The following is a 55,829-nucleotide window of genomic DNA, read 5'->3' as shown; positions in this document are numbered from 1 at the left end:
CCCTCCCCCACCGGCGGCGAAAACAAAGAGGAAGACCATAGGAAAACGAAAAATCCCCGGAACCAGTGGTTCCGGGGATTTTCCTTGGGTGGCAGATGAGGGATTCGAACCCCCGTAGGCGTTGCCAGCTGATTTACAGTCAGCCCCCTTTGGCCGCTCGGGTAATCTGCCGAACTTCAAAAGAAGATCACTTCCGGAGACCGTTTCTTTTAGATCCGGTAACCGAAGGCAGAGATAACCTTACAGAAGTTTCTGCGAAGAATCTAATCGGGGCGGGATGCCCGGGATGTCGCGGTATTTCAGGCTTCCCCGAGGATCCTGCCGGCAAGTTTCGCTTCGAACTTTTCGGCCTGCTCGGCAGTGATCTGGTTGAGTTGCACAGCCCGCAGCAAATCTGCGTGCACACCGTCCATTCGCGAGGTGGCATCGGGAACAGGGCTGAGGACGATCGACGCTGCCACTGCCGCGGCCGCCACGGCACTCGCTGCGGCAACTGCTGCCGTGCCAATGGAGCCGGCTGCTGCAGACGCGGATTTGCTGATGGACTGGACGGCCTTGCTGCTCATGCTGATCCTCCGACGAAGCGTTCTTCCAACTGGTACAACTCTCAACCTGCTGCCTCAGTTCCAACCCTGCGTGTGCTGTGAGCGAACTGTGAAAGTCCTCCACAGTCCCAAGTGGCGCCTTCCGTACTAGGCTGGATGCCAGACCACCCCGCCCTCACAGGGCCCCCAACCTAAGGAGAGTCATGGCAGGCGAATCCACATTCGACGTCGTCAGCAAGGTAGACAAGCAAGAGGTCGCCAACGCGCTGAACCAGTCCCAGAAGGAAATCGCGCAGCGATACGACTTCAAGGGCGTCGGCGCAGAGATCGACTTCAGCGGCGAAAAGATCCTCATGAAGGCCAACTCCGAGGACCGCGTCCTGGCTGTCCTGGATGTCTTCCAGTCCAAGCTCATCAAGCGCGGCATCTCGCTGAAGTCCCTGGACCAGGGAGAGCCTTTCCCCTCCGGCAAGGAGTTCCGCCTGGAGTGCTCCATCAAGGAGGGCATCGCCCAGGACATCGCCAAGAAGATCAATAAGATCATCCGCGATGAAGCCCCAAAGTCCGTCAAGTCTCAGATCCAGGGCGACGAACTCCGCGTCACGTCCAAGTCCCGCGATGACCTGCAGGAGACCATGAACATCCTCAAGAAGTTCGAAGAGGCCGATCTCCAGTTCGTGAACTTCCGCAGCTAGTCCACGCTTAAACGTTGCTGGCCCGCTTTTCCGTGGTTGTTCAACCACGGAAAGCGGGCCAGGGACGTTTAAGCCACTTACAACAGCGGGCGCCCGGCCATCCGTTCCAATCGGCTGATTCGTTCTTTCATGGGCGGATGCGTGGAGAACATGCGCCGTATGCCGCCGCCGCGGAACGGGTTGGCGATCATCAGGTGCGAGGCATTGACCAGCCGCTGGTCCGGCGGGAGCGGGAGCTGGCTGACGCCGGATTCGATCTTGCGCAGGGCTGAGGCGAGCGCCAACGGATCGCCGGTCAGCTCCGCGCCGTCTTCATCGGCGTCGAATTCACGGGTGCGGGAGATGGCCATCTGAATCAGTGACGCCGCGAAGGGCGCGAGCAAGGCCATCGCGATGGTGGCCAGCGGGTTGGCGTTGCGCCGGTCGCCGCTGCCGAAGATCAGCAGCATCTGCCCCACGGAAGTGATGACACCGGCCACGGCAGCTGCAACGGACGACGTCAGGATGTCGCGGTTGTACACGTGCATCAGCTCATGCCCCAGGACGCCCCTGAGTTCGCGGGCGTCGAGCAGGTGGAGGATGCCCTCGGTGCAGCACACGGCAGCATTCTTGGGGTTGCGTCCGGTGGCGAAAGCGTTGGGTGTCATGGTGGGTGAGAGGTAGATCCGCGGCATGGGCTTGTTGGCACGCACGGACAGTTCTCGAACGATCTGGTACAGCTGCGGTGCCTGCGCCTCGGTGACCGGGTACGCGGCCATTGAACGGATGGCGATCTTGTCGCTGTTCCAGTAGCCATATGCCGTGGTGGCCACACCGATCAAGGCCATGATCCAGATGGGCGTGGTGCTGCGCGTTCCGGCGGCGATGATGGCGCCCAAACCCAACAACACCGCCCACAGCACACCGAAGAGCGCCGCGGTCTTGAGTCCATTGTTGTGTTTATGCACGGTTGTTCTTGTCGCTTTCCTCGGCTTTTGCAGGGGTTCTGTACGGATTAACGCCGACGCCGACCGTACTGTTCCGTTGTCAGCCTACGTTGGCGGTGGCCGGCAGAGTCATGGCACCGGGTGCTTGGCATCGTACGCGACGAATCCGGGCTGCAGGCGGGAGGCAAGCCACGCCATCACGATGCACAACAGGCCGCCCAGGAGCAGCACGCCGCCTTCGCTCAGGAACTGGGTGACGCCCCCGGCCAACATGTCCCCTACCCGGGGCCCTCCGGCCACCACCACAATGAACACGCCCTGAAGCCGCCCCCTCATGTGGTCAGGCGTAGCTGCCTGGAGAATGGTGGTGCGGAAGACGGCACTGACGGAGTCGGAGATACCGGCAAGGGCGCAGCACAGCGCGGCAGGGATCAGCCAGAGCGTCACACCGTCGCGGCCGGCATCCCCGGCCAGCAGCACTACCAGACCAAAGCCGGCAATCGATGCGCCCCAGCCGATCACCGACCACACCACGGCGCTGCCCTGCTTGCGAACCCGGCCCAAGGGCCCGGAAAAGAGGCCGGCCAGGAAAGCGCCCACGGCTGTGGACGCGAGCAGCACACCTACGGTGGTTTCGCCTCCGCCGATCATCACCGCCCCAATGGCCGGCATCAGTGCGCGGGGCTGGGCACAGATCATGGCAATGAGGTCGATGATGAAGGTCATGCGCACGTTGGGCCGGGTGCCGAGGAACCGGAAGCCCTCCACCACGGAGCGCAGCCCTGGCCGCACGGCGTCTTTGGACGGTGGGAGGGGTGGAAGTTTGAAGAGGCCCCACAGTGCGAATGTGAAGCTGATGACGTCAATGGTGTAGGTCCACCCGAAGCCGATGGTGGCTACGAGCACGCCGGCCAGGAGTGGCCCGGCCGTCATGGACAGGCCAAACGTCAGCATGCTCAGGGCGTTGGCCGCGGGAAGCAGATCCTTGCGGACCAGGAGCGGGATGATGGCACTGCGGGCGGGACCGTTGATGCCTTGGGCTCCACTTTGGATGGCCACCAATGCGTAGAGGAGCCAGATGTTGCCGATCTCCAGCCATGCCTGCAAAGCGAGCCCGGCCGTGGTCGCCCAGAGGACAAGCGAGGCGATGAGGGCAACCTTGCGGCGATCGTAGGCATCCGAAATGGAACCACCGTAGAGCCCGGCGAACACCAAAGGAACCAGCGCGAAGATTCCCAAGAGGCCCACATAGAAGCTCTCCTGCGTGAGCCGATAGACCTCCAGGCTGACAGCCACCAGCGTCAACTGCGTGCCGATGGCGGCTACTGATGCCCCCAACCAGAGTCGCCTGAATGCGGGACTCTCCTTCAAGGGGGTGATGTCAGCCAGTAGTTTCGCCACCGTCCTACCTTAACGAGCATTGCAGCAACCTCCCGCAACCTCCCTACGTGCGACTACGGCTTGGTAGGCTCACCCCGGGGAAGGAGTTGACATGGGCTTGGAGCGTCGCTTGCTGTACCGTTCGGGGTTTTGGGAAATCGCACGGCCACGTCATCCCCTCACGGCCGGGCACATCCTGATCAGGCTGTCCGACCCGTCCACGGAATTCGCACAAGCTTCGGCGTCCGACTGGCTTGTCTGCCACAACCTTGTGCGCGCCGCGCTCCACGACGTCCTGGGTTCAACCCGCAGCGCCGTGATGTTTGCCCACCGCTGGCACCCACTGGGCTCCGCCATTGGCGAACCAGTGGCCGAGTCCTCAACACCTACGTTCCACTTCTTCGGGCGCTGGGACGGAGAAACCACGACGCCGGGACTCCAGTTGGCGCTGCCTGCCCACCGCCGTATTGGGGAGCCGGACCACGATCTGGAAGCTACCGATGCAGCGATCCGTGAGGCGCTGCAACGGCGCCGGCCCGAGGCCGCCGTGAGTTCCCTACCCGGGGCGCGCACCGCCGTCGAGCCCTCTTCTGACGTTGGTCCGTTGGTGCGGGCAGTTGAAACGGGACCGCGTCATACGGTGATCGAACCTGTCCGGTCTGTGGCGTCCGTTCGTGACATCCTGCCGGCGGAGCTGCTGGCGATGGGGTCGGTTCTGGCAGGGCTCCCCATGACTGGCGGTCTCAGTGGATTCAGTTGCGTGGCCCTTGAATCGGAGACAACAGGCACCCCGCTGCGGGTCCATGCCCTGGGCCGTTCTGCCGCCGAGGACGTAAATCCCATGGAGGATCTGCTCCGTTCACCAGAAGTTAGCCTTGCCTTATTGTGAACTCCTCAAAATAAGTGTTTCAATGAATGCATGACAGATCACACCACCGAGCAAGCAGAATGGGCAGCTGCCCTGCATGCCCATGGCCGGCGTGTGACGAAACAGCGACTGGCAGTGCTCGCCGCAGTCCAGCACCATCCGCACTCTCCGGCAGAAGGCATTCTTGCCGCTGCCCGCAAAGAGCTTCCTGAACTGACGGCGCAGTCCGTTTATGTAGTGCTCAGCGACCTCACGGACCTGCAGATGTTGCGCCGATTCGAACCCCCGCACTCCCCGGCGCTGTACGAAACCCGGGTGGGTGACAACCACCATCACGCCGTCTGTATCAGCTGCGGCAAGGTGGAGGACGTGGATTGCGCCGTGGGACACGCACCGTGCCTCACGCCGCACTGGGATGAGAATTCCAAGCCCATGACCATCCAGATCGCGGACGTCCTTTACCACGGCATCTGCCAGGACTGCCAGTCCAAACAACAGCTTCCCGTAACTTCCGTAACTCAGAAATAAGAAAAAAGGAGAACAATGACTGCCATTTCAACAACTCAGTCAGGTGCCCCCGTTACCTCCGACGCGCACTCGAAGTCCGTCGGCGCTGACGGTGCCATCATCCTCACCGACCACTACCTGGTGGAAAAGCTTGCGCAGTTCAACCGCGAGCGGGTTCCGGAGCGTGTAGTGCACGCCAAGGGCGGCGGCGCATTCGGTACGTTCAAGACCACCTCGGACGTTTCGGCTTACACCAAGGCAGCCTTCCTGCAGCCGGGCGTTGAGACGGACATGCTGATCCGTTTCTCTTCCGTCGCAGGCGAGAACGGTTCTCCCGACACCTGGCGCGACCCCCGCGGTTTCGCCGTGAAGTTCTACACCTCCGAGGGCAACTACGACCTCGTTGGCAACAACACGCCCGTCTTCTTCATCCGTGACGGCATCAAGTTCCCGGACTTCATCCACTCCCAGAAGCGCCTCCCGGGCAGCCACCTGCGTGACGCTGACATGCAGTGGGACTTCTGGACCCTCTCCCCCGAATCCGCTCACCAAGTCACCTGGCTCATGGGCGATCGCGGCCTCCCGGCCTCCTGGCGTGAAATGCAGGGCTACGGCTCGCACACCTACCAGTGGATCAACGCCGCCGGTGAGCGCTTCTGGGTCAAGTACCACTTCAAGTCCAACCAGGGCGTCAAGACCATCACCGGTGACCAGGCTGAGCAGCTTGCCGGCTCGGACGCGGACTTCTACATCCGCGACCTCCAGGAGAACATTGCCGATGGCAACTTCCCCTCCTGGGAACTGCACGTCCAGGTCATGCCCTACGAGGACGCCAAGACGTACCGCTTCAACCCGTTCGACCTCACCAAGGTCTGGCCGCACGGGGACTACCCGCTGATCCACGTGGGCACCATGGAGCTGAACAAGAACCCGGAGAACTACTTCGCGCAGATCGAGCAGGCCACCTTCGCGCCGTCGAACTTCGTACCGGGCATCGCCGCTTCCCCGGACAAGATGCTGCAGGCCCGCATCTTCTCCTACGCAGATGCACACCGCTACCGCGTGGGCACCAACCACGCACAGATCCCGGTGAACCAGCCTAAGAACCAGGTCAACAACTACAGCCAGGACGGCCAGGGTCGTTACCTGTTCAACTCCCCCTCCACCCCGGTCTACGCACCGAACTCGGTAGGTGGCCCGGCTGCTGTTGAGCCCACCTCACCGGCCGGTGGCTGGGAAAACGACGGAGAGCTCACCCTCTCCGCCCACACCCTGCACGCTCAGGACGACGACTTCGGCCAGGCCGGTACCCTGTACCGCGAGGTTTACGATGACGCCGCCAAGGCCCGCCTCCTGGACACCATCACCGGTGCCGTTGGCGGCGTGAAGAACCCCGACATCAAGGAACGCGCCATCCAGTACTGGACCAACGTTGACTCCGAGCTCGGCGCCAAGCTCCGCGCCAACCTCGGTGCAGGCCAGACCGAGTCCGACGCCGAAGCAGCCAACAAGCTCTAAGCGTCATTGATTCACTGCATTTCCAGGAACACCCCGTTGCGGCTTCTCCGCGGCGGGGTGTTCCTTTTGTTTTCCACATAGCCCTCCTCGGCTATGGCTGAGCCTGTATCGCCGTCCCTAGGATCCTTCTATGAGCACATTCGAGGGCATTCCTACTGCCGCATTCCGTTTCTACGCAGAGCTTGAAGACAACAACAACCGGGAGTGGTGGCTGGAGCACAAAACAACGTACGACGCCGAGGTAAAGGAACCGCTTGCAGCTCTCCTTTCGGAGCTGGAACCGCAGTTCGGGCCGGCGAAGATCTTCCGGCCGAACAGGGACATCCGTTTCTCCCAGGACAAGTCACCCTACAAAACAGCGCAAGGCGCCTTCGCCGCCAGCCAGGAGGGTGTTGGCTACTACCTCCAAATCAGTGCCGACGGCCTTCTGATTGGTGGCGGATACCACTCCCACACCCCCGCCCAGCTGGCACGTTTCCGGGCCGCAGTGGATGCTCCTGACAGTGGATTGGAGTTGCAGAAGATTGTTGAAGCTGTCGCTGCCGAAGGGTTCGCTATTGAGGGCGAGAAGCTCAAGACCGTTCCGCGTGGTTTCGACCAAGACCATCCGCGCGCTGAGCTGCTCAAGCACAAATCCTTGTCCGCGGGCGTTGAGGTGGGCCAGCCTGACTGGTTGTCCACGCCTGCAGCCAAGGACCGGATCGCTGCCAGGTGGGAGGTGCTAAGGCCACTGGTTGGGTGGGTCAGTGACCATGCGGCGCCTTAGCCGGGCTCATGCCGGCGCAGGCGGTGGTGCTGGTGCTGGTGCTGGTGCTGGTGCTGGTGCTGGTGCGAACACGCAAAAGCGCCCGGAAACCGATGGTTCCCGGGCGCCGATACAGCAATATTGTGCAGCTGTCTGACAAGCTGCTCACATTGTCTACACCTTGGTGAACGTGTCTTCGTCCTCGTCGCCCCTGGGCTGCGTGCTCGTGGTGCCGCCATTGACGGAGGCCCTCGCAGCGGCGAACTTCTCGTTAAGCCGTGAGTGGCGCTGGCCGTAGGAGAAGTAGATGACCATGCCGATGACAAGCCAGATCGCGAAGAAGATCCAAGTTTCCACAGCCAGGTTGGTCATGAGGTAGAAGCAGAGGACTGCGGAGACCCACGGCAGGACCTTGCCGAACGGGACACGGAAAGCAGGCTTGAGGTCCGGGCGCTTCTTGCGGAGAACCAAGATGCCAAGGCTCACCATCACGAACGCGGACAGCGTTCCGATGTTGATCATTTCCTCGAGAAGATCCACCTTGGTCACGCCGGCAACTACGGCCACTGCCGCACCGCAGATGATCTGGAGCCGGGCCGGGGTGGAACGCTTCTCACTGGTCTTGGAGAGCGAACGTGGGAGCAGCCCATCACGGCTCATGGCCAGGACCACGCGGGACAGCCCCATGAGGAGCACCATGATCACGGTGGTCAAACCAACCAAAGAACCGAAGGCAATGACCTTCGCGGCGTCAGTGTTGCCCACGGCTTCAAAAGCTGTGGTCAGCGTGGGGTTCTTGACCTCGGCCAGCTGAGTGTAGGACACCATGCCGGTCAGCGCGAGGGAGACCAGGATGTAGAGCAAGGTAACCAAGGCCAGGCCACCGAAGATGCCGCGGGGCAGGGTCTTCTGCGGGTTCTTGACCTCTTCGGCGGACGTTGCCACCACATCGAAGCCAATGAAGGCGAAGAACACCAGGGCGGCACCAGCGAAGACACCCAAGGTGCCGTACTGGGCCGGGGCAGCCCCGGTCAGGAAGCCGAAGAAGGACTGCTTCATGACGTCGGCAGCACCGGAGTCGGTGGGCTCAGAGGCAGGAATGAAGGGGGTGTAGTTGGAGAACTTCACGTAGCTGAAGCCAACAACAATCACGAACAGAACCACGCCGATCTTGATCAGCGTGAAGACGTTACCGACGCGGGCAGACAACTTTGTCCCCAGCACCAGCAGCACGGTGAAGATCGCGACGATCAGGAAAGCGCCCCAGTAGAGGTCAATGCCGAACACACTGACTGACGGCGGCATTTCAACACCCATCAAGCCGAAGACCGTACTGAGGTAGATGCCCCAGTACTTGGCGATCACGGCTGCGGCGGTGAAAAGTTCAAGGATGAGGTTCCAGCCGATGATCCATGCCAGGACCTCGCCCATGGTGGCGTACGTGAACACGTAGGCGGAGCCTGCCACGGGGATCGCCGTGGCGAATTCGGCGTAGCACATGATGGCCAGCGCACATGTGACAGCGGCGATGGCAAAGGAGATGGTGACGGCGGGGCCGGCAAAGTTTGCAGCAGCCTTGGCACCCACGGAGAAGATCCCGGCACCGACAGCAACGGCGACGCCCATGATCATGAGGTCCCAGGTGCTCAGGCTACGTTTGAGCTTGCGACCGGGTTCGTCGGCATCGGCGATCGACTGCTCGATCGACTTGGTCCTGAAAATGTTCATAAAAATGCCACATTCTGGATGGGAGTGGTATAGGACTCATCAAGAATAGTGTCCGGCCAATGGACGGCCATATTTATCCCAGATAGTGAGACGAGTCCCTGATCCCCGTTACGGCTGTGACTGGTGTGACGAATGCGAGTAGCCTCCATCACACCAGCCCAACCACCTAATTGCTCGGAACGTCCCAGTCCATAATTGTGGATCGGATCAGGAAACGCTTCCCTTCCGGCGACTCAACCGAGAAGCCACTGCCCCTGCCGGGAACCACATCAATGGTGAGGTGGGTGTGGGACCAGTAGTTGAATTGCTCCTTGGACATCCAGAACTCCAAGGGCTGCGGCTGTACTCCGGCTCCGATATCGAAGCGGCCCAGGAGGACATCGGAGTCACCGGTCAGGAACTCCCCCGCCGGGTAGCACATGGGTGCGGAGCCATCGCAGCAACCACCGGACTGGTGGAACATGAGCGGCCCGTGCTGATCCCAGAGCTTTCGAAGAAGTTCCACGGACACCGCGGTGAGCGCCACACGGGAAAAATCTTCCCCGGGCAGCGTCACCGCGGCTTCCAAACTGATGTTGTTCATCAGAACTTCAGGACCACTCGGCCGTCGATCTTGGCGTGCTTCATCTCGTCAAGGACCGCGTTGACTTCGGAGAGCTCACGGGTAGAGACCGTCGGCTTGATCTTTCCCTGGGCGTAGAACTCCAGTGCTTCCTCGAGGTCCTGCCGCGTTCCCACGATCGAGCCGCGGACCGTAAGGCCCTTGAGGACGATCTCGAAAATCGGCGCAGGAAAGTCTCCCGGGGGTAAACCGTTGAACACGATGGTTCCGCCGCGGCGCGCCATGCCGATCGCCTGCCCGAAAGCCGAGGGGTGGACAGCGGTCACCAAGACACCGTGGCAGCCGCCTGTTTCACGTTGGATGACCTCCGCCGGGTCCTCATGCAAGGCGTTGACCGTCAGTTCCGCGCCGTGTTCCTTGGCCAACGCCAGCTTGTCGTCGGCAATGTCCACTGCCGCCACGCGCAGACCCATTGCCACGGCATACTGCACGGCGATGTGCCCCAGTCCCCCGATGCCGGAGATGGTGACCCACTGACCGGGCCGGGCCTCGGTCATCTTCAGGCCCTTGTAGACCGTGACCCCGGCACACAGAACCGGCGCGACTTCCACCGGGTCCGAGCCTTCCGGGATGCGGGCAGCAAAGCGCGTGTCCACCAGCATGTACTCGCCGAACGAGCCGTCAACGCTGTAACCACCGTTCTGCTGAGACTCGCACAGGGTTTCCCAACCAGTACGGCAGTACTGGCAGTCTCCGCAGGCGGACCACAGCCAGGCGTTTCCCACAAGATCGCCCACGGCAACGTCCGTGACGCCCTCACCGAGGGCGACCACTTCACCGACACCTTCGTGTCCGGGAATGAAAGGCGGCGTGGGCTTGACCGGCCAGTCGCCTTCGGCGGCATGGAGGTCGGTATGACATACCCCGGAGGTGATGAGGCGGACCAGCGCCTGGCCGGGACCCGGCGTCGGCCTTTCCACTTCCTTGACCGTAAGGTCGGTTCCGAATTCCGTAACTACTGCAGCTTGCATGGTTGTGGACATTGACGATCTCCTTTGATCGATGAACAGGACGGGTTTAGAAGAAGCCGAGCTTGTTCTCGTTGTAGCTGACCAGGAGGTTCTTGGTCTGCTGGTAGTGGTCCAGCATCATGGCGTGGTTCTCACGGCCAATACCTGAGGACTTGTAGCCACCAAAGGCGGCACCGGCCGGGTAGGCGTGGTAATTGTTGACCCACACGCGGCCGGCCTGGATTTCCCGGCCTGCGCGGTAGGCGACATTTCCATTGCGAGACCAAACTCCGGCGCCGAGCCCGTAAAGGGTGTCGTTGGCGATTCCGATGGCGTCGTTGTAGTCGCTGAACTTGGTCACGGACACTACCGGGCCGAAGATCTCCTCCTGGAAGATCCGCATCCGGTTATGGCCTTCGAAGATGGTGGGCTGTACGTAGTAGCCGCCAGCCAGGTCACCGGAAAGCTCAGCCCGGGCACCGCCGGTGAGCACCTTGGCGCCTTCCTGCTTTCCGATGTCGATGTAGGACAGGATCTTCTCCAGCTGGTCATTCGAAGCCTGGGCGCCAACCTGGGTGTCAGTGTCCAACGGGTTTCCCTGGATGATCTTGTTGGTTCGGGCCACGACGTCCGTCATGAAGGAGTCGTAGATGCCTTCCTGGACCAAGGCGCGGGACGGGCACGTGCAGACTTCGCCCTGGTTGAAAGCAAAGAGCGTGAACCCTTCCTGGGCTTTGTCGTAGAAGGCATCGTTCTGGGCGGCGACGTCGTCGAAGAAGATGTTGGGGCTCTTGCCGCCAAGTTCAAGGGTGACGGGAATGAGGTTGTTGGACGCGTACTGGCTGATCAGCCGGCCCGTAGTGGTCTCACCTGTGAACGCGATCTTGCGGATGCGTGAGCTGGACGCGAGCGGCTTGCCGGCCTCCACACCGAAGCCGTTGACGACGTTCACCACGCCTGCCGGCAGGAGATCGCCGATGAGTTCCATGAGGACCAGGATGGACGTGGGCGTCTGCTCTGCGGGCTTGAGCACCACGGCATTGCCGGCCGCGAGCGCCGGAGCCAGCTTCCACACGGCCATGAGGATGGGGAAGTTCCACGGGATGATCTGGCCGACAACGCCCAGCGGCTCCTTGAAGTGGTAGGCCGTGGTGTCCTCGTCCAGCTGGGAGAGGTGGCCTTCCTGCGCACGAACGGCGGAGGCGAAGTAGCGGAAGTGGTCTGCGGCCAACGGGATGTCGGCGTTGAGGGTTTCGCGGACGGGCTTGCCGTTGTCCCACGTTTCAGCGACCGCGAGGAGCTCAACATTCTCGTCAATACGGTCGGCGATCTTGTTCAGGATGGCTGCGCGTTCCGTGGCCGACGTCTTGCCCCATGAGGGTGCGACCTTGTGGGCGGCGTCGAGGGCCAGCTCGATGTCCTCGGAAGTGCCGCGGGCAACTTCGCAGAAAGCCTTGCCCGTAACGGGGGTGATGTTCTCGAAGTAGGCACCCTTGACCGGGGCAACCCATTCGCCGCCGATCCAATTCTCGTAACGGTCCTTGAACGTGACCTTCGAACCCTCGGCACCCGGCTGTGCGTAAACAGTCATTGCTAGCTCCTTTGCTGCGAATCACGGTGGCTGTCGCCATTGATCCGAGCCTAGGAGCGGGGAGGTTGCAGCTACGTTGCAACCATGTGAGTCAGCTCACGCTTTCAGTTCCGTTTCGATCCGCTCAAGGTCTGCCACGACGGCGGCGCGCTTGGGTGAGCGAGGCGGCAGCAGCTTCAGGAGCGCAAGGCGGAGGTCGACGTCGTACTTCGCCTCGGGCAGCTCAGCGTACTTGAGGAGCGAATCAACGCTGCCGTCGCTAAGCAGTGCCTCGCGCAGCAGGTGAGAGACGCGCTCGCGCAACTGCACGACGCCGGGCGCCTCCGAACGTGGCAAGAGCGCACCTTTGTAGATTTCCAAGGCGATACGGTGGGCGCCGCGCTGAAGGCAGCTAAGCACCTGGCCGGAATCGGGCAAGAGCTCAACCGGCAGACGGTACGGACGGGACCCGGGGACCGCGTCCGGGCTGAGCTCGTGGATGACCTTGCGGAGCCGCACCATCTCCGCGCGGAGGGTGACGGCAGAACCGTCGCCCGGATACAGCTGGGCGCACAGGTCATCAGCACTCAGCCCGGCGGGATGGCTGCTGAGGATCGCCAGGATCTCGCTGTGCCTGGCAGACAGGGAAACCGTCCGGCCCTCGATGCTGAGCAGAGCTTGGTCGCGGCCCAACAGTTGGAGACTGTTCCGGTACAGCGCGTGGCTGGAGGCGGCAGCCGCGCTCCGGCGTCGAGGTTTGTCCCTGACCGCAGCGGCAAGCTGAAGACGCTCGATCCGCAACTGTGCCTGCGCGGCCGCAACGGTTGCCTCCACCAGGGAAAGGGTGTGCGGGGCAACGGCTGTTTCCGTGCCGGTGATGTCCACGACGCCCAGCACCGCACCGGAATCGGGGTCGTGGAAGGGAACCGCCGTGCAACTCCATGGGTGGACGGACCGTTTGAAGTGTTCGGCGCCGGAGATCTGGATGCTCCGGTCAAGAGCCAAGGCGGTACCGGGTGCGCTGGTCCCCACGGAAGCCTCGGACCAGTCAGCACCGGCCACGAACATCATGCCTTCAGCGCGCCGTTGCATCACAGGATCGCCGTCCACCCACAGGAGCCGTCCGACGTCGTCGCCCACTGCCACCAACAGACCACTGTCGTGGCTGGGCTGAACCAGGAGTTTCTTAATAACCGGCATGATGGTGGCCAAAGGGTGCTGCCTGCGGTACTCCTCCAGCTCATCCCGGTCCATCGCAAGCGGCGCCTCGGCGACATCTGGGTTGGCCTGCAGGCTTGCCGAGCGTTGCCAGGATTCACGAACCAAGCGGCGTAATCCGACCATGTCCTCCGGTGCCCCAAGACGCAGGGAGTCCAGCCGTTCGTGGCCAACCAGGGCATGCTTCTGCAGCAGCTCCGCGGCATCGCTGCCTGGAACCGGCGGATGGATTGGATTCCTCATCGAACTCCCTGGCGTCCTGCGCATGTGGTGGGCGGCACGTGATGGGCGGCACAGTACCCTGCAGTCTAGTTCGCGTTGAGGAGATTGTCAGCCGCGGGAGATCCGGATCATTTCCTCTCGCGGAACAACCTTGATGCGCTCGCGGACCACACCATTGCCGTTACCGTCGCTGGAGGTCCAGGCAGTACCCAGGGCAGCCTCGTGGGCATCGAGCCTGTTCCAGCCCTCCCACGTGGTGTATTCCACCCCGCGTTCTTCGAGGAGGTCGATGATCGCCTGCGGGTCCGGGTTCTCCGCCGGGGGCAGATTGAGTCGGTCTTCGAGGAGGAAGCCTATGGTCTCCAAAGCATCGCCCTTGGTGTGGCCGATCAGCCCCACGGGTCCGCGCTTGATCCAGCCCGTGGCGTAGATTCCCGGCACGGGTTTGCCGTCGGCATCCAGGACGCGACCGCCGTCGTTCGGTATGACACCGCGGCGAGCATCGTATTCCAGTTCCTCCAGCGGGGAACCGTGGTAGCCGATGGCGCGGTACACGGATTGGACCGGATATTCGATGAACTCTCCGGTGCCCTTCACGTTGCCCGTTCCGTCCAACTGCATGCGCTCAAACTTGATGCCTGAGACCTTGCCGGGAGTCTCAGGCGAGTCGAGGATCTCCACGGGACTGTGCAGGAAGTGCAGGTGCAGGCGCCGTGACGAGGGCTGCTCCGACTCCGCATGCTCCTCCACCAGCCAGTTGGTCATGGTGTTGACCATGGTCTTGATCTGGTTATTTGTCTTGATGGCTTCATCCGAAGCGTCGTCGAACTCGAAGTCCTCCGGGTACAGGACGATGTCAACGTCCTTGCAGTGGGACAACTCGCGCAACTCCAACGGGGTGAACTTCACCTGGGCCGGGCCGCGGCGGCCGAAGACGTGGACGTCGGTGACCGGGGACTTTTTCAGCCCCGCGAAAACGTTGTCCGGAATCTCCGTGACCAAGAGTTCCTCGGGGTGTTTGACCAGCATCCGGGCGACGTCCAAGGCCACGTTGCCGTTGCCGATCACGGCGATTTCCTTGGCATCCAGTGGCCAGTCACGGGGGACGTCCGGGTGCCCGTCGTACCAGGAAACGAAGTCGGCTCCCCCGAAGGAACCCTCCAGTTCGACGCCGGGGATCCGCAGGTCTGCGTCTTTGATGGCACCCGTAGAGAAGATCACGGCATCATAGAAAGCGCGGAAATCGTGGAGCGTGAGGTCCTTGCCGTAGGTCACGTTGCCCAGGAAGCGGATATCGCCGCGATCCAAAACCTTGTGCAGCGCGTTCACGATGCCCTTGATCCGTGGGTGATCCGGCGCCACGCCGTAGCGGATCAGGCCGTATGGCGCCGGATATGCCTCGAAGAGATCGATGCTTACCTCCACGTGTCCGTCTTTGACCTCGTTGGATTTGGTCAGGATGTCCGCGGCGTAGACGCCTGCAGGTCCCGCGCCAACGATTGCAACGCGAAGCGGACGATTGGGGGTTGTTGCGGCTGAGTTGGACACCGTTAGCCCTTCCGAAGCAGTGAGCCACGCCATTGTTGGGGCGCGCAGATTCCAATTCTAAATGTCCACCCTGCGCCCAGCTGCCTATATGGCAGGAGTCACAGAAATTGATAAAGATTGCGGAATATTGCGGGCTCAAGCGGCGTTGGCGACAATGTGTCGACACCGGAACAGATCACTGCTAACTCTCCCGCTTCAAGCCAGCCAACGACGGCGACAGTCGGGGGCGGCGGTGGAGGTACCGGCGGTTCCGGTAACGCCGGCGGCAAGCCCGTGAGGAGCGAGTCGACGGCGGGAATCCTGTTCGGCATCGGCGCCTACGGTCTGTGGGGCCTGCTTCCGTTGTACTTCTTCGTCCTGATGCCCGCCAGTGCCATGGAAATTGTGGCCAACCGCATCGTCTGGTCCTTGCTCTTCTGTGCGCTGCTCATCACGGTCACGCGGGCCTGGAAGACATTGTGGGCGGCGGTGAAGGATCGTTCGGTGTTCGGTCCCCTCGCTTTGGCTGCGGTCCTGATCGCCATCAACTGGCTCACGTACACTTTCGGCGTCACCACGGGCCATGCGGTTGAGACGTCCCTGGGTTACTTCATCAACCCGTTGGTTTCGGTGTTGCTCGGCGTTTTCGTCCTGAAGGAGAAGCTGCGTCCCCTGCAGTGGGCAGCTGTGGGCATTGGCTTCGTTGCTGTAGGTGTGCTGACGTTCTCCTACGGTCAACTCCCGTGGATCGCCCTGATCCTTGCGTTCAGCTTCGGACTGTACGGCTTCGTGAAAAAGCGTGTGGGTCCCAAGGTTGACGCCCTCACCAGCCTCAGCGTCGAGACCGTGGTCTTGGCTCCCTTCGCCGGCATCACCATGGTGGTCCTCGGAGTGACAGGCGTCCAGACTCTCACCACCCTGGGCGCAGGACACTTCTGGCTGCTGGTGGCCTCCGGTGTCATTACTGCTGTACCACTGCTGTTCTTTGGCGCCTCAGCCCGCCGCCTTCCCATGACCACCATCGGCTTGCTGCAGTACTTCGCGCCGGTCCTTCAGTTCATCGTGGCCTTGACGGTGTTCAACGAGACCATGACCACTGCCCGTTGGATCGGCTTCTGCGTGGTGTGGTTGGCACTGGTGTTGCTGACCATCGACATGCTTCGCACCACCCGGAAGAACTCCGTGATGAAGAAGAAGGCGCGCCTGGCAGCTGCCGGCGCCTAGGCCTGGCCCTTCGAAATCGCGGGAGAGGTGCGGGGGCGCGGGAAAGCTGCGAGGACGCCGAAACTATCCCTGCGGTTTGGCAGCCTTCCCGCGAATTCAGCGTGAAGAGCTGCTCAAACTACGCCTGAGCAGTTTTGTTCATTTCTGTTGAGGGGTCCGGGAAGCGGACATAAGGTTGCGGAAACTTTCACCGCAATCTCGTCCCCCCACCCCCTGCTACCCAAGTAACTGGCAGTAGTGGTTGTTCCCAGCGCTGGGAACAACCACTACTGCCAGCCAGTTGGGATGCACGAACGGAGCAGTTTTGAACTTCACTGGACCCACCATGAGCCGCAGGACCCTTTTCCGCACGACAGGGGCTGCCGCCCTTGCCGGAGTCCTGCTTTCCCAAGCAGGACCATCCTTTGCCTCGACCGACGCCAGCTTGCAGGAGCTGATAGATCGACGGCGGTTGGTTCTCACCGGGGGCCGGAGCGCCGCGGACATACCGGAACTGGCGGCCCAGCTTGAGGGAATGGGCAAGACCGCCGAGAAATGGTGGACGTCCATGGATAAGACCACGGCCAGGACGTCATTGTGGAGCGATATTCCGCTGACGGGCATCGGACAGTCCACGGCCGCTACCGGAAACATGGGCCTCCACTTCAACCGGCTCTACGACATGGCGCTTGGATATGCAGTACCGGGCAATCCCTTTGCGGGCAATCCTGCACTGGCGGCTGACATTGTGGCGGGCCTGCAACTTCTGAGCAGCACGGCGTATAAGCCTTCCACCAAGGCGGCGGGCAACTGGTGGTTCTGGGAGATCGGCGTCCCCCGCAAGACCGTGGACATCCTGACACTCCTGCATGCTGAAGTTCCCGAAGCCCTGCGGACGTCCTTGTTGGCAGCTGTCCGCTGGTTCGCTCCCAATCCGAACTGGCGTGGCCGTGCTACATCCCTTGCAGAGACCGGGGCCAACCGGGTGGATAAGTCCCTGGCGTGCTGCATGCGGGGCATCCTGGACAACAATGTTGGTGACATTGCCTTGGGCAGGGACGCCCTGAGCGACACCGTCCGCGGCGGGACCAACAGCGTTTTCACCTACGTGAGCAGTGGTGACGGTTTCTACGCCGACGGCTCCTACGTTCAGCACTCATACCTCCCCTACGCGGGCACGTACGGCGTGGTGGCTTTAGCAGGCATCGCTGAGATCATCGCCATGCTCGGAGGGAGCAGCTGGGCGATCAACGACCCCAAGCGCACTGTACTCCTGGACGCGGTGGAGGACACTTACGCCCCGTTCGTGTGGGACGGGCGGATCATGGACACCATTCGTGGCCGGGCCGTCTCCCGTCAGCGGGAACCGGACTATGTCAGCGGCTTCGGGCTGATCTCAGCTGTCCTGCTATTGGCGCCGGGCTGCGAGGAGCCGTATCGTTCCCGGTTCTTGGCGTTGGCCAAGGGCTGGCTGGAACGCTGCGCGGACCAAAAACTCGTGGGGCATCCAACCCAGAGCCTGGCCAAGTCCTTGCTGTCCCTTGGGGTTCTCTCCGATTCCGCCGTGGTTGCCGCCCCGGCGCCGGTGTACAGCCGGATGTTCGCCGACCAAGACCGCCTGGTGCACCACCGTCCTCAGTGGGGTTGCACAGTGAACCTCTCCTCAAAGCGCATCGGCCGCTACGAATGGGGCAACAGCGAGAACAACCTGGGCTGGTACCAGGGTGATGGCATGACGTTCCTCTACACCCGCCAGGACCCCTCCCAGTTCAGCGCCGACTTCTGGCCAACCGTGGATCCCTATGCTCTCCCCGGCACTACCGTCACTGACCAGGTCAGGGCCAGCGGGGCTGGTGCCGCGGGAACCGGCATCCCCCGCGCATTCCAAGCCTTCGCCGGTGGGCTCACCGTCGATGGTCGCTGGGGCCTTGTTGGCATGGACCATCTGAACCACAACAAGACACTGTCTGGAAGAAAGTCGTGGTTCTTCCTGGACGACGCCGTGGTCTGCCTGGGCGCAGGAATCATCGGCACGGGAGGCGCCGCAGTCCTGACAACTGTCGAGAACAGATCCTTCGCGGCAGAAACCGTGCCTGCGTTGCGGACCGATTCCAGGAATCGCCGCATGGCACCCGGGGACGCGGCCGTGCAGCTCAAGCGGTCCCTGCACCTTGAAGGGCACGGGGGCTATGTTTTCCTTGACGCTCCAGGCGTGTCAGGGACAGCTGAAGTTTCGGTGGTCCGCCGCACGGGCAGCTGGTTCGACATCAATTCAGGGGCAGATACCGGCGGCACCACGGATGCGACCACAAGGGACTATGTGACTGTCACGCACCGCCACGGCGTAGATCCGGCGGGGTCCGGCTACGCGTACATGATCCTGCCGGCAGCCGGCCATTCAACAACGTTCTCCCAGTCCGCCAGCCCAGACGTGAAGGTCTTGGCCAACTCGGCGGAGGTCCAGATGGTGGAGGTAGCCAAGGAGAAGCTGGTCATGGCCAACTTCTTCGCAGTCGGTACCGCGGGCGGATACACGAGCTCAGGGCCGTGTACCTTGGCCGCGCACCAGACCGGGGACAAACTCACCTTGTCCGTGGCTGATCCGTCCCGGACACAGCCATCTGTGCGCATTACGGTGGACGGCTCGTGGGCAACGCTTGTGGACTCCGATCCTGGAGTTGCCCTCGTCAGCGCCAATCCCCTGGTCCTTGAGGTCCAGCTCGACGGACACGGCCACCAGAAGAACCTGACGCTGGGCACCTAGGCGCGTTCCGCCGTCGAGATCGCGGGAAAACTGCCAGATCGCAGGGAAACCTCCGGCGAATTCGATGGGTTCCCGCGAACTCAGCGGAAAACAAAAAGAGGGCCGGGTCCACAAGTGAACCCGGCCCTCCTTGTCTGCAGCGTTGAGAGTTACGCGTGGGCCTTGATGGCTGCGGCGAGGACCTCGAGGCCATCGATGAGCAGTTCGTCGCTGATGACCAGCGGCGGGAGCAGGCGGATCACGTTGCCGTAGGTGCCACAGGTCAGGATGATGACGCCTTCCTTGAGGCAAGCGGCGGCAACTGCCTTGGTGAGCTCGGCGTTCGGTTCCTTGGAGCCGGGCTGAACGAGTTCGATGGCCAGCATTGCGCCGCGGCCGCGAATGTCGCCAACCACGGAACCCCCGCCTGCGGAAAGCTCGGCTGCCAATTCGCGGAGCTTGCCCAGGGCGAGCTCTTCGATGTGGCGGGCGCGGCCGTTAAGGTCGTGCTGCTCCATGGTGTCGATCGCTGCGAGTGCTGCTGCGCAAGCAACCGGGTTGCCACCGTAGGTGCCGCCAAGGCCGCCCGGGTGGACGGCGTCGAGCAGGTCGGCGCGGCCGGTGATTGCGGACAGCGGCAGGCCGCCGGCGATGCCCTTGGCCATGGTGATGATGTCCGGGACAACACCTTCGTGGTCAACGGCGAACCATTCGCCCGTGCGGCAGAAGCCGGACTGGACCTCATCAGCGATGAAGACGATGCCCTTCTCCTTGGCCCACTCGGACAGTGCCGGGAGGAAGCCTTCGGCCGGAACGATGAAGCCGCCCTCACCCTGGATGGGTTCGATGATGATCGCGGCAACCTGGTCGCCACCGATCTGCTTCTCGATCATGGTGATGGCACGCTTGGCGGCCTCGGCACCGGTGATTTCCGGGTTCTCTTCACGGAACGGGTAGCTCATGGGCATGCGGTAAACCTCGGGCGCGAACGGGCCGAAGTTGGTCTTGTACGGCATGGCCTTGGCAGTCAGCGCCATGGTCAGGTTGGTGCGGCCGTGGTAGGCGTGGTCGAAAGCTACGACGGCGTCGCGGCCGGTAGCCAGGCGTGCAACCTTGACAGCGTTCTCCACGGCTTCAGCGCCGGAGTTGAACAGCACGGTGCGCTTGGCGTGATCGCCCGGGGTGAGGCGGTTGAGCTGCTCGGCAACTGCAACATAGCCCTCGTACGGGGTGACCATGAAGCAGGTGTGCGTGAAGTGCGCAGCAGCTTCCTGGACAGCGGCGACGACAGCGGGGTCGGACGCACCGACGCTGGTCACGGCGATGCCGGAGCCGAGGTCGATGAAAGAGTTGCCGTCCACGTCGCGGATGATGCCGCCGTCGGCGTCTTCAACGTAGACGGGGACGCCCGAGGCGACGCCGGCAGCAACGACGGCGGAGCGGCGCTCAGCCAGTGCCTGCGACTTGGGGCCGGGGAAGGCGCCGTTGATGTTGCGCTTCTGCTCGATGCGGTACGAGAGTTCGTTCGCGGTGGTGGTCATGAGGTGGTTGCCTTTCTGGGAAATTCGTACGGGTTACGCGAACGCGTTATGCAACTGAGTTATGCATCCAATGCACTCATCACGTGCTTGATGCGCGTGTAGTCCTCGACGCCGTACATGGAGAGGTCCTTGCCGTAGCCGGACTGCTTGAAGCCGCCGTGCGGCATCTCTGCCGTCAGGAGGATGTGGGTGTTGATCCAGACCGCACCGAAGTCAAGGTCGCGGCTCATGCGCATGGCCGTGCCGTGGTCGGTGGTCCAGACGCTGGACGCCAAAGCGTATTCGACGTCGTTGGCCAGCTCGAGTGCTTCTTCTTCAGTGCTGAACTTCTGAACGGTGATGACCGGACCGAAGGTTTCCTTCTGCACAATGTCGTCGCTCTGCTTGGCGCCGGAGATGATGGTGGGCTCGAAGAAGAAGCCCTTCTCGCCTGCGCGGTGCCCACCGGTTTCGATCTTGCAGTTCGCCGGGAGGTTTTCCACCACGGAGGTGACGGCGTTGAAGTGGTTCACGTTGTTGAGCGGGCCGAAGTAGTTGTCTTCGTCGTTCTGGGAACCGGTCTGCAGGGTCTTGGTGTGCTCCACCATGGCTGCCACAACGTCGTCGTGGACCGAGTCCTCGATGAGCACGCGGGTGATGGCCGTGCAGTCCTGGCCGGCGTTGAAGAAGGCGAACTCGGCGATGGCCGCTGCGCTCTTCTTGATGTCGGCGTCCTTGAAGACGATGGCCGGAGCCTTGCCGCCAAGTTCCAGGTGTGCACGCTTGAGGCCCTTGGCTGCACCGCTGGCCACGGCGATGCCTGCCCGGACGGAGCCGGTGATGGAAACCAGGCCGGGAACCTTGTGGTCAACCATCATGGCGCCGGTTTCGCCGGTACCGAGGACAACGTTGAGGACACCGGCCGGGAAGATCTCGCCGGCAAGGCGGGCCAGGACCAAGGTGGATTCGGGGGTGGTGTCAGAGGGCTTCAGGACAACGGTGTTGCCTGCTGCCAGGGCGGGGCCGATCTTCCAGATGGCCATGAGGAACGGGTAGTTCCACGGCGCAACCTGGGCTACGACGCCGATCGGTTCGCGGCGCACGTAGGAAGTGTGGCCCTCGAAGTATTCACCGGCGGACTTGCCTTCAATGATGCGCGCTGCACCGGCGAAGAAGCGGAGCTGGTCGGCGCCCGCGGCAACTTCCTCGGAGGCGATCAGGGAACGGACCTGTCCGGTGTTGCGGTGCTGGGCTTCCACGAGTTCGTCGCTGTTGGCCTCGACGGCGTCGGCGAGCTTGAGGAGCATCAGCTGGCGCTGGCCCGGGGTGGCCTTTTTCCACGACTTGAAGGCCTGGTTGGCCGCGGTCATGGCGGCGTCCACATCGGCCTGCACCGAAATGGGCGACTTGGCAACGATTTCCCCGGTGGCGGGGTTCACGATGTCCAGGAGACCCGTACCTGCCGGCGTAACGAATTCGCCGTTGATGAAGTTCTGCAAGGTTTGAACCACGGTGTGCAACCCTCTTTCGGAGTCTGGGCATGGATTTAGCTGATCAGAGCCTATGCCAGGGAGGGGGTCCAAGGAATAGCCAGCTGCACACACAACGACCCCCCACTTAGTGCGCTTGACCAATGCCGGGTTACGCTTTAAGCATGGCAATGTCCCTCGCTTCGCTCGTCGCTGTCCCCTCCCTGAAACTCCGCCAATCCGGCCTCGCCGAGACCACATGGAACCAGGACATCAGCTGGGTTGCCGTGACTGAGCTGGAAGATCCCCAGCGCTTCCTCAGCGGCGGAGAACTGGTCCTCACCACCGGGCTGCGCCTCAAGAGCGCTGCCGACCAGCGCCGTTTCGTCCGCCAGGCCCAGCGCGCCGGAGCAGTCGGGATCGGCTTCGGCATCGGCCTCACCCACGAGTCCGTTCCGGAAGCGCTCATCGCAGAAGCCAACCGCTGGGGGTTGCCGCTTGTTGAAGTCCCCTACGAGACCCCCTTCATCGCCATCGGAAAACTCGTGGCAGAGTCGCATTCCGCCGACCATTACTCCAACTTGGAGCGGCTCCTCGCGGGACACCAGATCCTGGCTCGCTCCCTCCTCACCGGTGGCGGCCTGAACGAACTACTCAAGCAACTGGGCAGCATGCTCCGTACCGATGTGGTGCTCACCCAGTTCAGCGCGCAGCTCTACAACAGCGTGGCCGGCAAACCGGCTCCGACGGCGGAGGGCTGGGCTTCGTATCCGATTCCCACCGGCCGCAGGGACGCCTGCACGCTCTGGCTCCGGCAGCCGTTCGTGGACTCAGGAATCGTGAGCTACGCGCAAAACCTCATCAGCGTTGAGCTCAACAACATGGTCAAGCAGCGCCAGTCCCAGCGAGCCATGGCCGGTCAGGTGCTGGACGACGTCATTCACGGCACCTTGGAAACCATTGAAGCCGCCCGGCGTTTGGCTGGCGTCGGCATCAACAGCACCCGGAAGAACGTGGTGCTCGTTGCGGAGTCCGTGGCACACCACAAGCAGCTGGTCAGCATTTCTCTGCCCCAAGCGCTGGAAGCCGGCGTCAGCGCCGTCGTCGGAAAGGACCTGGTCACCGTCATCAGCGACGACGGCAGTTCGGCCACCGCCTTGGCGAAGAGCCTCAGCGACCACTTGCAGGAGGCCGGCATCCACGCCGTCATTGGTATCGGCGGCGCGTACACGAAGCCGAACGGCTTGCGTTGGAGCTACTTTGAAGCGCGCGACGCCGTGGCGCACGGCTTGCCGGTCAACGAGCCGGAACGCCTGAGCCTGACGTCACTGTTGCTCGCCAGCGAGGATGTTCCTTTGGCGGACATGGCCAGCGAGTCCCTCACGCCGCTGCGGAAGTTCGATGCCGCCCACGGGGCCGAACTGGTGGCCACGCTGGAAAGCTACCTGAACCACAACGGGTCAGTGGCCGCCGTGGCCGAGGCACTGACCCTGCACCGAAATACGGTGCGTTACCGTTTGGCGCAGATCACCGAACTGACGGGCTACGACCCCTCCCAGACGCAGGACCGTGTGCAGCTTTGGCTCGCCCTGGCTGTGCAGCGACTGGGCTCCCGCAACCCGCGGTAGACCCCTCTCGAAGTGAGCGCGGAGAGCTTCGCCACAAAACTCTAGACATTAGACGTCAAACGTCTAACCTTTAGATATGGCCGCGACGACTCCTCTTACCCCCAGCACCGGAAACATCCCTACAGTTAGCACAGCCCAGGCTGCCCCTGCGCCTTCGGCAAGTTCCGCAGTCCCCAAGACGCGCGTCGTCGCCGTCGTCGGCATTATTGCCGTAGTGCTCATCGGCCTGAATCTCCGCGCCGGCATCACCAGTGCCGCCGCCCTCTTCCACGAGCTGCAGCAGGTGCTCGGTTATGGAGCATTGGTGGCCTCGATCCTGCCCTCCATCCCGCTGCTGTGCTTTGCAGTTGCGGGCATGGGAACGTCATGGCTGACGCGTCTGGTGGGTGTGGAGAAAGCAATCGCGATCGCACTGGCACTGCTTGCTGGCGGCCTGCTGCTGCGCGGTGTTCCGGTGACGGGCGCCCTCCTCGGAGGCACCGTCCTGGCCATGTCCGGCCTGGCCGTGTGCAACGTTGCCATGCCGTCGTTCATCCGTGAGCACTACTCCGAGCGCACGTCCATGATGACCGGCCTGTACACGTTCACCATGTCCGGCGGAGCCACCTTCGCGGCAGTTGTCAGCGTGCCCCTGGCCCAGGAGCTCGGCTCGCCGTCCATGGGTCTGGCCGCGTGGGGCCTGTTGGGCGTTGCTGCGCTTCTCGGCTTCCTGCCGGTGGTCCTGCACACGCACCGGAACACCACCAAAACTGACCGCCCCCGCGTTTCCATGTGGCCCCTCCTGCGCACCCGCCTGGGCATCCTGATCACCGCGATCTTCACGTTCCAGGCCTTCCTGGCCTATGCCGTAATGAGCTGGTTCGCCTACATCCTGACATCGCAGGGTCTCAGCGCCTCCGAAAGTGGCCTGCAGTTCGGTGTGATGCAGTTGGTCTCCGTGGCAGCGGGCATGATCCTGCTCGCGTTCGGCTCGCGGCCGGGCATGCTCCGCCCCGCCCTGTACCTGGCAAGCAGTTCAACGCTGGTGGCCATCGCCGCCATGCTCTGGCTGCCGACGTCATTGGCCGTTGTGCCTGCCGTGCTGTTCGGGTTCGGCCTGGGCATTTTCCCGCTGGTTCTTGTGATCATCAGCCGCAGCGGACGCTCAACGGCGGAAACCACCGCCCTTTCCACCATCGCCCAATCGCTGGGATACTTGATTGCGGCAATTGGCCCCTTCGGCATGGGACTTCTCCACAGCGCCACTGGCGGCTGGGTGCTGCCCCTGAGCTTGCTGTCCATCGTGGCCGTGGCGCTCATGGTCACTTGCCATCTGCTCACGAGTAAGCGCACTGCCACCAAAACCGGACCGAGGACAGCATGACCCTGACCCCTTCGCATCGCCCGGCCCTTGCCGAGGAGATCACCGCCAAGCTGCGGGACATGATCAAGTCCGGTGAATGGCCGCTTCAGGAGCGAATTCCTGCCGAGCCCGAGCTCATGTCCTCGCTGGGCGTTTCGCGGGGAACCCTGCGCGAAGCCATCAAAGCACTGGCCCACTCGGGCATGCTGGAGGTCAGGCGCGGGGACGGCACGTACGTCAGGGCCAACAGCGAGATGTCCGGGGCTGCACAGCGAATGTACCTGGAGCACACCCAAGAGCACATCGTGGAAGTACGGCTCGGCCTGGACACCCAGGCGGCCCGCCTGGCCACCAAGCACGCCACAGTGGATGACCTCGCCGAAATGCGCCGACTCCTTGCCCTAAGGCACGACGCCTGGCAGGCCGAGGACTACCCCACGTGGGCCAGTGCCGACTGGGAATTCCACGAACGCGTTGCCTTGGCTTCAGGGAATCCGCTGCTGCACCAGCTGTATGTTTCCTTCGGCGGCGTCTTCCACAACGACCTCCTGCGGCAGCAGCGCAAGGGCGGCTTCAACGGCATCCCCCGTGAAGGCCACGACGAACTGGTGGACGCCCTGGAGGCCCATGATCCCGATGCCGCCGTGGCCAGCGTGTACCGGAATCTGGACTACTGCTCGGACCAGGGCCCGCGGTAACGTCTGCTGGGCTATGACGTTGCAAACCCGCAACACCGTTGTTGCCCCACCACGGTTCAGCGGGGCGGCAACGTCTTACGGCACCGTTTCAATTCCGGTCCCGGCCGCATCCCTGAATCTCGCATTGATCAGCACCACCTCGCGCCCTGCCCGGTTCAGGAGACTCGCTGCCACACTTGCCCGATATCCCGTGGCACAGTGCACCCAGATCCTGGTGTCCGGCAGCTCAGTGATCCTGCCGAGCAGCTCGTAAACCGGAATGTTAAGCGCTCCCTTGATATGGGAGGCCATGTATTCGTCCGGTCGGCGAACATCCAGCACCACGTCTGCCGGTTCCCGTTCCCTGAGCAACAAGCTCCAGTCCCCGTGCCCGTAGCTTGCCCGCGGATGGTCGGGGGCCAACGCGCCAACGTTCAGAACCGTGGATTGAGGCCCGACGGCGGCATCCGGGCTGTCGATTCCGATCCTCGCCAGGTCGCGAATCGCCTTTTCAACCTCTTCCAAGGGTCCCAACAGCGTGAGTGGCTGGTTCCACGGGATCACCCAGCCGAGGTAGCTGGTGAAATTGTCCCCGCGACCGTACTCAAAACTCACACTTCCCTGGAGATGGCTGTCCGCGAAGGCCACGCGATGCCTCAGATCCACCACCCACTCCCCTGCCCTCAAGCGTCGGCCCAGTTCCTCAGCGTCCACGGAGTCCGGAACCTGCAAGGCTGCCGGGCCAACACCCGCCGCATTGAGTGGGCTCATGTGGGCGTAGTACGCCGGGTGGGCGGTGATGTTCGCCAGCAACTCAGAAACGAAATGGTCCTCGTTGGGATCCGTCAGGGCGTGGTTGGACTTTGCTTGCTCGCCGATCGTCGATGATTCCTGATGGCTCGCGGGGCCGATGGAACAAAATGATCCGAAGCCGTGGGTCGGGTAGAGGGCCGCTTCAGGATGCGCCGAGTCCACCAGTCGCCGGACCGACGAGTATTGATCATGGGCCAACGTCGCCGTGTCGTGGGGCGAGACCAGGTCCGTGCGCCCCACTGAACCGTAGAGCAAGCTGCCGCCGGAAAACACAGCTTCCGTGCCGCCGTCGTGAGTGTCATCCCGCACCACATATGAGAGGTGCGTGTGGGTGTGGCCCGGAGTGGCCACCACGCTGACCAAGAGGCGGCCGACGCGGAGGACCTGGCCATCGGAAACGGGGACTCGGGCAAACGAAACCTCGTCGGCAGCGTTCACCAGATACTCAGCACCGTGCTTTTCCGCCAGAATGAGCCCGCCGGTGACGTAGTCATTATGAAGGTGCGTTTCTGCCACATGTGTGATCCGGACACCGGCCTTCAATGCCGCGCCCTCTACACGGTCGATGTCACGTTGGGGGTCGATTACCAACGCAACGCTGCCGTCGTGCACCAAGTAGCTCCGGTCCCCCAACTGGGGCGTTTCGATGACGACGACATCCATGCTTCAGGGTACCGCCGGGCGCTAAACCCAGGGGTTAAAGCACAGCGGGGCCACTCTAATGAGTGACCCCGCCCTGCAAGGGAACGACTAGACCTGCGCGGCTACGCCATCACGGGAAATGTTGACCATGTCCTCGCGCGGCACAACCTTGATGCGCTCACGCTTGACCTCAACACCATGGGAGGTGCCGGCCTCGGTTGCTGCTGCGCCGAGTGCGAGCTCGTGGGCGTCCAGTGCCAGCCAGCCTTCCCAGCTGGTGAACTTCACGCCGCGGGAGTCAAGGAGTTCAACTACTGCGTCGGCTGCGGGAACCTCGGCAACCGGCAGGTTCTCGCGGTCTTCCAGGAGGTAGGTGACGGTTTCCAAGGCATCGCCCTTGGTGTGGCCGATGAGGCCAACCGGACCACGCTTGATCCAGCCCGTTGCGTAGAGGCCCGGCACGTGCTGGCCGTCGGCGTCCAGGACGCGGCCGCCGTCGTTGGTGATAACGCCCTTCTTGTGATCGAACTCGACGTCCGGCAGGGCCGAGCCGAAGTAGCCGATGGCGCGGTACACGGCCTGGACCGGGTAGTCGATGAACTCGCCGGTGCCGCGGGCGTTGCCCGTGCCGTCCAGTTCAGTGCGCTCGAACTTGATGCCCGCAACCTTGCCCGGGGTTTCGGCGGAGTCAACGATCTCCACCGGGCTGTGCAGGAAGTGCAGGTGCAGGCGACGGGATGCCTTGAGCTCGGAGAGGTCCTCGGGCTGTTCGGCGATCCAGTTGGTAAGCGTGCCAACCATGGTCTTGATCTGGTTGTTCGTCTGGACCTGGCGGTCGGACTCTTCGTCGAACTCGAAGTCCTCGGCGTAGAGGATGATGTCTACGTCCTTGGAGTGCGAGAGTTCGCGGAGCTCCAACGGGGTGAACTTCACCTGGGCCGGACCGCGGCGACCGAAGACGTGCACGTCAGTGACCGGTGAGCTCTTGAGCCCGGCGTAAACGTTATCCGGGATTTCGGTGACCAGCAGGTCATCGGCGTGCTTGGACAGAACACGGGCTACGTCCAAGGCCACGTTGCCGTTGCCGAGGACAGCGATTTCGGTGGCCTCCAGCGGCCATTCGCGGGGAACGTCCGGGTGTCCGTCGAACCAGGAGACGAAGTCGGCACCGCCGAAGGAGCCCTCGAGTTCGATGCCCGGGATGTTCAGGTCCGCGTCCTTGATGGCGCCGGTGGCGAAGATGATGGCGTCGTAGTGCTTGCGGAGGTCCTCGATGGAGATGTCCGTGCCGTAGTCCACGTTGCCGAAGAAGCGGATGTCGCCGCGGTCCAGGACCTTGTGCAGGGCGTTGACGATGCCCTTGATGCGGGGGTGGTCCGGAGCAACGCCGTAGCGGATGAGGCCGTACGGTGCCGGGTAACGGTCAAAGAGGTCGATGCTGACGGTGAGTTCGCCGCTCTTGACGGCCTCGCTCTTGGTCAGGATGTCCGCTGCGTACACGCCGGCCGGGCCGGAGCCGATGACGGCGACGCGAAGCGGACGGTCCGCAGAACCTACGGGGGTGCTAATTGACACGGCTGTGTTCCTTCTTCTTCTCAGTTACTGCGGACGCGGGGACGATTTGGGGTAATAGTGCTGTAGTCAGCGGTCTTGAAGTGTTGCGGGGCAAAGGGGCTGACACGGACCACATCGCCGATCACGATGACCGCCGGGTTGGCCACGCCGACGGCTTCCGCCTGGTCCGCGATGGTTCCCAGAGTGCCGATGGTGACGCGCTGATCCGGCAAATACCCGTTCTCTACGATACCTACTGGTGTGTCCAAAGGCAGACCGGAGCCTGCCAGCTCAGCCGCGGAATCGCGCAATTGCGCCACTCCCATGAGCAACACCACAGTGTGATCAGGGCGTGCGGGGACTTCGGACAGCTCTTCGTGGCCGGTCACTACGCTGAAGCCTTTGGCCAGCCCGCGGTGCGTCACCGGGATGCCCGCAGCGGCAGGAACCGAGATTGCCGATGTCACACCGGACACGACTTCAACCTCGACGCTGTTCTGCCGGCAGAATTCTGCTTCCTCGCCACCGCGACCCAGAACGTAGGGGTCGCCGCCTTTGAGGCGCACCACGCGGTTACCCTTCAGGGCTTCGTCCACGAGGATTTGGTTGATCTCCAGCTGCGGCACCGGGTGGTGGCCGGGTGTCTTGCCCACCTCAATGACGCGGACGTCCGGGGCAAGCTCTTTCAGCAGCTCACGCGGGCCAAGACGGTCAGCAACCACGACGTCGGCCTGGCCCAGCAGGCGTCGGCCACGAACTGTGATGAGTCCCGAGTCGCCAGGGCCTCCACCTACCAAAGCGACAGAGCCTGCGGGCGTCTTGCCGGCAGCATCCGGCTTGCGGTGGCGGCGGAGCGGAAGGTCCCCGGTTTCGAGGGCCGTGGCGACGGCGTTGCGAAGGGCCATGGCACGGCGCGGGTCTCCCCCGGCGTTGATGGCGATCTTCACGTCGTCCACCACGGCCACGGCGGGTGTCCAGGCGGCTGATGCTTCGTGATCCGAGGCGTTGACGCACCAGATGCGCTGGGCCTCGGCGTCGGCCGCTACCTGGGTATCCACAGCGGCAGTGCCTGTGGCGGTCTGAACGAACCAGACGCCGTCGACGTCTGACGTGCGGTACTCGCGCTGCTCCCACGTGAGGAGGCCGGAGGTGGCGAGTCCGCGAAGTGCCTCAGTGGCAACGGGAGCGACCACGGTGACTTTCGCACCGGCGTCGAGCAGTCCCTTGGCGCGGCGCTCCGCGACGGGCCCGCCGCCCACAACCAGCACCGGGCGGCCGAGAAGGCGCAGTGCGGTGGGGTAAATGTCCTGTATTGCCATGAAAAAACTGTAGGGCGGCTCCGTAACATGCTTCAAAGGCTCGGAAACACCCGGTAACGCTGGGTAATCCAACGTCACATAATTCCCCGATTACTTCGGAGAAACACTGTCCCTAAGCCTCAGGTAATAGGCCCGCTGCTCCTTGCCCAAGTGCTCAATCGCGTAACGAAGCGCCGTCCGCGGCATGGTGGCGGCGTGTTCGTCCAAGAAAGCCAGCAAACGTTCGCGGCTGCTGCGCCCTGCATCGCGGACCCAACCGCCCACCGCTTTGTGGATGAGGTCTTCTTTGTCGTGCAGCAGGATCTCGGCAATAGCGAAGGTGTCGTCCAGCTGGCCCTCTCGGATGAATGCCGACGTCGCGACGATGGCTGTCCGGCGCTCCCACATGTTCTCCGACCGGGCCAGGTCATACAGCGGGTCTCGCGGCTTATCCATCAGCCAACCGCCCACCACGCGCCCCGCACCCAAATCCACCAGGTCCCAATTGTTGATGCGGTCGTGCCTGCGCAGATAGAGCTCGTACAGTTCCCTGCGGCGATCTTCCGTGGTCTTCTTTTTCTGCGCTTGAAGGGCCATGATCTTTACGGCACCAGCCCTTGCCTCGTGGATGTCCTGCTCCAGGAGCTTCTCGATCTCATCCAGGGGCATGGCCGCGAACTCCTTGCCGAGAGTGAAAACCTCGCCCATGCGGACGCCCAAAAAGAAGTCACCCTCGGCGTAGTCGCCTTGGCCGGTCTTGAAGTACCGCTGGTACTTGGCCTGCTCGACGTCCGACTGCCGCACGTGGAGCCGTGCCAGGAACTCGACGGCGGTGGGCTGGGTTCCCGGTGCCAGCGCGGCTTTGGGTGCCTTGGCTGTCTTGTCCGGTTTAGGCGCCTTCGCTGGCTTGTCCGGCTTTGGTGTCTTTCCAACCTTGGGGGTCATCCCTCAATAATGCGCCTAAAAGACCGACCAGCCAGTACGCGTAGTGAATTCGTCCAGCGCGGCCACGCCTGCCACGGAATTCCCGGACCTTCCCAGGCCAGGGCTCCACACGCTGATGGCGCACTTGTTGGGAACCACGGCCACGATCCCCCCGCCCACGCCGCTCTTGCCCGGAAGGCCCACGCGATACGCGAATTCTCCCGCGGCATCGTACGTTCCGCAGGTGAGCATCACGGCGTTGATCCGCTTGGTCTGCGCCGGTGACAGCAACAGGGTTCCGTCTCCCCCCAAACCGTTGGAGGCCAGGAACCGGGTTGCGAGCGCCAGGTCTTCACAGGTCATGGCCAGGGCGCACTGCTTTGCGTAGGAGTCCAGAACGTCGTCCACCGGATTTTCCAGGTTGCCGCAACTTGCCAGGAAATGCGCCAGCGAGGCATTGCGGTGACCGTTGGCCAGCTCCGAGCCGGCAACGTGGTGATCAGTGTCAACGCCTGCGTTGCCTGTCTCTTGGCGCATCAAGTCCCGCACGGCATGGGCGGCGTTGCCTGTCAGGCTAAGGAGCCGGTCCGTCACCACGATCGCACCGGCGTTGATGAACGGGTTGCGGGGTATGCCTTCCTCGCTCTCCAACTGGACCAAGGAATTGAACGGATTACCCGAGGGTTCGCGGAACACCCGCTTCCAGATGCGGTCGCCATCGGAAGCCAGCACCAAGGCGAGGGCGAAGACCTTGGAGATGCTTTGGATGGAGAACTCCACGTGGGCGTCCCCGGCCGAAAACACGTCGCCATCCCGGGTGACTACCGAGATCCCGAACTGGTGAGCGTCCACCGCCCCGAGCTGGGGAATGTAATTAGCCACGGATCCTTGGCCGATGTGGGGTTGAACTGCTCCGACAATGTCCTCGAGTAGGTTCTGAATGTCCACGGTCAACCCCTGTTTCGGCGTGAGTCCCGTCCTCGTTGAAGGGACTCCGCAAATGTTCCTGTCTCCTGCGCGTAATCACGCACAGCCAGCAACATTACCTGCCCTACTGAGGCTCCGTGTTCGCTGCATGAAACTAGACCAGGCGTCGAGTGTGGCTCATCTGCCTTGCTCGGGGCGGGCATCGGACCACCCGGCACTCTTCGTCTTCGGGTCTTCACACCGGCGAGTTGGCGATCCGGACGCAGTCGGCCCGTAAGGCCGACAGTTCTGGGAGGGCTGCCGGGTTACCCAAAATGTTGAAGAGTGGCAGGTGCTTACGAAGAAGAGCCCGCTCCTCTGCCTTATGGTCGCGGGTCAACACGATCCAGTTCACGAGAAGGTTCTGATTGATCCAGGCGATGATCGCCACTTCGTCGACGGGGGCGAAAGTGTAGTTCCGGGTGTTCGCTTTCCCCATAAGGCTGCCGGCTACAGGACGATAGCCGAGGACCGCACCAACGCTTCGGAAGAACGTACCGTGCCCCTTCGCCCGAAGTTCCTGGCCAAGGAGACGAGTCTTCAGGCTCGTCCGAGCGATTCCGACATACAGCAAGTCATGGGCGCTACGCTCGCTCAGACCTGCAAATGGCGCAGGGAGTGCTGATCTATCCCGGATTCGGATGGCATACAGCCCAGCACGATCGGGGACCTTAGGGTCAATTTCCCCGGCCGGCTTGAAGCTATCGGAACTGAGTAGTTCTTCTTCGATCGCGGAAGAAACCACGGACGCATCAACCGAGGGCTCCAAAATTGACAATCTCGGCTCGTTCCTTAGGTCCCAGGACGATCCGAGCCATTCCGCAAGACTGATAGTGCTTCCCGACTGAATGAACAGTTTCGGGTAGTTCTTGGTCCGTCCGTGAACTTGGAATGGGGTGACCGGAGAACGGTCCCGTTTCACGTACGACTTGCGTGCGTTGACGTGTGTTGCAATCGCTGTGGTTGTCATTGGCTGGCCACGCTCGAGGAGGATCGCCCGAATGGCCTCGTGAAGCGTCATTGCTCGTCCTTTGGTCCGTCATGGTGCGGTAAACATCGGTACGGCACGTCGGTTGAGCCGCACTTTAGCCCCGAGCCTAATCGAACGGGACCTGAAGCGACTTTTGGTCGTTGGCGCTCCACCCGAAAGCCGGGGCAACGTGTTTCGCGACGTTCCCCAACAGCTTGGCGTTGTAGTCCACGCCCAGCTGGTTCGGCACTGTGAGCAGGATCGTGTCGGCTGCCTGGACTGCCGCGTCTTTGGCCAGCTCCTCGGCCAACGCGTCCGGCTCGCCGATGTAGCTTTTCCCGAAACGGGACAACGCGCCGTCGAGAATGCCTACCTGGTCCTGGCTGTCTGCCTGGGCACGGAGGCCGAAGTAGTGGTTGTCGATGTCGTCCACGATGGGGATCACGCTGCGGCTCACAGAGATTCGCGGTTCGAAGTCATGCCCGGCAGCGGCCCAGGCCTCGCGGAACATATGGATCTGCTCGGCCTGCAGCTCGTCAAAGGGCACACCCGTGTCCTCCGTGAGAAGAGTGGAGCTCATGAGGTTCATGCCTTGCTCGGCTGCCCACACGGCCGTCTTCCGGGTTCCGGCGCCCCACCAGATCCGCTGTGGCAGGCCTGGTGACTGGGGCTGGATAGGCAGCAAACCTGTGGCCCCTCCGGCGTAATGGGGATCCGCCTCGGCGACACCGTGCCCTGCGATGGCTTTGCGGAACAGGGCGGTGTGGCGGCGGGCCATGTCGCCGCCGTCCTCGCCGTCGGCTGGGACGTACCCGAAGTTCGCGGCACCATTCCGGGCGGGCTCGGGTGAACCACGGCTCACGCCAAGCTGGAGCCTGCCGTCACTGATGAGGTCCGTAGCCGCGGCTTCCTCGGCCATGTAGAGCGGGTTCTCGTAGCGCATGTCGATCACGCCGGTACCCATTTCGATGCGGCTGGTCCGCGCGGCGATCGCGCTCAAGAGCGGGAAGGGCGAGGCCTGTTGCCGGGCGAAGTGGTGGACACGGAAGAAGGCGCCATCTATGCCCAGCTCCTCCGCGGCAACTGCTAGCTCGATTCCTTGCTTGAGCGCTTCGCCAGCCGTTGGGACGAGCGAGCCAGGGACCCGCGCCCAGTGGCCGAAGGACAGGAAGCCGATCCGTTTCTTGTGCATGTCCGGAACAACGCTGACCCGTGCCGGCTCATTCCTCAATCAGCGCGTCGATAGTGCATTGCCACCACGCCGTTGCTGAGCGGCGTCGCGGAGATCAGATCGAGGTGCCGGGTGCCGGGCAGTCCGCCTTGGTACAGGGTGGGGCCGTGGCCGGTGATCATGGGGTGGATAAGGAATTTGTAGTCGTCGATCAGATCCAATCGGTCCAACTCTGTGGCGAGTTTGCCGCTGCCTACGAGCACCCCGTTGGGAGTCCTGTCCTTGAGTTCCTGCACCGCCGTGCGCAGCTCCCCGGCGACATGATGACTGTTGGTCCAAGGGAAGTCGCTCCGCGTCGCCGAGACGACGTACTTCGGCTTGGCTTCGAGTTTGACCGCCCACTCGCGCAACGCCTGGGGCGCGTCCACTTCCCCGCGGGCCACCAAGGGCCAGTAGACTTCCATCATTTCGTAGGTGGTGCGGCCCCAGAGCATTGCGCCGTTCTGGTCCAGGAGTCGTGTGAAGTGGGCGTGCGTCTCGTCATCGGCGATGCCCTCCTGGTGGTCAACACAACCATCCAAAGTGACGTTGATGCTGAACGTTAGACGGCCCATTCGACGATTCTAGGCCGCCGAGGGCAATAGCGCAGCGTCTGGACGAGGGCATACAGGCGTGCGAAATGGTGCAGCCGAAAAGCCGAATCCTTGAAGGCTATACCCTCCGGGGGTATGCTGCTGTTGGACGATAAGGAGGTGGAAGAGCATCGTGAACAGGCTAGTGTTCCCTCGAGCTCTTTCCACCATCTCCGGACGGCTCTCGCTCCTGCTTCTGGTGGCAGCTGTGATTGCGGGCATTTTTGGCATGCATGTGGTCAGCGGATCCCATGGCGTTCACTCGGCCGACTCTGTGTCTCCGGAAGTAGCCCCTGATTCATCACCTCACGCGCACGCCTCTTCGCAGCTTCTCCATGGGCCTTCGCCTGCGGAAGCGGACAGGTGCACGTCTGGAGGCTGCTCCTGCGTCCAGGCCGACAACGCCAACTGCATCCCTTCCTTGAAAACCGGCTCCTTGGCTGCGCCGCCTCCAGGTACCGCCGTTGCCATCATCTCCGCAACCCAGGGACACCAAGAACCCCCGCCTTTCTGGTCCTATCGGCCAGACGCGCCCACACCCGGGCAACTCAGCATCAGCAGGACGTAAGCATTGGAACGGGCCAACGGCATGCAGGCCCGACTTCGCCATACCTGGTCCCACGTTTTCGGGGCCCATCTGCTTACCCTTGGCGGCCGACCACCGTGCCGCCTGAATTGGCAAAGGACCATTCACTGATGAACAAAAAGCGCTTCATTGTCCCAGGGGCCGCTCTTGCAGGCCTGATCGCATTGGCCAGCTGTGCTTCGAATCCCGCTTCCGATTCGATGCCGGGCATGGATCACGGCAACACCACCGCGTCTGCCAACAGCAGCACCTCCGAGCACAATGCGGCGGACACAATGTTCGCCCAAATGATGATTCCCCACCACGCCCAAGCAGTGGAAATGTCCGACGCGATGCTGGCCAAGAAGGACATCCCTGCGTCTGTCATCGCTCTGGCAACAAAGATCAAAGCAGCGCAGGCACCGGAAATAGACAAGATGACGGCTTGGCTCAAGAGCTGGAACGAGTCGTCCACCATGTCCGGCCACGGTGGTCACAGCATGGACGGCATGCTGAGCGACGCCGAGCTGCTGAAACTCGATGGCTCCCAAGGCATGGAGGCGGCCAAGCTCTTCCTGAGCCAAATGATCGCCCACCATGAAGGCGCCGTCACCATGGCCAAGACCGAGACAAGCCAAGGCAAGAACCCCGACGCCGTCCAGCTCAGCAAGGACATCGTGACCTCACAGGAGCAGGAGATCCAGGAAATGAAGGACCTCCTGGCCGGTCTCTAGCGCCGCGGTACCGTGACGCAAAAGCCCGACGGCGGGAGGTCGCCGTCGGGCTTTTGCGTTGCGTTTGCGTGACTCGCAGCGTTTCCCGCCAAACGCACCCGTAACCACTGGTGCAAACGGCGCGAAAGGGCGCGGACCCGACGCCGAAAGGGTGCGCTACTTCGCGTGGGCCTCGCCCGCTGCTGCTTCACTTCGTGGATCAACGACTGTGGTGGGAGGCATTGGCTCCGGGTTGGTTGGTCCCGCGCTCTCGATTCTCCACTCGCTTCCCACCCTCACTAACTCAAACTTCTGCTCGTAGACGTAACCCTCGTCAGGTCCCGTCACCCCAGCCACAGGTGCATGCGACAAATGAGTCAGCTCCGACGCGATGGCGTGCGCCCCACCATCAACGAGCGTCAACTCCTTGATGGTTACTTCCGACCTGCTGTCCGTGAAGGCAACCCCATGGCGAAGAAGGTCTTCGGCCTTCCTGCGAAGCTTCAGATATTCCTGTTCCGTTGCAGCCACGGCAGACGGGGCGAAGTAGTGGTCAATCTCGTCGGTGCTTGGCGCCAGCCCGGAAACAATCTGATGATTCCTACGATCGATGGCTTGCTCGATGACGGCTTGTATGGAGGCCACGGATTCGGGATCCGGTTTCGCGGACGGACTCCCGCACGCGGAGACCGCCATGAGGCCAACTGCTGCGCTTGTTACCAGGAGCCTCCGGGACACGAGCATCAGGCCGCCTCTCACATGAACCCTAAAACCGCCTCCCCCAATTGAAGGCTCTCCGAAAAGTAACAGCCCGCCCTCAGGAGCACCAGACCTCGGTAAGAAAAGGCTCGACGGCGGGAGGTCGCCGTCGGACGTTTGAGTCGCGCCCCATGCCGCTCGCTACGGGTTCCGCCAAGCGCACCTGTAACCACCGGTGCAAACGGCGCGAAAGGGCGCGGACCCGACGCCGAAAGGGTGCGCCCGGCGCGAAGGAGTGCTGGTGGCGCGAAGAGGTGGAACCCGCCAAGGTCTAGCGGCTGCTGCCCGCCAGCAAACCCCGGCGCTGCAGCAAGCGCTTTTCGATCGGCCCGAACACCAGGAGCTCGATCAAGATTCCCACGAACAGGATCAGAAGGATCGCGGACATCACAATGGTCATGTCGGACAAGAGTCGGCCTTGATCCAACAACGAGCCCAGCCCAAAGCCGATGGTGCCGCCCACCGCGATGATTTCAGCGGCCATGAGGGATCGCCAAGAGAAAGCCCAGCCCTGCTTCAGACCGCCGATGTAACCGGGAAGTGCGGCCGGCAGGACAATCTGCAGCGCCATCTGGAGACGGTTGGCCCCAAGGACCGTGCCCACGCTGCGGTACTGCGGCGGGATCTGGTCCACACCGGAGATGAGCCCGTTGATGATGGACGGGATGGCGCCCATGAAAACAACGAAGTATACGGTGGCGTCGGTGAGGCCGAACCAGATGATCGCAGCAGGAACCCAAGCCACAGACGGTAGAACCTGCAAACCGGAAATCAGCGGCCCGAACGCACGGCGCAAAGGAGCCACCTGAGCCAGGATCAGCCCTACAGGCGTCGCGATGACCACCGAAATCAGGAAGCCGATCACACCACGCTGCAGAGACGTCCACACTGCTTCCTGGACTTTACCTTCGCCCCACATTGTGACGAACTGGGTGAGGACGTCCAAGGGTCCGGGAACGAGGTCGCGCCGCTTGAATTCGAGCGAAACGTAGAACTGCCACGCCAGGATGAGGACCACCAGGGCGGCAACGGGCAGCAGCACCCGCTTCCATTCGATGCCGGCCTTGCGCCCGCTATCCGACTGGAGGTTGTCCAGGCCGGCTTCGAGGTCGCGTAGTTCCGAGGCGTTGCCCTTCAGCGACGGCGAGGTGATGTGCTCTTTGGAATCTGTCACGGGAAGGGTCCGCTCTTCGGTGGTGATGGGGTTACTTGGCATGGCGGCGGATCTCCTCGCGAAGGCGGCGCGTGATGGTTCCGGTGAGCTCCCCAGCACGTCCCGGATCAGTGCGATGCTCCTCGGTGACGTCCCATTCGGCCACAACGCGGCCGGGACGCGAGGACAGCAGCAACACCCGCTGGCCGAGACGGACGGCCTCGCGCACGTTGTGGGTAACGAACACGATGGTCCGGCCGGTTTCCTTCCAGATCCGCTCAAGCTCGTCGTGGAGGAGGTCGCGGGTGATGGCGTCGAGGGCGGCGAACGGCTCGTCCATCAACAGCAGTTGCCGGTCCTGTGCCAAGGAACGGGCCAAAGCAACGCGTTGCCGCATGCCGCCTGACAGCTCATGGGGACGCTTGTCCCCCGCGCCGCCCAAGTGCACCAGTTCCAGCAGTTCGGTTGCGCGGGCACGCCGGCTCGCCTTGGTGCTGGACTTGTCCGCCAGCTGCAAAGCCAACTCGATGTTGCCCCGCGCCGTCAGCCAAGGGAACAGGGCCGCGTCCTGGAACATGAAGGCTGCGCCGTCGCTGGGCACTTCAAGAGCGCCCGACGTCGGCGGTTCCAGTCCCGCCATGATGTTCAGCAGGGTGGACTTACCGCAGCCGGACGCACCGAGGAGGGCGACGAATTCGCCTTGAGCGATGGTGGCGTTGACGTCGTCCAGCACCGGGGCGCCATCGCCGAAGCGCTTGCCCAGGTTCTCGAGTACGACTGGCATGGTCCCGTCCTTCGTGTTGATTGGTAGAGCTTATGTGGCCAAAGGCCGGCCCGCTCCCCCATGAAGAAGAGGGGAAGCGGACCAGCCCGTTACTGCTTAGTCTTGGCCAAGACCTGCAGCTGAGGTCTTCTTGCCTTCAACCTCGTTCAACGTGCGGAGATCGAAGATGCCGTTGATGTCAGCCTGCTGGGTGGTTCCGGCTTTAACACCGTCTTCCAGCAGCTTGTTGTACGTTCCGGCCAGCGGGTCGGTGGTGAACTTGATGTTCTGCAGAGCGCGTTCAATCACGTTGGCCGGAAGCGGCTTGCCTGCCGTGTCCTTCAGAACCGCGTTGATGGTGGTTGCCTTCTCCTCAGCAGAAGCCGAGTTGAGCCAGTTCACGGATTCAACGTGACCCTTCAGGAGAGCCTTTACGGTCTCGGGGTGTTCGGCGGCGAACTTCTTGTTCACGATCAGGATGGTGGTGGTGAAGTCACCGTTTTCCCACAAGTCCTTCTCATCAACCAGGACCTTCGCCCCGGCTTCGAGCACCAGGCGGGAGGCCCAAGGCTCAGGCAACCACGCGCCGTCGAGCTTTCCGTCCTGGAAGAGCTTCAGCGACTGGGCGTTTTCGGTGGGGTTGATGTTCACATCGCCGCTGCCATCGGTGTTGGTCTTGAATCCTTGGTCGCCCAACCAAGCGCGGAGGGCCACGTCCTGGGTTCCGCCAAGCTGCGGGGAGCTGAGGATCTTGCCCTTGAGGTCGGCCGCGGAGTTGATCTCCGGCTTGACCACCAGCTGGGCGCCGCCCGATGCTGCGCCGGCGATGATGCTGATGGACTCGCCCTTGCTCTTGACGAAGGAGTTGATGGCCGGGTTCGGGCCAATGTACGTAGCGTCGATGGCGCCGGCGTTCAGGGCTTCGATCGCGGCGGGGCCAGCGTTGAAGACCTGGGTGCTGAGCTTGGTTTCGCCGAGTTCCTTGGCGATCAGGCCCTTGCTGGTGCCTACCAGCGCCGGGCCGTGGGTGACGTTGCTGAAGTAGCCGAGCTTGAGCTCAGCCGCGGGCGTGGTGGTGGGAGCCGGTGCAGCTTGGTTGTTCTGCGAAACAGCGGAAGCGACTGCGGCGCCTGCACCGATCAGCAGCACCAGGCCGACTGCCAAGCCGATTTCCAGGGTGCGGCGGCGCTTGGGCTTGGGTGCGGTCTCACCGGCGACAATGCGAGTGGTACCGGAATCAGGTTTGTGTGACTCGGAGGTGTTCGACATGAGGGGGTCCTAAGGAGATGTTGGATGCGAGTTGGGGCGAAGATCAGGCCCCGTGACATCGCCCGTCGAGGGCAAGCAAGGACCATTCCGGAGAGGTCATGCATTCACAGTAGGGACTGTCATATTTCCGCTTCAATCCCGCAGAAACCAAGGTTCACGCAGGTTCACGTGGCGTCATATTCGCTGCCAGGCCTTCAATGTCGCGCGGAGTTGTGCGGCAGCAGCCACCTATGAGACGGGCGCCGCGATCCTGCCAATCCGGGGCGTTGCCCGCCAAGGTTCCACTGCCCTGAACGCCCGCCGATGGAGCCCACGTCTTGGTCACGGCATCGTAGCTCTCCCCCGAATTCGGATACGCGACCAGTGGCTTGTTCGAGAAGCGGTGCAGAGTGCCGAGCGCGTCCGTTACGAGCTCCAGCGGCACACAGTTAACGCCGACGGCGGTCACGCGCGGTTCCGCGCTGAGCAGCACAGCCACGTCGCCGATCGGTGTTCCGTCGCTGATGTGGCCGCTGTCCCGCAGCGTAAACGTAAACCAGGATTCGACGTCGAACTCCGCTACGAGCTCCACCAGCGCCTCCGCTTCGGCGTATGACGGCAGCGTCTCACATGCCAGGAAATCCGCGCCGGCTTCCACCAGCGCAGCAATGCGAGGCCGGTGGAAGTCCCTGAATTCCGCGGCAGAAAGCGTGTAATCACCGCGGTACTCTGAACCGTCAGCGAGGTAAGCGCCGTATGGGCCAACGGATCCGGCCACCAAAAGCGGCCCATTCGCGGTGCCATCTGCCAAAGCTTCCCGGCGCGCTTCATCGGCCAAGCGGACACTCAACGCCACCAACTCCAGCGACTCTTCAGCGCCCAGCCCACGCCGTGCGAAACCCTGCGGAGTCGCCTGGTAGCTGGCTGTGATGGCAACGGAGGCACCGGCGTCGAAGTAGTCCTTGTGGACCTGTTTGATCAGGTGCGGCTGCTCCAGCAGGACCTTGGCCGACCACAACGGATCCTCAAGATCGCAACCGTGGGCCTCCAGTTCCGTGGCAAGTGCGCCGTCCAAAACCAGGTCCTTGCCGGTAGCCAGATGGGTGCTGAGCGTGGTGTTCTGTGGCATGGGTCCTTCCCCAAAAAGAAAACCGCAGCTTGCTCGCTGATCCCGCCGTACAACGTTAGGAGTCGCGAACAAGCTGCGGTTTTGTGACTACGTGTGACCCTAGATGACGTAACGTTCGTCTTCGTGGTCGCCCGGGTGGTCCTTCACCAAACCAGCGGCAAGGGTGTTGCCGTCGATGGGGTCGATCACCAGGAAGGCGCCTGTGCGCCGGTGGTGCAGGTAGTTCTCCAGCGGCAACGGAGCGGACAAGCGAAGCTGCGCGTGTCCGATGTCGTTGAGCTCCAGGTTGGAAGCCGGCTCCACGTTGAACGTAGCCAGGTCCAGCTTGCCGGTGACGTTCCGGACCAGCGCCTGAACGGTACGCGTTCCGTGCTTCACCAGGACCTTCTGGCCTTCGCGGAGCGGCTTCGGCGAGAGCCATGCCAGCGATGCGTACAGGTCAGCGGTGCTTTCGCGGACCGTCCCGGCTGCAGCGATGGTGTCGCCGCGGGCGATGTCGATCTCGTCGGCCAAACGGACAGCCACCGATTGCGGGGCAGCGGCCTCTTCCAGCGACTGGCCGGCAAAGTCGATGCCAACAACCGTGGTGGTGCGCGGCTCGTGACCTGGGCTGATGACGGATACTTCGTCGCCGAGCTTCACGGAGCCCTCGGTGATTTGGCCGGCGTAGGCACGGTAATCGCGGTACGCCTCTACATCGAGCCCGGCAGCAACAGCATCCGGAGCAAGGGCGCCCTGCGGCCGGATGACCATCTGGACCGGGAAGCGGAAGCTTTCCAGTTCTGCCTCAAGCTCATCAGCGGCAGGGAGGGTTTCGAGGACCTCCAGCAGTGCAGGACCGGTGTACCAAGGGGTGCGCTCGGAGCGATCCACAACGTTGTCGCCGTCGAGCGCCGAAACGGGAACCACCAGCAGATCAGCAACGCCATCGGAACCCAGGCCGAGCTCGCGGGCAACCTTCTGAACATCAGTTTCGATGTCGCGGAACACTTGCTCGCTGAAGTCCACCAGGTCGATCTTGTTCACGGCCACGATGACGTGGGCCACACGCAGCAACTGCAGCACGGACAGGTGCCGGCGGGTCTGCTCCAGCACACCCTTACGGGCGTCAATGAGTACGACGACGGCATCCGCAGTGGACGCGCCGGTCACCGTGTTCTTGGTGTACTGAACGTGGCCGGGGCAGTCCGCCAGAATGAAGCTGCGGCGGTCCGTAGCGAAATAGCGGTAGGCGACATCGATGGTGATGCCCTGCTCGCGCTCGGCACGCAGGCCGTCGGTCAGGAGGGCCAAGTCAATCCCGCCCTTTTCCCCGCCGAAGCCGCGGTCCGCAGAGGTGCGGGCAACGGCGTCGAGCGTGTCAGCAAGAATAGCCTTGGAATCGTGAAGGAGGCGGCCCACCAAAGTGGACTTGCCGTCGTCCACCGAGCCGGCGGTCGCGAAACGGAAGAGGGTTGTGGGCAGGGCTGTTTCCAGCCCGGCAGCCAATGTTTCGGTGCTCATTTAGAAGTAGCCGTCCTTCTTGCGGTCTTCCATGGCTGCCTCGGAGATGCGGTCATCTGCTCGGGTGGCGCCACGTTCGGTCAGGGTGGAGGCAGCGACTTCAACAACGACGTCGGCCACAGTGCGGGCGTCTGACTCGACGGCACCTGTGCAGGACATGTCTCCCACCGTGCGGTAGCGCACCAGCTTGGTGATGACATCCTCGTTGGGCAGCGGCTGGGAAACCTCGCCCACAGCACGCCACATGCCGTCGCGGGCGAAAACTTCGCGCTCGTGAGCGTAGTAGAGGCTGGGGAGCTCGATGTTCTCACGCTCGATGTAGCGCCAGATGTCCAGCTCGGTCCAGTTGCTGATGGGGAACGCGCGGACGTGCTGGCCCACCGTGTGGCGGCCGTTGTACAGGTTCCACAGTTCGGGGCGCTGGTTGCGCGGGTCCCACTGGCCGAATTCGTCGCGGAGGCTGAGGATGCGCTCCTTGGCACGGGCCTTATCCTCGTCACGGCGGCCGCCGCCGAACACGGCGTCGAACTTGTTGCGCTGGATGGCGTCCAACAGCGGAACGGTCTGCAGCGGGTTGCGAGTGCCGTCGGCGCGCTCGGCAAGCTCGCCGCGGTCGATGAACTCCTGCACGGAGCCAACAACCAACTTCAGGCCCAGGCGCTCAACGGTGCGGTCGCGGAAGTCGATGACCTCCGGGAAGTTGTGGCCCGTGTCCACGTGAAGGACGGGGAAGGGAACCTTGCCCGGCCAGAACGCCTTGGTGGCCAGGTGCAGCATGACCACGGAATCCTTGCCGCCGGAGAACAGCAGCGCGGGCTTCTCGAACTCGGCAACAACCTCGCGGATGATGTGAATGGCTTCGGACTCGAGGGTGTCCAAGCTGGAGAGGCGCTCGGCTGAGGGGGCGTCAACTGCCGCTGCAACTTCCACCGTGGACTCCTCTGTTGTGTACGTGCTCATGTGTGTAGTCCGCATTCTGTCTTGTCGGATCCTGCCCAGCGGCCGGCGCGGGGGTCTTCACCCGGGGCCACTTTGCGGGTGCAGGGCTGGCAGCCGATGGACGGGTAGCCCTGGCTCAGGAGGGGGTTGACGGGAAGGATGTTGTCCTCGGAGTACTCGATCAGCTGATCGAAGGTCCAGTCGACCATCGGGTTCACCTTGACCAGGCCGAAGCCTTCATCCCAGGTGACCACGGGAGTATTCGTGCGGGTGGGGGCTTCATCGCGTCGGACACCGGTGAACCACACCTCGTAGCCGGCAAGCGAGCGGCGCAGCGGCTGAACCTTGCGCAGCGCGCAGCACTGGGCGGGGTCCCGGGCGAACAGGTCCTTGCCCAGAAGGCGGTCCTGCTGTTCCACGGTGCTTTCCGGAAGGACGTCCACCACGTTGACGCGCAGGTTGGCCGCAACTTCGTCGCGGGTCTGGTGCGTTTCCTTGAAGTGGTAGCCGGTTTCCAGGAACAAGACGTCGACGCCGGGAAGCTGGTCCGCGACCAAAGCCGGCAGGACGGCATCGGCCATGGAGCAGGCGACTGTCACCATGGGCAGTTCGAAGTTGCGGGCCACCCAGGCGATGACGTCCCGAGCCGGCGCGTTCCAGCCCAGCTCAGCAGCACCTGATTCAGCTAAGGCCTTGAGCTCTTCATGGGAGCGCAGCAACGGACGGGCTGCTGCGCTGGCGAGGTTGGTAATGGTGACGGGATCTGTCATTGGAGATCTCCTTCATCTGCCGAGTGTGCCCACTCTGCAAAGGTCTGGCCCTCTGCGCCCACGGCGACGAACTTCCGGACCACGCGCTCCACATAATCGGGCAGGTCTTCCACCGTGACTTTGAGGCCGCGGACGGTACGTCCCAAACCGGCTTCCTCGCGCTCGTTGTTAGCCAGCCCGCCACCGAGGTGGACCTGGAAACCCGGGGTGGGATCGCCGTCGGGCGTTGGCAGCATCATGCCCTTCAGGCCGATATCGGCCGTCTGGATACGTGCGCAGGAGTTCGGGCAACCGTTGATGTGGAGGGACAGTGCCGACGGCAGCTGCTTGGTCTCCACGAGGTCGGCCAAGCGGCGCTCCAGCTCAGCGATGGCCGTAGCCGCCGTGACCTTGGTTTCCACGATGGCCAACTTGCAGAACTCGATGCCCGTGCAGGCGATGGTGCCGCGGCGGAACACGGACGGACGAGCCGAGAGGCCCAAGGTATCCAGTTCGGCGATGAGCGGCTCCACCTGCTCCTTGGCCACGTCCAGGATGACCAGCTTCTGGTGAGGAGTGGTACGGAGGCGGTAGCTTCCGTGCTTCTCCAGCGTGTCAGCCAGCGTAACCAGTGCCTCGCCGGAGGTGCGACCCACAGTCGGGGTCACGCCGATGAAGAACTTGCCGTCCTTCTGCTCATGAACGCCGATGTGGTCACCGGGAGCCGTGGGCTTGGGAGCTGCAGGGCCATCGGGAAGCTTGAATCCGAGGTATTCGTCTTCAAGGATCTGGCGGAACTTGGCGGGGCCCCAATCGTTCATGAGGAACTTCAGGCGGGCCTTGGTGCGCATACGGCGGTAACCGTAGTCGCGGAAGATGCTGGTGACGCCGAGCCATACTTCAGCGGCGACGTCAGCGGAGACGAACACACCCAGGCGTTCGGCCAGGCGGGGGTTGGTGGACAGGCCGCCGCCAACCCAGAGGTCGTAGCCCGCGCCGAGTTCGGGGTGGACGACGCCAACCAAGGCGAAGTCGTTGATCTCGTGCACCACGTCCTGGGACGGGTGGCCCGTGATGGCGGTCTTGTATTTGCGCGGCAGGTTAGCCAGCTCGGGGTCGCCGATGAAACGCTCGGCCAGCTCGTGGATCAGCGGCGTGGGATCGATGATCTCGTCCTTGGCGATGCCCGCGACCGGGGATCCGAGGATGACGCGGGGAACGTCGCCGCAAGCCTCAGTAGTAGACAGTCCGATGCCTTCGAGGCGGCGCCAGATTTCCGGCACGTCCTCAACACGGATCCAGTGCAGCTGGATGTTCTGGCGGTCCGTGAGGTCGGCCGAGCCGCGGGCGAAGTCCACGGAGATCTGGCCAATAACGCGAAGCTGCTCGGTCGTCAGCGCACCGCCGTCGATGCGCACACGCAGCATGAAGTACTTGTCTTCGAGCTCGTGCGGTTCAAGCGTTGCGGTCTTGCCGCCGTCGATCCCGGGCTTGCGCTGGGTGTAGAGACCCCACCACCGGAAGCGGCCGTGAAGGTCTGTGCCGTCGATCGAATCGAAGCCCTCTTTGGAGTAGACAGACTCAATCCGCTCACGGACGTTCAGCCCGTTGTCTTCCTGCTTCCAGGTTTCGTTGGCATTGAGGGGCGCGGTGCCGTCAACCTTCCACTGGCCGTGGGGCTTGGCGGCAGGGCGGGTGCGTGCCGGACGCTTGGTGGTCTCAGCCGACGCACCGGCTACAGCTGTATCTGTCATACATCGACTGTAGGTCTGGCCAGTTTTCGCCAGCAAAGGTCCGGAAACGCGAAGTCACCTAGGGAAACATTTCGTCACGAAGGCTTCATCGGCCTTGTTGCAGCGGGCTTCTTATGCAGGTTCATATTGTGGCTTTGTGGCCCCTTTCGTGACGCTCCTCTGTGGGATTGAACGTGTGACAAGACGGATTCGTCCAATCGTTGTAGCGTCATTGAGGTACCGGCCGAGTCCGAGGACGCTATTTCGGGGAACGATGACGCTCAACTGGAATATTGACACCGCAGGCACCCACGCTGTGCTCACCACCGCAGCCTCTAACATCGACGCGCAAAACGAAGCGGCTAGGGCAGTGGGAACCGCCATTTCCGATGTCGGGGCCGTGCTCGGCACCGGTCTTGTAGCTCAGGCGCTCAATGAATTCGTAGAGCAGTCACTGGCACTCAAGGTCAAGTTCATTGCCGGCAGGTCCGCAGCAATCGTCCAAGGAACCAACGACGCCCTCATGGCGTACGTTCAGGCAGACAGCGTCATGGCGCAGCAGGCCCAGGCCTCGGCCATCGCGGCCGGTAACAGCGCGTCCGGTAACAGCGCGTCCGACGGCGGCGCCATGCCACTGCGGGCAGGTCACCGCCCGGCGGAGCTTGGCTAAAGGGACAACATGACTACCTTCAACGAGATTTGTGTAGCACCAGGGGTGGGGTCCCGGGCCTCGACCTCACAGCGTTGCCCGTGATACCCAACCCGGAAGCTTTGGACGCACAAGCTGCTGCCCTTTCAACTGCCGGGGCGAAGTATGAGGCATCAGTTCAGGTCACTGCCTCGGGCTTGAACGCCTTGGCCGGGACATTCGATACACCCGAGAAGCCACAGCTTCTGGCGGCCTTTTCCCCAGTTACCACCATGGCGGATGATCTCAATAGCGGCGTTTCAATGGTCGCTTCTGCCCTGTCGGTTTTCGCTTCCGCTTGCCGCGACATCAAAACGAGAAGCGACGCCCTGAGGAGCGATTCCGGAAACCTCAGTTCACGCATTGAGCTCAAGGGCGACGAGTGGGCCACCGCTCCTGAGCTCGTTAGTGAGCAGAACCGGCTGCTCGCTGAACTTAACAACATCAAGGCTCGGTTCATGGAAGCCGAGCAGGACTGTGCCAATAAGATCGCTGCCCAGTACGGCGGAACACATTATGTGAACATCAACGATTCGCAGGCGAAGCCGGATGGATCCAATGTTCATGCTGTTGATGCCGGGACTTTGGATGCATTGGGCGCACAAGGTGATCTCCCCTGGGGCGCACCCGTGGATCGGGCCAGACTTCGGGGCTTGATGGGTGCTGGGCAGGGCCTGTTGGACTCGGGGTGGGAGTTGGTGGGCGGCGCCTACTCATTGACTCCGTTGTCGCTGGCGTGGAAACCCGAGATTAAGGAATTGGGCCTCACCACCCAAAATTTCGGTGACGCCTGGAGTGGTGTGGGCAGCATGCTCTGGAACGTGGGCATGTTTGTAGCCCCTGGCATCTGGCTGGACCGGGCAATCACAGGGAAACAGTAGGAGCAGGACGCTGCGGCTGAGCAGTTGGGAAAGGTCCTTCCGGACTTATTCCAGGCGGACGCATGGTCAAAGGGCGAATGGGAATATGCCCTGACCCGCAACTCAGCGGATGTTGGCGCCTTCGTTGTCTCCTTCGGTACGGCTGGCGTCCTGAAAGCCGGATCCCTCGCTGAACGACTTGGTCTGCGTCTCGCCAGTGCGGGTAACCTAGCAAGTCTGCCCGGCACACTGCCAGGCCTTGCCAAAGTAGGAGAACTCCGTTCAGTGACGGTAGCAAAAATCACTGACGTGATGACTACGGTCAAGGTTGTCACCTGGGAGAGCCTGATCAAACCACCGTTGCAGGGATCCGCGAACCTCCTCAACCACCTCGACGACGGTGCTGGCGCAGTCCGTGTAGCGGATGGCATCTCCGGGGTGGGCCGTGGTCCTTTGGGCGGGCTGGCAGAGGAGGTTCTTCACGGCATCGACCGCCTGGACCAGGCCGCCTACCGTCCCCCGGCGATGGGCACCCTCGGCAGAGCCGCGGAGCATCACGAAGTCATCGCCCAACTCAAACCTTCGCCGCTCCACGATGCCTCGAACCCTGCAGTGCAGCAAGTGGTTCGTGTCCCCGATTCCATGGTTCCCGGACCCAGGACTCCCTGGACCAAAGTCACCGAAGGCTTCGCACCCAACACCGAATACCGGGTGCCCGGCCGCGGTACCTTCATTACGGATGCGAACGGGACCATCAAAGAAGCTGTCATCACCAAGGTCAAGGACAAACTGAACCCTGACCTGAACAACCCGCTGCCGGACATGACGTACAAGGTGGAGGGCGTCAAAGGTGACGTGACGTTCAAGACCAATGGAGAAGGACATACGGAACACGTCAAGGTGGAGGGGCTCGAACTCGGGGACGGCCAAAGGTCCCCATACATCCAAGGACAAGGTCGGCAGGGAATCAATGGCCGAGATAGGCGACTGGGATCCCGACGTCGTTCCACCCGACTACGACGGCGGCCACCTCATCGCGCGACTCTTCGACGGAATCGGCGAACGCATCAACACCGTTGGCATGCTAAAGGAACTGAACCGAAGCTCCGTTAACCGGAAGAACTTCTACAGGATAGAGATGCAGCTCCGCGACAAGTTGCTCGAAGTACCGCCGCCTAGAATCAATCTGCAGATTGACGTGTTGAGACGACCGTCCATGAAGACCCCCGAAAAATTCCTAGTACGGGCCACGAACGGTAACGACCAATTTATCAACGAAACCTTCAATATCATCCTCGGAGGAGGCAGTCTATGACACCTAAAGGCCCCGTCAAAGATCCATTTGAGCAAGCACGGGAGTATGAGCGCATCATCGCTGAGGGGATTTGGGCAATCCGTCCTACAGACAGAGCGTGGGATGCCCTCGTTTATGTCCACAATCAAATAGGAAGTCGCGGCAGCTCCATTACCAAGATTTATGACCATGGTGAGCTCGTACAACGAGCGTCATTCGCGGACGAAATCCTGTTTACAGTCGATGATCTTCGGGAAGTGATGTACAGGCCCGGCAAAGGCACATGGTTCTCAATGACCCTCAAAGTCACTCCCAAAGGAGACGGCTGGGAAGCAGACTACAACTACACCGAAAAGCCCGTTTGGGAACTCGGAGAACCGGTCAACGACACCTACGCCCAGGAGCTGTACCTCTTCCCCCGGGACGAGGAACACATCCCCGACTGGTTCAAAGAAGAAATGAAGGGCGCCACATGGACCCCGGATTCCGACTAGGGCTTCCAGAAATGACGCAAGGAACCACCTCACATGACACTTTCGAAACAACTCGAGAACTCGAGAGAACCTGCTGAAGGACTTTGGGCCGTTCGGCCCCAAGACATCCAATGGGATGAGTTTGCATATGTTCGCTCCGAAATCGGAAGCAGGGCAAGCTCCATCGCAAGGGCCTACTTAGCCGGTGCCGAGGTGAAACGCATCCACGTGGACAATAACGTGCTTATAGCAGCCCGGACGCTTAGGGAAGTGCTGTACAGGCCCGGCAAAGGAACCTGGCTTTCCATAACTCTGAAAGTCACTCCCAAAGGAGACGGCTGGGAGGCTTCCTACAATTACGACGATAGACCGCATTGGGAACTCGGTGAACCGTCCGCTGACACTTATGCCCAGGAGCTGTACCTCTTCCCCCGCGACGAGGAACACATCCCCGACTGGTTCAAAGAAGAAATGAAGGGCGCCACATGGACCCCGGATTCCGACTAGGGCTTCCAGAAATGACGCAAGGAACCACCTCACATGACACTTTCGAAACAACTCGAGTACTCGAGAGAACCATTGCGGAAGGACTTTGGACGACACGGCCTTTGGACATTGAGTGGGACACCTTCGCTTACGTCCGCTCAGAAGTAGGCGGAACAGCAAGTGCCATCGCTAAGGCCTACTTGGATGGCACCGAGATGACGCGCAAGCACCTCGACAAGAGCGTTGTCATAGCGGCGCGGACGCTACGGGAGTTGATGTACAAGCCTGGCAAGGGCTCTTGGCTTTCCATGACCCTGACCGTCACGCCAGCCGGAAATGGCTGGGAAGCCGACTATAACTACACAGAAAAGCCCGTTTGGGAGCTCGGCGAACCGGTCAACGACACGTACGCCCAAGAGCTATACCTCTTCCCCCGGGACGAAGACCACATCCCCGACTGGTTCAAAGAAGAAATGAAGGGCGCCACTTGGACCCCGGAGGATGCCTAACCGCTGTGGTCAGCGGCTAGCCAACACTGCGTCGTACCGTTCCAGCGCGATCTCCGCCAACACAGGAGACGGCAAAAGCGGTGCAGCCACAATGTCCGCGCCCGCTTTGGCCAACTGGTCGTGGAAATAGCCGGTTGCCAGCAGGTAGGAGGCAATGAAAACCCTGCCTGTCCCACCGTCTTCGGCGAGTTCGGCACGCAAGGAGGCGACGCCGTCGGGCACTGTTGGCTGGGCACTGGCGCCATAGGCGACGCGCACCTTGTTCGGCAGCAGCTCGGCGAGGAGTCGCGCCTGCTCTTCTGAATCCACCGAACCGTCCGGCAGGGACGATCCCGCGGCAGCCAGCAGCACGCCGTCGTTCTCGGTCAGTCCAGCCGCCCGCAAATGCGTGGCCAACAGCTCAGCCAGCCGCGGGTCAGGGCCCAACGGCCTTGCGGCCACTACCTCGGGCCGGGTCTTGATCGCTTTGGGCACGTCCACCTTGATGTGGAAGCCGGTAGAGAGCAAAAGCGGCACGACGACGGCGGCAGTCCCCTCCGGCAGGCCCTCCACCACTCCGCCCAGCTCCGGTTCCTGCACGTCAACGTACGCCTCAACCACGCGCAAGCCGGGGCGGAGGGTCTCAATTTCTGCCATCACACGGCGGATGGCAGCCTGGCCTTCGGCATTGCGGGTTCCGTGGGCGCAAGCGATCAAAACAGGGCTGTTCATGGGAGCTAGCGTAACGTTGAGCCAGCACCTGTTGTTAAGCACGTTAAGAAAGAACCAGTCCACTTGATTTCCTTTGACATTGTTCTTCTTTGGCTTGACCTCATCGGCGTGTTCTTTTTTGCAGTGTCGGGCTCGTTGTTGGCCGCCCGGAAGCAGTTCGACTTTGTTGGCTCAGTGCTGCTCGCTTCCATCGCGGCGCTGGGCGGTGGAGTAATACGCGACATCGTGATCGACGCCGGACCCCCGATCGCCTTCACAAACCCCGCCTACCTCGCCCCGCCTGTGCTGGCGGCCCTGCTGGTTTATTACTTGTTTTCCTCCGTGCAGCGTTTCACCTCTCTGCTGACCCTGTTCGACGCCGGCGGGCTGGCCTTGTTCTGCATCACAGGCACGCTGAAGGCAATCGGCGCGGGCATGAACCCGGTGGCCGCAATCCTGTTGGGCGTCACCACGGGAGTGGGCGGCGGTCTGCTCCGTGACATCACGGCCAACGAGATTCCCACCCTGTTCAACAACCGCGATATCTATGCGCTGCCCGCCTTCGTGGGCGCGGGGCTGACCACGTTGCTGTGGCACCTTGGCCTGTTCAGCGGGCTTACGGCCTGTGTCATTGCCGGTGTTGTCTTCACTTTCCGGGTGACCGCCTGGCGCCGCGGCTGGTATGTCCCCCTGGCTGTGCGCGGATGGCATCGCGCAGGCACCGGTGGGGGCGCAATTTCGGGTGCCCGGGATTAGCTAGGATAAGAGCATGACTGACATGTTCCTCGAGAAGTTCCGCGCGCTGGTCCCAAAGTATCTCGAGGATGAATGGCAGGAAGAAGACGGCCTCACGCCGGCCGAGCTGGACGACGCCCTGGCCGATCACTCCTTCACCATCCCGCTGGTTCTGCGCGAGTTCTACCTCGCCATCGGTGGCTGCGAGGACCTCATGGAGGCCTACCACTACTTCTGGGACCCCGAGGAACTCGAGGTGGACGACGAAGGCTTCCTCATGTTCCTTGAGGACGAGGATGAGCAGTTCACCTGGGGCTTCCGCACCGCCGACCTCAGCATCCCGGACCCCATCGTGTGGCGCCGCAACAACGCCCGCGGCCAGTGGAAGAGCGAAGAGGGCACGTTCTCCGAGTTCGTGTTCGACATGTTCGAGTGGGCATTTAACGACGAAGACTAACTTTCCAGGTTTCGAGCAGCCTCTTCTCACCCATTCCGGGTTGGGAGGGGGCTGTTTTTGTTCCCCTCTCGCGAAGGATTACGACGGCGGTCGGCCGGCTATGTATCGGAACGGGCCGAAACGGCCGGTCTCCCGGTTGCGCAGAACCACTAGGAGTTCGTCCACCATCCGCTGAGGGTGATGCACTACGTCTGCATAGTAGTAGTGCAGGGTCATGAGTCCGCCGAGGATGCCTGCATTGTTCCGGTATTGGTCCTTCTTGACCTGTTTCCCCTCCAGGTGGGTGCCGCCGTCGAGTTCTACAATCAGGCAGTCTTCGATCAGACAGTCCACTTCTCCCACACCTGGTACGTCCACATGCATACGGACTCTGAGACCTGCCCGGGTGAAGTGTGTATGGGCCAACACCTCCAAGAGGGAGTCGGCACGAGGGAGAACCCAACCCACGATCTCGCGGACCTTGCCATTCCGGTTGCCGGGAAGCTTCGATCTCAGGAAATCCGTAGACAGGAGTGCTTGGCTAACTGCGCTCTGCACCATGACCAGTGCTTCAAGTTCCGGTAGGCACCTGAGGGAGTGGATCAGGACATCGGCTACCCCTGCAACTGGTAGATACGAGTGTGCCGGGTGCAGGCAGGCTCCGTGGTGGACTACACCACGTCTCACTTGGCCCGTACTGCAGCTCAGATGGAGAGAGCCGGGGTCGCCAAGGGTCCAAAGCCGATAGAAGCGAGCTGCTGAAACGCAGGTAAGTAGGCCATCGGCTCGAAAGGCGGCAACGACGTCGGGGTCCGCTCTTCTTGACGTGTAGACGCCACGATGAAGGCGGGTCACTCGGCCGTCCCTGACTGCATTCGTGAGCATGCGGCGAGTAAAGCCTGCAGTTGTTGAGAAGTTCCTTATGTGGACAACTCCCGCGGGCCGCCACCACCTACTTTGAGGTCTTGAATGCAGCGACACACCCTGCGGCAGGCGTGTCCCGGGCTTCCCAAAGTCTGAGTAGGTGATGGAGGACCAACGCCGTCCTGTAAATCACGCTGCATGAACGAAAAAACCATTGACGTGGAAAGTTGCATATATGACAGGATTGTCATAAGCTTTTCACGGATCCACTAAATGCCTCCGGTGGGTCTGATGCGAACGGAGATTGTGGTCCCGGTTCGGTGCAGCGTATGACTCGTAACGTTGCAACGAACCGGGGCCATTCCTTTTTTAAACCAGGGTGGCGCCGAAACGGCTGTGCGGCCACCACCCACTTTGAAGCCAAGAAAGCCGGACACGCCGTAAAACGAGGGCCATGCAGTCCCCATTCCACCCAAAGTAGGTAGCTGCGGTACACGGGCAGCCAACAAAACAGGCGCCCAGCCCCTCAAGGGCCGGACGCCTGCGGCAAAGCAAACAGAAAACTAGCTGCTGCGGTCTACCACCGCGTGGGCGAAGTTGGTCAGGGACGCCTTCACAACGCCCTCGGGCAGCGGCTCCAGAGCCGCAACGGCCTCGGCGGACCACTGGCGGGCGATCTTCCACGATTCCTCGGTGACGGGGTGTTCGCGCAGACCGGCAACAACTTCAGCCAGGGCCTCGTCGGAGCTCAAGTCGCCGTCAACGAGTTCCAGCAAAGCAATCGCGGAGGCATCCCCTGCAGCAGCATCGCGGCGGAGTAGCAGGACAGGCAGCGTAGGAACACCTTCGCGGAGGTCGGTGCCCGGGGACTTGCCGGATTTGACCTTGACGCCGGTCACATCGATGACGTCGTCGGCAAGCTGGAACGCCACGCCAACCTTCTCGCCGTATTCCACCAGCAGGTCCTCGTAGGACTCGTCGGCACCGGCGAAGATCGCACCCAACTGACCGGATGCTGCTACCAGCGAGCCGGTCTTGTCTGCGATGACGGACAGGTAGTGCTCTACGGGATCTTCGTCTTCCCGCGGTCCAACAGTTTCGTGGAGTTGGCCAAGGCACAGGCGCTCGAAGGTACGCGCCTGAATACCCAGAGCACGGGAACCGAGCTCTGACACCAGGATAGAGGCGCGGGCAAAGATGAGGTCGCCGGTAAGGATGGCCACCGAGTTGCCCCATACTTCGTGGGCAGTGGGAGCGCCGCGGCGGAACGGAGCGGAGTCCATCACATCGTCGTGGTACAGCGTGGCAAGGTGTGTCAGTTCCACTACAACAGCGGCCTGAACAACTTCGGGGCGTGAAGCATCACCAAGGTGGGCGCACAGCAGGGTGAGCAGCGGACGGATGCGCTTACCACCGGCTTCCACCAGGTGGCGCGACGTCGCGTCAGCCAGGGGGTCCGAGTTGGAGATGGCTTCGCGGAGCTTCTTTTCCACCCGGGCAAGGTTGGTGGTGATGGCAGGGCCGAGCTCGGCATCACCGGCAATGGCGGCAAAACCGGCGGGCAGCTGGAGCCCCGTTGCGATCGCAGTGGTGTTGGGAGCAGGCTCAACAGTCTGCGGCAAGCCGTGTCCGGCATGCGTCCAGCTGTGTTCGGCAGAGTTCGTCACGGGTTAACCCTAACTAGTTGTTGCGGAAACCGCGGAGTCGGTGCCTACCGGCGTAAGGGCGCTGGCAGGGGAAGTGTTGGAGGTGGCCGGAACCAGCATCTCGAGGACCCGGATCACGCGGTCTTCGAAGCCTTTCGCGGACGGATCCGTGAGGTTCGCGAGCATTCGAACCACAAAACGCATAAGGACAGGAATGGGCATACCCGTGCGCAGTGCCAGTTTCATCACGGCGGGCTTCCCAATCAAGGAAGCGAATAGACGGCCAAGCGTGAAGTGCGATCCCCACTGGTCCCGAACATAGTCCGCATACCGCGAAAGGTGGGCATCGGCGTCGTGCGTGGACCAACCGGCGGAAGCCGAGCGCGACGAAGCGTCAATCAGGAACTCGGCCGCGAACCGGGCCGATTCCATAGCGTAGGAAATGCCCTCGCCGTTGAACGGGGACACCATGCCGCCGGCGTCGCCCAGCAGGAGCAGTCCGGGCGAGTAGTGCGGCGTGCGGTTGAAGCCCATGGGCAGCGCGGCGCCGCGGATCTCCCCCACCTGGTTTTCCGGCGTGAATCCCCACTCGGCAGGCATGCCGGCGGTCCATTCGCGCAGGACCTGCTTGTAGTCGAGCTTGCCGAACTCCTTGGACGAGTTCAGGATGCCCAGGCCAACATTGGACGTGCCGTCACCGACGCCGAACACCCACCCGTATCCGGGCAGCGGCTTACCGGACTTGCCGGGAAGTTCCAGCCAGCCTTCCATCCAGTCGTCGTCGTGACGCGGCGACGTGAAGTAAGTACGGACGGCGACGCCCAACGGACGGTCGTCGCGCTTGTGCATGCCCAGCGACACAGCGGTTCGCGTCGAATTGCCGTCCGCAGCGAGCACGACGTCGGCGTGGAAGTCGCGCGTTTCGCCCGTCTTTCGCCCGGACTCGTCCAGGATGGAAGCCCGGGCGCCAATGACGCGGCCGTCGTCCGCAGTCAACGCGGAGGTGACACTGTGGCGTTCAAGCACGACGGCGCCCGCGGACTGGGCGTGACGGGCCAGATCCTCGTCGAAACCGAGGCGGGTCCGGATCAGTCCGTACGTGGGAAAGTCGGCTACCTCGGGCCAGGGCAGCTCGATGGTGCGACCACCGGCAATGAGGCGAAGGCCCTTGTTGCGCCTCCACCCTTCCGAAACAGCGTGGGGCAGTCCGAGCTTCTGAATTTCGCGGACAGCGCGCGGAGTAAGCCCATCGCCACAGACTTTTTCACGGGGAAAAGAGGTCTTTTCCAGCACCGTGACATCGACGCCCGCTTGGGCGAGG

At 62.4% G+C, this 55,829-nt stretch carries 54 protein-coding genes, 1 tRNA gene and 1 pseudogene (1 of these 56 running past the window's edge); 22 read left to right on the top strand and 34 right to left on the bottom strand.

Translation table 11 applies throughout. From position 1 onward, the window contains the following. Positions 1-89: 89 nt before the first annotated feature. Positions 90-171: transfer RNA gene (locus J3A64_RS01475), tRNA-Tyr, on the bottom strand. 128 nt (positions 172-299) lie between these two features. After that, the gene (locus J3A64_RS01470; protein ID WP_144648679.1) at positions 300-566 is read right to left on the bottom strand and encodes a hypothetical protein; all 267 of its coding nucleotides are present in this window, start codon (positions 564-566) and stop codon (positions 300-302) included. Positions 567-748: 182 nt separating this feature from the next. On the opposite strand from J3A64_RS01470, the gene J3A64_RS01465 reads away from it, so the two are divergent. After that, entirely contained in the window at positions 749-1,240 is a 492-nt protein-coding gene (locus J3A64_RS01465; RefSeq protein ID WP_011775690.1) for a YajQ family cyclic di-GMP-binding protein, read from the top strand. 77 nt (positions 1,241-1,317) lie between these two features. On the opposite strand, the gene htpX is transcribed toward J3A64_RS01465, so the two are convergent. Continuing rightward, complete coding sequence (gene htpX, locus J3A64_RS01460) at positions 1,318-2,187, bottom strand: zinc metalloprotease HtpX (protein ID WP_014922452.1); 870 nt, start codon at positions 2,185-2,187, stop codon at positions 1,318-1,320. Positions 2,188-2,295: 108 nt separating this feature from the next. Continuing rightward, on the bottom strand, positions 2,296-3,567 hold the full coding sequence (locus tag J3A64_RS01455; protein WP_014922453.1) for an MFS transporter: 1,272 nt from the start codon (positions 3,565-3,567) through the stop codon (positions 2,296-2,298). Between the two features lie 91 nt (positions 3,568-3,658). Here J3A64_RS01455 and J3A64_RS01450 point away from each other — a divergent pair, with 91 nt between their 5' ends. The 5 genes from J3A64_RS01450 (at position 3,659) to J3A64_RS01430 (ending at position 7,372) form a co-directional block, all read left to right on the top strand. Continuing rightward, entirely contained in the window at positions 3,659-4,435 is a 777-nt protein-coding gene (locus J3A64_RS01450; protein WP_210063504.1) for a hypothetical protein, read from the top strand. A gap of 30 nt (positions 4,436-4,465) precedes the next feature. Continuing rightward, complete coding sequence (locus J3A64_RS01445) at positions 4,466-4,942, top strand: Fur family transcriptional regulator (RefSeq protein ID WP_210063503.1); 477 nt, start codon at positions 4,466-4,468, stop codon at positions 4,940-4,942. Between the two features lie 15 nt (positions 4,943-4,957). Further along, positions 4,958-6,439: a catalase gene (locus J3A64_RS01440; RefSeq protein ID WP_210063502.1), complete on the top strand. Its 1,482-nt coding sequence runs from the start codon at positions 4,958-4,960 to the stop codon at positions 6,437-6,439. Positions 6,440-6,569: 130 nt separating this feature from the next. Beyond that, positions 6,570-7,205 carry a DUF2461 domain-containing protein gene (locus tag J3A64_RS01435; protein WP_014922455.1) on the top strand — a complete coding sequence of 212 codons (636 nt, stop codon included), beginning with the start codon at positions 6,570-6,572 and terminating at the stop codon, positions 7,203-7,205. 8 nt (positions 7,206-7,213) lie between these two features. Next, complete coding sequence (locus J3A64_RS01430) at positions 7,214-7,372, top strand: hypothetical protein (protein ID WP_159101465.1); 159 nt, start codon at positions 7,214-7,216, stop codon at positions 7,370-7,372. On the opposite strand, the gene J3A64_RS01425 is transcribed toward J3A64_RS01430, so the two are convergent. From J3A64_RS01425 to J3A64_RS01400, 6 genes are all read right to left on the bottom strand, one after another. Further along, complete coding sequence (locus J3A64_RS01425; protein WP_011775697.1) at positions 7,359-8,912, bottom strand: APC family permease; 1,554 nt, start codon at positions 8,910-8,912, stop codon at positions 7,359-7,361. The genes J3A64_RS01430 and J3A64_RS01425 overlap by 14 nt on opposite strands. Before the next feature lie 166 nt (positions 8,913-9,078). Beyond that, positions 9,079-9,495: a DUF779 domain-containing protein gene (locus J3A64_RS01420; protein WP_210063501.1), complete on the bottom strand. Its 417-nt coding sequence runs from the start codon at positions 9,493-9,495 to the stop codon at positions 9,079-9,081. Then, positions 9,495-10,517 (bottom strand): alcohol dehydrogenase AdhP, encoded by a 1,023-nt coding sequence (gene adhP / locus J3A64_RS01415; RefSeq protein WP_210063500.1) that lies wholly within the window; start codon positions 10,515-10,517, stop codon positions 9,495-9,497. Before adhP ends, J3A64_RS01420 begins: the two co-directional genes overlap by 1 nt. Before the next feature lie 34 nt (positions 10,518-10,551). Then, the gene (locus tag J3A64_RS01410; protein WP_011775700.1) at positions 10,552-12,075 is read right to left on the bottom strand and encodes an aldehyde dehydrogenase family protein; all 1,524 of its coding nucleotides are present in this window, start codon (positions 12,073-12,075) and stop codon (positions 10,552-10,554) included. 96 nt (positions 12,076-12,171) lie between these two features. Beyond that, positions 12,172-13,515 carry a helix-turn-helix domain-containing protein gene (locus J3A64_RS01405; RefSeq protein WP_043806245.1) on the bottom strand — a complete coding sequence of 448 codons (1,344 nt, stop codon included), beginning with the start codon at positions 13,513-13,515 and terminating at the stop codon, positions 12,172-12,174. An 87-nt stretch (positions 13,516-13,602) separates the two neighbouring features. Next, entirely contained in the window at positions 13,603-15,042 is a 1,440-nt protein-coding gene (locus tag J3A64_RS01400; RefSeq protein ID WP_210063499.1) for an FAD-dependent oxidoreductase, read from the bottom strand. 117 nt (positions 15,043-15,159) lie between these two features. Between J3A64_RS01400 and rarD the strand changes: the two genes are divergently transcribed. Beyond that, the gene (gene rarD / locus J3A64_RS01395) at positions 15,160-16,245 is read left to right on the top strand and encodes an EamA family transporter RarD (protein WP_210063498.1); all 1,086 of its coding nucleotides are present in this window, start codon (positions 15,160-15,162) and stop codon (positions 16,243-16,245) included. Between the two features lie 325 nt (positions 16,246-16,570). Beyond that, positions 16,571-18,988 carry a polysaccharide lyase 8 family protein gene (locus J3A64_RS01390; RefSeq protein ID WP_286176133.1) on the top strand — a complete coding sequence of 806 codons (2,418 nt, stop codon included), beginning with the start codon at positions 16,571-16,573 and terminating at the stop codon, positions 18,986-18,988. Between the two features lie 149 nt (positions 18,989-19,137). On the opposite strand, the gene gabT is transcribed toward J3A64_RS01390, so the two are convergent. Beyond that, positions 19,138-20,508, bottom strand: coding sequence for a 4-aminobutyrate--2-oxoglutarate transaminase (gabT, locus tag J3A64_RS01385; protein WP_011775705.1), 1,371 nt, complete (start codon positions 20,506-20,508; stop codon positions 19,138-19,140). A gap of 59 nt (positions 20,509-20,567) precedes the next feature. Next, on the bottom strand, positions 20,568-21,998 hold the full coding sequence (locus J3A64_RS01380) for a gamma-aminobutyraldehyde dehydrogenase (RefSeq protein WP_043471414.1): 1,431 nt from the start codon (positions 21,996-21,998) through the stop codon (positions 20,568-20,570). A 143-nt stretch (positions 21,999-22,141) separates the two neighbouring features. Between J3A64_RS01380 and J3A64_RS01375 the strand changes: the two genes are divergently transcribed. From J3A64_RS01375 to J3A64_RS01365, 3 genes are all read left to right on the top strand, one after another. Beyond that, positions 22,142-23,584 carry a PucR family transcriptional regulator gene (locus tag J3A64_RS01375; protein WP_210063496.1) on the top strand — a complete coding sequence of 481 codons (1,443 nt, stop codon included), beginning with the start codon at positions 22,142-22,144 and terminating at the stop codon, positions 23,582-23,584. 76 nt (positions 23,585-23,660) lie between these two features. Further along, positions 23,661-24,947 (top strand): MFS transporter, encoded by a 1,287-nt coding sequence (locus J3A64_RS01370; protein ID WP_210063495.1) that lies wholly within the window; start codon positions 23,661-23,663, stop codon positions 24,945-24,947. Next, positions 24,944-25,624 carry a FadR/GntR family transcriptional regulator gene (locus tag J3A64_RS01365; protein ID WP_011775709.1) on the top strand — a complete coding sequence of 227 codons (681 nt, stop codon included), beginning with the start codon at positions 24,944-24,946 and terminating at the stop codon, positions 25,622-25,624. The genes J3A64_RS01370 and J3A64_RS01365 overlap by 4 nt, the downstream gene beginning before the upstream one ends. 75 nt (positions 25,625-25,699) lie before the next feature. Here J3A64_RS01365 and J3A64_RS01360 read toward each other — a convergent pair whose 3' ends face one another. From J3A64_RS01360 to J3A64_RS01325, 8 genes are all read right to left on the bottom strand, one after another. Then, positions 25,700-27,079 (bottom strand): rhodanese-like domain-containing protein, encoded by a 1,380-nt coding sequence (locus J3A64_RS01360; RefSeq protein ID WP_210063494.1) that lies wholly within the window; start codon positions 27,077-27,079, stop codon positions 25,700-25,702. 87 nt (positions 27,080-27,166) lie between these two features. Further along, the gene (locus tag J3A64_RS01355) at positions 27,167-28,633 is read right to left on the bottom strand and encodes an FAD-dependent oxidoreductase (RefSeq protein WP_011775711.1); all 1,467 of its coding nucleotides are present in this window, start codon (positions 28,631-28,633) and stop codon (positions 27,167-27,169) included. A 20-nt stretch (positions 28,634-28,653) separates the two neighbouring features. Further along, a complete protein-coding gene (gene cobA, locus J3A64_RS01350; RefSeq protein WP_210063493.1) occupies positions 28,654-29,931 on the bottom strand; it encodes a uroporphyrinogen-III C-methyltransferase in 1,278 nt (425 codons plus the stop codon). A gap of 90 nt (positions 29,932-30,021) precedes the next feature. Next, positions 30,022-30,855 (bottom strand): DNA alkylation repair protein, encoded by an 834-nt coding sequence (locus J3A64_RS01345; RefSeq protein WP_210063492.1) that lies wholly within the window; start codon positions 30,853-30,855, stop codon positions 30,022-30,024. A gap of 15 nt (positions 30,856-30,870) precedes the next feature. Beyond that, complete coding sequence (locus tag J3A64_RS01340; protein WP_043471420.1) at positions 30,871-31,782, bottom strand: glutaminase; 912 nt, start codon at positions 31,780-31,782, stop codon at positions 30,871-30,873. 214 nt (positions 31,783-31,996) lie between these two features. Further along, positions 31,997-32,821 (bottom strand): GIY-YIG nuclease family protein, encoded by an 825-nt coding sequence (locus tag J3A64_RS01335; RefSeq protein ID WP_210063491.1) that lies wholly within the window; start codon positions 32,819-32,821, stop codon positions 31,997-31,999. Between the two features lie 76 nt (positions 32,822-32,897). After that, positions 32,898-33,962, bottom strand: a complete 1,065-nt coding sequence (locus J3A64_RS01330) for an LLM class flavin-dependent oxidoreductase (protein WP_014922471.1) — start codon at positions 33,960-33,962, stop codon at positions 32,898-32,900. A 35-nt stretch (positions 33,963-33,997) separates the two neighbouring features. Then, a complete protein-coding gene (locus J3A64_RS01325; protein WP_011775718.1) occupies positions 33,998-34,555 on the bottom strand; it encodes a dihydrofolate reductase family protein in 558 nt (185 codons plus the stop codon). Between the two features lie 151 nt (positions 34,556-34,706). Between J3A64_RS01325 and J3A64_RS01320 the strand changes: the two genes are divergently transcribed. Both J3A64_RS01320 and J3A64_RS01315 read left to right on the top strand, forming a co-directional pair. Continuing rightward, positions 34,707-35,141 carry a hypothetical protein gene (locus J3A64_RS01320; RefSeq protein ID WP_210063490.1) on the top strand — a complete coding sequence of 145 codons (435 nt, stop codon included), beginning with the start codon at positions 34,707-34,709 and terminating at the stop codon, positions 35,139-35,141. A gap of 128 nt (positions 35,142-35,269) precedes the next feature. Next, positions 35,270-35,872 (top strand): DUF305 domain-containing protein, encoded by a 603-nt coding sequence (locus J3A64_RS01315; RefSeq protein ID WP_286176132.1) that lies wholly within the window; start codon positions 35,270-35,272, stop codon positions 35,870-35,872. A 156-nt stretch (positions 35,873-36,028) separates the two neighbouring features. Here J3A64_RS01315 and J3A64_RS01310 read toward each other — a convergent pair whose 3' ends face one another. The 9 genes from J3A64_RS01310 to J3A64_RS01270 form a co-directional block, all read right to left on the bottom strand. After that, entirely contained in the window at positions 36,029-36,595 is a 567-nt protein-coding gene (locus J3A64_RS01310) for a hypothetical protein (protein WP_286139772.1), read from the bottom strand. Positions 36,596-36,881: 286 nt separating this feature from the next. After that, positions 36,882-37,826, bottom strand: a complete 945-nt coding sequence (locus J3A64_RS01305) for an ABC transporter permease (protein ID WP_011775722.1) — start codon at positions 37,824-37,826, stop codon at positions 36,882-36,884. Next, positions 37,816-38,547, bottom strand: a complete 732-nt coding sequence (locus tag J3A64_RS01300; protein ID WP_014922475.1) for an ABC transporter ATP-binding protein — start codon at positions 38,545-38,547, stop codon at positions 37,816-37,818. The genes J3A64_RS01305 and J3A64_RS01300 overlap by 11 nt, the downstream gene beginning before the upstream one ends. Positions 38,548-38,643: 96 nt before the next feature. Further along, positions 38,644-39,795: an ABC transporter substrate-binding protein gene (locus J3A64_RS01295; protein ID WP_011775724.1), complete on the bottom strand. Its 1,152-nt coding sequence runs from the start codon at positions 39,793-39,795 to the stop codon at positions 38,644-38,646. Between the two features lie 154 nt (positions 39,796-39,949). Then, a complete protein-coding gene (gene mmuM, locus J3A64_RS01290; RefSeq protein ID WP_210063488.1) occupies positions 39,950-40,903 on the bottom strand; it encodes a homocysteine S-methyltransferase in 954 nt (317 codons plus the stop codon). A 99-nt stretch (positions 40,904-41,002) separates the two neighbouring features. Beyond that, positions 41,003-42,406, bottom strand: coding sequence for a sulfate adenylyltransferase subunit 1 (locus J3A64_RS01285; protein ID WP_210063487.1), 1,404 nt, complete (start codon positions 42,404-42,406; stop codon positions 41,003-41,005). Continuing rightward, on the bottom strand, positions 42,407-43,366 hold the full coding sequence (gene cysD / locus J3A64_RS01280) for a sulfate adenylyltransferase subunit CysD (protein ID WP_014922478.1): 960 nt from the start codon (positions 43,364-43,366) through the stop codon (positions 42,407-42,409). Beyond that, the gene (locus J3A64_RS01275; RefSeq protein ID WP_011775728.1) at positions 43,363-44,115 is read right to left on the bottom strand and encodes a phosphoadenylyl-sulfate reductase; all 753 of its coding nucleotides are present in this window, start codon (positions 44,113-44,115) and stop codon (positions 43,363-43,365) included. The genes cysD and J3A64_RS01275 overlap by 4 nt, the downstream gene beginning before the upstream one ends. Further along, complete coding sequence (locus J3A64_RS01270) at positions 44,112-45,848, bottom strand: nitrite/sulfite reductase (protein ID WP_014922480.1); 1,737 nt, start codon at positions 45,846-45,848, stop codon at positions 44,112-44,114. The genes J3A64_RS01275 and J3A64_RS01270 overlap by 4 nt, the downstream gene beginning before the upstream one ends. Before the next feature lie 253 nt (positions 45,849-46,101). Between J3A64_RS01270 and J3A64_RS01265 the strand changes: the two genes are divergently transcribed. From J3A64_RS01265 to J3A64_RS01235, 7 genes are all read left to right on the top strand, one after another. Further along, entirely contained in the window at positions 46,102-46,497 is a 396-nt protein-coding gene (locus J3A64_RS01265) for a DUF6507 family protein (protein WP_210063486.1), read from the top strand. An 80-nt stretch (positions 46,498-46,577) separates the two neighbouring features. Continuing rightward, entirely contained in the window at positions 46,578-47,396 is an 819-nt protein-coding gene (locus J3A64_RS01260) for a hypothetical protein (protein WP_210063485.1), read from the top strand. Between the two features lie 264 nt (positions 47,397-47,660). Beyond that, positions 47,661-48,488, top strand: a complete 828-nt coding sequence (locus J3A64_RS23560) for a hypothetical protein (RefSeq protein WP_286176131.1) — start codon at positions 47,661-47,663, stop codon at positions 48,486-48,488. Further along, positions 48,409-48,690, top strand: coding sequence for a hypothetical protein (locus J3A64_RS24045; RefSeq protein ID WP_374100557.1), 282 nt, complete (start codon positions 48,409-48,411; stop codon positions 48,688-48,690). Before J3A64_RS23560 ends, J3A64_RS24045 begins: the two co-directional genes overlap by 80 nt. Continuing rightward, the gene (locus J3A64_RS01245) at positions 48,687-49,163 is read left to right on the top strand and encodes a hypothetical protein (protein WP_210063482.1); all 477 of its coding nucleotides are present in this window, start codon (positions 48,687-48,689) and stop codon (positions 49,161-49,163) included. The genes J3A64_RS24045 and J3A64_RS01245 overlap by 4 nt, the downstream gene beginning before the upstream one ends. A 33-nt stretch (positions 49,164-49,196) precedes the next feature. After that, positions 49,197-49,649 carry a hypothetical protein gene (locus tag J3A64_RS01240; RefSeq protein WP_286176130.1) on the top strand — a complete coding sequence of 151 codons (453 nt, stop codon included), beginning with the start codon at positions 49,197-49,199 and terminating at the stop codon, positions 49,647-49,649. Positions 49,650-49,660: 11 nt separating this feature from the next. Further along, entirely contained in the window at positions 49,661-50,137 is a 477-nt protein-coding gene (locus J3A64_RS01235; protein WP_210063481.1) for a hypothetical protein, read from the top strand. Between the two features lie 9 nt (positions 50,138-50,146). On the opposite strand, the gene J3A64_RS01230 is transcribed toward J3A64_RS01235, so the two are convergent. After that, positions 50,147-50,911: a sirohydrochlorin chelatase gene (locus tag J3A64_RS01230; protein WP_210063480.1), complete on the bottom strand. Its 765-nt coding sequence runs from the start codon at positions 50,909-50,911 to the stop codon at positions 50,147-50,149. Here J3A64_RS01230 and J3A64_RS01225 point away from each other — a divergent pair, their 5' ends adjacent. Continuing rightward, positions 50,912-51,583 carry a trimeric intracellular cation channel family protein gene (locus tag J3A64_RS01225; RefSeq protein ID WP_210063479.1) on the top strand — a complete coding sequence of 224 codons (672 nt, stop codon included), beginning with the start codon at positions 50,912-50,914 and terminating at the stop codon, positions 51,581-51,583. It begins immediately after the preceding gene. Positions 51,584-51,596: 13 nt separating this feature from the next. Further along, entirely contained in the window at positions 51,597-52,019 is a 423-nt protein-coding gene (locus tag J3A64_RS01220) for a hypothetical protein (protein ID WP_210063478.1), read from the top strand. A gap of 78 nt (positions 52,020-52,097) precedes the next feature. On the opposite strand, the gene J3A64_RS01215 is transcribed toward J3A64_RS01220, so the two are convergent. The 4 genes and pseudogenes from J3A64_RS01215 to J3A64_RS01205 form a co-directional block, all read right to left on the bottom strand. Beyond that, complete coding sequence (locus tag J3A64_RS01215) at positions 52,098-52,685, bottom strand: endonuclease domain-containing protein (protein WP_286176128.1); 588 nt, start codon at positions 52,683-52,685, stop codon at positions 52,098-52,100. A 150-nt stretch (positions 52,686-52,835) separates the two neighbouring features. After that, a pseudogene (locus J3A64_RS24040) lies at positions 52,836-52,979 on the bottom strand (hypothetical protein); the annotation flags it as partial. A gap of 446 nt (positions 52,980-53,425) precedes the next feature. Beyond that, complete coding sequence (locus J3A64_RS01210; RefSeq protein WP_011775735.1) at positions 53,426-54,529, bottom strand: polyprenyl synthetase family protein; 1,104 nt, start codon at positions 54,527-54,529, stop codon at positions 53,426-53,428. Between the two features lie 9 nt (positions 54,530-54,538). Further along, positions 54,539-55,829: the 3' portion of a geranylgeranyl reductase family protein gene (locus tag J3A64_RS01205; protein ID WP_210063477.1), read on the bottom strand. 53 nt of this gene lie beyond the right edge of the window; the window shows 1,291 of its 1,344 coding nt (coding positions 54-1,344); its start codon lies beyond the right edge, outside the window; its stop codon occupies positions 54,539-54,541.

Source organism: Pseudarthrobacter sp. PvP004 (assembly GCF_017876035.1).
Classification (GTDB): domain Bacteria; phylum Actinomycetota; class Actinomycetes; order Actinomycetales; family Micrococcaceae; genus Arthrobacter; species Arthrobacter aurescens_A.
The sequence above is the reverse complement of the archived record's forward strand: the minus strand, read 5'-3'. Positions and strand labels throughout refer to the sequence as shown.

What these genes read in the sequence shown, in the direction of transcription:
- J3A64_RS01375 (WP_210063496.1), top strand. Translation starts at nt 22,142, where the DNA reads ATGGCAATGTCCCTCGCTTCGCTCGTCGCTGTCCCCTCCCTGAAACTC.
- J3A64_RS01345 (WP_210063492.1), bottom strand. Translation starts at nt 30,855, where the DNA reads ATGACCCCCAAGGTTGGAAAGACACCAAAGCCGGACAAGCCAGCGAAG.
- J3A64_RS01465 (WP_011775690.1), top strand. Translation starts at nt 749, where the DNA reads ATGGCAGGCGAATCCACATTCGACGTCGTCAGCAAGGTAGACAAGCAA.
- J3A64_RS01445 (WP_210063503.1), top strand. Translation starts at nt 4,466, where the DNA reads ATGACAGATCACACCACCGAGCAAGCAGAATGGGCAGCTGCCCTGCAT.
- J3A64_RS01370 (WP_210063495.1), top strand. Translation starts at nt 23,661, where the DNA reads ATGGCCGCGACGACTCCTCTTACCCCCAGCACCGGAAACATCCCTACA.
- J3A64_RS01335 (WP_210063491.1), bottom strand. Translation starts at nt 32,821, where the DNA reads ATGACGCTTCACGAGGCCATTCGGGCGATCCTCCTCGAGCGTGGCCAG.
- J3A64_RS01310 (WP_286139772.1), bottom strand. Translation starts at nt 36,595, where the DNA reads ATGCTCGTGTCCCGGAGGCTCCTGGTAACAAGCGCAGCAGTTGGCCTC.
- J3A64_RS01430 (WP_159101465.1), top strand. Translation starts at nt 7,214, where the DNA reads ATGCCGGCGCAGGCGGTGGTGCTGGTGCTGGTGCTGGTGCTGGTGCTG.
- J3A64_RS01360 (WP_210063494.1), bottom strand. Translation starts at nt 27,079, where the DNA reads ATGGATGTCGTCGTCATCGAAACGCCCCAGTTGGGGGACCGGAGCTAC.
- J3A64_RS01470 (WP_144648679.1), bottom strand. Translation starts at nt 566, where the DNA reads ATGAGCAGCAAGGCCGTCCAGTCCATCAGCAAATCCGCGTCTGCAGCA.
- J3A64_RS01295 (WP_011775724.1), bottom strand. Translation starts at nt 39,795, where the DNA reads ATGTCGAACACCTCCGAGTCACACAAACCTGATTCCGGTACCACTCGC.
- J3A64_RS01420 (WP_210063501.1), bottom strand. Translation starts at nt 9,495, where the DNA reads ATGAACAACATCAGTTTGGAAGCCGCGGTGACGCTGCCCGGGGAAGAT.
- J3A64_RS01240 (WP_286176130.1), top strand. Translation starts at nt 49,197, where the DNA reads ATGACACTTTCGAAACAACTCGAGAACTCGAGAGAACCTGCTGAAGGA.
- mmuM (WP_210063488.1), bottom strand. Translation starts at nt 40,903, where the DNA reads ATGCCACAGAACACCACGCTCAGCACCCATCTGGCTACCGGCAAGGAC.
- gabT (WP_011775705.1), bottom strand. Translation starts at nt 20,508, where the DNA reads ATGACCACCACCGCGAACGAACTCTCGTACCGCATCGAGCAGAAGCGC.
- J3A64_RS01285 (WP_210063487.1), bottom strand. Translation starts at nt 42,406, where the DNA reads ATGAGCACCGAAACATTGGCTGCCGGGCTGGAAACAGCCCTGCCCACA.
- J3A64_RS01245 (WP_210063482.1), top strand. Translation starts at nt 48,687, where the DNA reads ATGACACCTAAAGGCCCCGTCAAAGATCCATTTGAGCAAGCACGGGAG.
- J3A64_RS01235 (WP_210063481.1), top strand. Translation starts at nt 49,661, where the DNA reads ATGACGCAAGGAACCACCTCACATGACACTTTCGAAACAACTCGAGTA.
- J3A64_RS01440 (WP_210063502.1), top strand. Translation starts at nt 4,958, where the DNA reads ATGACTGCCATTTCAACAACTCAGTCAGGTGCCCCCGTTACCTCCGAC.
- J3A64_RS01275 (WP_011775728.1), bottom strand. Translation starts at nt 44,115, where the DNA reads ATGACAGATCCCGTCACCATTACCAACCTCGCCAGCGCAGCAGCCCGT.
- J3A64_RS01315 (WP_286176132.1), top strand. Translation starts at nt 35,270, where the DNA reads ATGAACAAAAAGCGCTTCATTGTCCCAGGGGCCGCTCTTGCAGGCCTG.
- J3A64_RS01325 (WP_011775718.1), bottom strand. Translation starts at nt 34,555, where the DNA reads ATGGGCCGTCTAACGTTCAGCATCAACGTCACTTTGGATGGTTGTGTT.
- J3A64_RS01305 (WP_011775722.1), bottom strand. Translation starts at nt 37,826, where the DNA reads ATGCCAAGTAACCCCATCACCACCGAAGAGCGGACCCTTCCCGTGACA.
- J3A64_RS01425 (WP_011775697.1), bottom strand. Translation starts at nt 8,912, where the DNA reads ATGAACATTTTCAGGACCAAGTCGATCGAGCAGTCGATCGCCGATGCC.
- J3A64_RS01300 (WP_014922475.1), bottom strand. Translation starts at nt 38,547, where the DNA reads ATGCCAGTCGTACTCGAGAACCTGGGCAAGCGCTTCGGCGATGGCGCC.
- cysD (WP_014922478.1), bottom strand. Translation starts at nt 43,366, where the DNA reads ATGAGCACGTACACAACAGAGGAGTCCACGGTGGAAGTTGCAGCGGCA.
- J3A64_RS01270 (WP_014922480.1), bottom strand. Translation starts at nt 45,848, where the DNA reads ATGACAGATACAGCTGTAGCCGGTGCGTCGGCTGAGACCACCAAGCGT.
- J3A64_RS01220 (WP_210063478.1), top strand. Translation starts at nt 51,597, where the DNA reads ATGACTGACATGTTCCTCGAGAAGTTCCGCGCGCTGGTCCCAAAGTAT.
- J3A64_RS01410 (WP_011775700.1), bottom strand. Translation starts at nt 12,075, where the DNA reads ATGACTGTTTACGCACAGCCGGGTGCCGAGGGTTCGAAGGTCACGTTC.
- adhP (WP_210063500.1), bottom strand. Translation starts at nt 10,517, where the DNA reads ATGTCCACAACCATGCAAGCTGCAGTAGTTACGGAATTCGGAACCGAC.
- J3A64_RS01450 (WP_210063504.1), top strand. Translation starts at nt 3,659, where the DNA reads ATGGGCTTGGAGCGTCGCTTGCTGTACCGTTCGGGGTTTTGGGAAATC.
- J3A64_RS01435 (WP_014922455.1), top strand. Translation starts at nt 6,570, where the DNA reads ATGAGCACATTCGAGGGCATTCCTACTGCCGCATTCCGTTTCTACGCA.
- J3A64_RS01265 (WP_210063486.1), top strand. Translation starts at nt 46,102, where the DNA reads ATGACGCTCAACTGGAATATTGACACCGCAGGCACCCACGCTGTGCTC.
- J3A64_RS01365 (WP_011775709.1), top strand. Translation starts at nt 24,944, where the DNA reads ATGACCCTGACCCCTTCGCATCGCCCGGCCCTTGCCGAGGAGATCACC.
- cobA (WP_210063493.1), bottom strand. Translation starts at nt 29,931, where the DNA reads ATGGCAATACAGGACATTTACCCCACCGCACTGCGCCTTCTCGGCCGC.
- J3A64_RS01330 (WP_014922471.1), bottom strand. Translation starts at nt 33,962, where the DNA reads ATGCACAAGAAACGGATCGGCTTCCTGTCCTTCGGCCACTGGGCGCGG.
- J3A64_RS01390 (WP_286176133.1), top strand. Translation starts at nt 16,571, where the DNA reads ATGAGCCGCAGGACCCTTTTCCGCACGACAGGGGCTGCCGCCCTTGCC.
- J3A64_RS01405 (WP_043806245.1), bottom strand. Translation starts at nt 13,515, where the DNA reads ATGAGGAATCCAATCCATCCGCCGGTTCCAGGCAGCGATGCCGCGGAG.